The 56,071-nt window shown below is 45.6% G+C and carries 60 protein-coding genes (2 of these 60 only partly in view); 20 read left to right on the top strand and 40 right to left on the bottom strand.

What is annotated here, in order from left to right:
* The 12 genes from ICN47_RS09825 to ICN47_RS09770 all read right to left on the bottom strand — a co-directional run.
* Positions 1–418: the 5' end (the start) of an amidohydrolase gene (locus tag ICN47_RS09825; protein WP_216219757.1), read on the bottom strand. Its footprint begins 479 nt before the window's first position; only the first 418 of its 897 coding nucleotides appear in the window; it begins with the start codon at positions 416–418; its stop codon lies off the left edge, out of view.
* A gap of 5 nt (positions 419–423) precedes the next feature.
* Positions 424–1,398 carry a tripartite tricarboxylate transporter substrate binding protein gene (locus ICN47_RS09820; protein WP_255538991.1) on the bottom strand — a complete coding sequence of 325 codons (975 nt, stop codon included), beginning with the start codon at positions 1,396–1,398 and terminating at the stop codon, positions 424–426.
* A 125-nt stretch (positions 1,399–1,523) separates the two neighbouring features.
* Positions 1,524–2,309, bottom strand: coding sequence for a class II aldolase/adducin family protein (locus ICN47_RS09815; RefSeq protein ID WP_216862650.1), 786 nt, complete (start codon positions 2,307–2,309; stop codon positions 1,524–1,526).
* 47 nt (positions 2,310–2,356) lie between these two features.
* Positions 2,357–3,715 (bottom strand): MmgE/PrpD family protein, encoded by a 1,359-nt coding sequence (locus ICN47_RS09810; RefSeq protein ID WP_216219756.1) that lies wholly within the window; start codon positions 3,713–3,715, stop codon positions 2,357–2,359.
* Between the two features lie 3 nt (positions 3,716–3,718).
* Positions 3,719–4,693 (bottom strand): tripartite tricarboxylate transporter substrate binding protein, encoded by a 975-nt coding sequence (locus tag ICN47_RS09805; RefSeq protein ID WP_216219755.1) that lies wholly within the window; start codon positions 4,691–4,693, stop codon positions 3,719–3,721.
* A gap of 47 nt (positions 4,694–4,740) precedes the next feature.
* Positions 4,741–5,886: an acyl-CoA dehydrogenase family protein gene (locus ICN47_RS09800; protein WP_216219754.1), complete on the bottom strand. Its 1,146-nt coding sequence runs from the start codon at positions 5,884–5,886 to the stop codon at positions 4,741–4,743.
* A 44-nt stretch (positions 5,887–5,930) separates the two neighbouring features.
* Positions 5,931–6,881 (bottom strand): D-2-hydroxyacid dehydrogenase family protein, encoded by a 951-nt coding sequence (locus tag ICN47_RS09795; RefSeq protein ID WP_216219753.1) that lies wholly within the window; start codon positions 6,879–6,881, stop codon positions 5,931–5,933.
* 12 nt (positions 6,882–6,893) lie between these two features.
* The gene (locus ICN47_RS09790) at positions 6,894–8,939 is read right to left on the bottom strand and encodes a 3-hydroxyacyl-CoA dehydrogenase NAD-binding domain-containing protein (protein WP_216219752.1); all 2,046 of its coding nucleotides are present in this window, start codon (positions 8,937–8,939) and stop codon (positions 6,894–6,896) included.
* A gap of 5 nt (positions 8,940–8,944) precedes the next feature.
* Positions 8,945–9,769, bottom strand: a complete 825-nt coding sequence (locus ICN47_RS09785; protein ID WP_216219751.1) for an alpha/beta fold hydrolase — start codon at positions 9,767–9,769, stop codon at positions 8,945–8,947.
* Between the two features lie 16 nt (positions 9,770–9,785).
* A complete protein-coding gene (locus ICN47_RS09780) occupies positions 9,786–11,882 on the bottom strand; it encodes an acetate--CoA ligase family protein (RefSeq protein ID WP_216219750.1) in 2,097 nt (698 codons plus the stop codon).
* Positions 11,883–11,891: 9 nt separating this feature from the next.
* Positions 11,892–12,689: an enoyl-CoA hydratase/isomerase family protein gene (locus ICN47_RS09775; RefSeq protein ID WP_216219749.1), complete on the bottom strand. Its 798-nt coding sequence runs from the start codon at positions 12,687–12,689 to the stop codon at positions 11,892–11,894.
* Positions 12,690–12,712: 23 nt separating this feature from the next.
* Entirely contained in the window at positions 12,713–13,696 is a 984-nt protein-coding gene (locus ICN47_RS09770; protein ID WP_216219748.1) for a tripartite tricarboxylate transporter substrate binding protein, read from the bottom strand.
* Between the two features lie 79 nt (positions 13,697–13,775).
* On the opposite strand from ICN47_RS09770, the gene ICN47_RS09765 reads away from it, so the two are divergent.
* The 4 genes from ICN47_RS09765 to ICN47_RS09750 are packed head-to-tail and all read left to right on the top strand — an operon-like array spanning position 13,776 to position 18,606.
* Positions 13,776–14,552, top strand: a complete 777-nt coding sequence (locus tag ICN47_RS09765) for an IclR family transcriptional regulator (protein WP_216219747.1) — start codon at positions 13,776–13,778, stop codon at positions 14,550–14,552.
* Positions 14,553–14,557: 5 nt separating this feature from the next.
* Entirely contained in the window at positions 14,558–15,760 is a 1,203-nt protein-coding gene (gene pcaF, locus ICN47_RS09760) for a 3-oxoadipyl-CoA thiolase (protein WP_216219746.1), read from the top strand.
* 12 nt (positions 15,761–15,772) lie between these two features.
* Positions 15,773–17,380, top strand: a complete 1,608-nt coding sequence (locus ICN47_RS09755) for an MFS transporter (RefSeq protein ID WP_216219745.1) — start codon at positions 15,773–15,775, stop codon at positions 17,378–17,380.
* 41 nt (positions 17,381–17,421) lie between these two features.
* Positions 17,422–18,606: a homoserine O-acetyltransferase gene (locus tag ICN47_RS09750; protein ID WP_216219744.1), complete on the top strand. Its 1,185-nt coding sequence runs from the start codon at positions 17,422–17,424 to the stop codon at positions 18,604–18,606.
* A gap of 60 nt (positions 18,607–18,666) precedes the next feature.
* On the opposite strand, the gene ICN47_RS09745 is transcribed toward ICN47_RS09750, so the two are convergent.
* Genes ICN47_RS09745 through ICN47_RS09735 form a run of 3 tightly spaced genes read right to left on the bottom strand, consistent with a single transcriptional unit; the run spans position 18,667 to position 21,769 of the window.
* Complete coding sequence (locus ICN47_RS09745) at positions 18,667–19,635, bottom strand: tripartite tricarboxylate transporter substrate binding protein (RefSeq protein WP_216219743.1); 969 nt, start codon at positions 19,633–19,635, stop codon at positions 18,667–18,669.
* On the bottom strand, positions 19,632–20,828 hold the full coding sequence (locus ICN47_RS09740) for a CaiB/BaiF CoA-transferase family protein (protein WP_216219742.1): 1,197 nt from the start codon (positions 20,826–20,828) through the stop codon (positions 19,632–19,634). The genes ICN47_RS09745 and ICN47_RS09740 overlap by 4 nt, the downstream gene beginning before the upstream one ends.
* Positions 20,825–21,769, bottom strand: coding sequence for a hydroxymethylglutaryl-CoA lyase (locus ICN47_RS09735; protein ID WP_216219741.1), 945 nt, complete (start codon positions 21,767–21,769; stop codon positions 20,825–20,827). The genes ICN47_RS09740 and ICN47_RS09735 overlap by 4 nt, the downstream gene beginning before the upstream one ends.
* A 59-nt stretch (positions 21,770–21,828) precedes the next feature.
* Between ICN47_RS09735 and ICN47_RS09730 the strand changes: the two genes are divergently transcribed.
* The 3 genes from ICN47_RS09730 to ICN47_RS09720 are packed head-to-tail and all read left to right on the top strand — an operon-like array spanning position 21,829 to position 24,734.
* On the top strand, positions 21,829–22,545 hold the full coding sequence (locus tag ICN47_RS09730; protein WP_216219740.1) for an IclR family transcriptional regulator: 717 nt from the start codon (positions 21,829–21,831) through the stop codon (positions 22,543–22,545).
* A 41-nt stretch (positions 22,546–22,586) separates the two neighbouring features.
* Complete coding sequence (locus ICN47_RS09725) at positions 22,587–23,459, top strand: CoA ester lyase (RefSeq protein ID WP_216219739.1); 873 nt, start codon at positions 22,587–22,589, stop codon at positions 23,457–23,459.
* An 18-nt stretch (positions 23,460–23,477) separates the two neighbouring features.
* Positions 23,478–24,734: a U32 family peptidase gene (locus ICN47_RS09720; protein WP_370626313.1), complete on the top strand. Its 1,257-nt coding sequence runs from the start codon at positions 23,478–23,480 to the stop codon at positions 24,732–24,734.
* On the opposite strand, the gene ICN47_RS09715 is transcribed toward ICN47_RS09720, so the two are convergent.
* Both ICN47_RS09715 and ICN47_RS09710 read right to left on the bottom strand, forming a co-directional pair.
* Entirely contained in the window at positions 24,731–25,156 is a 426-nt protein-coding gene (locus tag ICN47_RS09715) for a gamma-glutamylcyclotransferase (protein ID WP_216219738.1), read from the bottom strand. The genes ICN47_RS09720 and ICN47_RS09715 overlap by 4 nt on opposite strands.
* A 9-nt stretch (positions 25,157–25,165) precedes the next feature.
* Positions 25,166–25,504, bottom strand: a complete 339-nt coding sequence (locus ICN47_RS09710; protein ID WP_216219737.1) for a P-II family nitrogen regulator — start codon at positions 25,502–25,504, stop codon at positions 25,166–25,168.
* A 253-nt stretch (positions 25,505–25,757) separates the two neighbouring features.
* On the opposite strand from ICN47_RS09710, the gene ICN47_RS09705 reads away from it, so the two are divergent.
* From ICN47_RS09705 to ICN47_RS09695, 3 genes are all read left to right on the top strand, one after another.
* Complete coding sequence (locus ICN47_RS09705; protein ID WP_216219736.1) at positions 25,758–25,976, top strand: hypothetical protein; 219 nt, start codon at positions 25,758–25,760, stop codon at positions 25,974–25,976.
* 69 nt (positions 25,977–26,045) lie between these two features.
* Entirely contained in the window at positions 26,046–26,711 is a 666-nt protein-coding gene (locus ICN47_RS09700) for an alpha/beta hydrolase (RefSeq protein WP_216219735.1), read from the top strand.
* On the top strand, positions 26,626–27,360 hold the full coding sequence (locus ICN47_RS09695; protein WP_255538990.1) for an SOS response-associated peptidase: 735 nt from the start codon (positions 26,626–26,628) through the stop codon (positions 27,358–27,360). Before ICN47_RS09700 ends, ICN47_RS09695 begins: the two co-directional genes overlap by 86 nt.
* Positions 27,361–27,390: 30 nt before the next feature.
* Here ICN47_RS09695 and ICN47_RS09690 read toward each other — a convergent pair whose 3' ends face one another.
* The 3 genes from ICN47_RS09690 to ICN47_RS09680 all read right to left on the bottom strand — a co-directional run bounded on the left by ICN47_RS09690 (position 27,391) and on the right by ICN47_RS09680 (position 30,801).
* A complete protein-coding gene (locus tag ICN47_RS09690) occupies positions 27,391–27,981 on the bottom strand; it encodes a sulfite oxidase heme-binding subunit YedZ (protein WP_216219734.1) in 591 nt (196 codons plus the stop codon).
* Between the two features lie 86 nt (positions 27,982–28,067).
* Positions 28,068–30,296, bottom strand: coding sequence for a xanthine dehydrogenase family protein molybdopterin-binding subunit (locus ICN47_RS09685; protein ID WP_216219733.1), 2,229 nt, complete (start codon positions 30,294–30,296; stop codon positions 28,068–28,070).
* A gap of 7 nt (positions 30,297–30,303) precedes the next feature.
* Complete coding sequence (locus tag ICN47_RS09680; RefSeq protein WP_216219732.1) at positions 30,304–30,801, bottom strand: (2Fe-2S)-binding protein; 498 nt, start codon at positions 30,799–30,801, stop codon at positions 30,304–30,306.
* Positions 30,802–31,001: 200 nt separating this feature from the next.
* Here ICN47_RS09680 and ICN47_RS09675 point away from each other — a divergent pair, with 200 nt between their 5' ends.
* Positions 31,002–31,217: a hypothetical protein gene (locus tag ICN47_RS09675; RefSeq protein WP_216219731.1), complete on the top strand. Its 216-nt coding sequence runs from the start codon at positions 31,002–31,004 to the stop codon at positions 31,215–31,217.
* On the opposite strand, the gene ICN47_RS09670 is transcribed toward ICN47_RS09675, so the two are convergent.
* Together ICN47_RS09670 and ICN47_RS09665 are read right to left on the bottom strand one after the other, a co-directional pair.
* On the bottom strand, positions 31,183–31,506 hold the full coding sequence (locus ICN47_RS09670; RefSeq protein WP_216219730.1) for a 4a-hydroxytetrahydrobiopterin dehydratase: 324 nt from the start codon (positions 31,504–31,506) through the stop codon (positions 31,183–31,185). The genes ICN47_RS09675 and ICN47_RS09670 overlap by 35 nt on opposite strands.
* Positions 31,507–32,232, bottom strand: a complete 726-nt coding sequence (locus ICN47_RS09665) for a pseudouridine synthase (protein ID WP_216219729.1) — start codon at positions 32,230–32,232, stop codon at positions 31,507–31,509.
* A 110-nt stretch (positions 32,233–32,342) separates the two neighbouring features.
* On the opposite strand from ICN47_RS09665, the gene ICN47_RS09660 reads away from it, so the two are divergent.
* Positions 32,343–32,891, top strand: a complete 549-nt coding sequence (locus tag ICN47_RS09660; RefSeq protein ID WP_216219728.1) for a DUF2889 domain-containing protein — start codon at positions 32,343–32,345, stop codon at positions 32,889–32,891.
* Here the strand turns inward: ICN47_RS09660 and ICN47_RS09655 are convergent.
* The 6 genes from ICN47_RS09655 to ICN47_RS09630 all read right to left on the bottom strand — a co-directional run bounded on the left by ICN47_RS09655 (position 32,888) and on the right by ICN47_RS09630 (position 38,917).
* A complete protein-coding gene (locus ICN47_RS09655; protein WP_216219727.1) occupies positions 32,888–33,658 on the bottom strand; it encodes an SDR family NAD(P)-dependent oxidoreductase in 771 nt (256 codons plus the stop codon). The two genes, ICN47_RS09660 and ICN47_RS09655, sit on opposite strands and share 4 nt — an antisense overlap.
* Positions 33,659–33,682: 24 nt before the next feature.
* Positions 33,683–34,612: an MBL fold metallo-hydrolase gene (locus ICN47_RS09650; protein WP_216219726.1), complete on the bottom strand. Its 930-nt coding sequence runs from the start codon at positions 34,610–34,612 to the stop codon at positions 33,683–33,685.
* 19 nt (positions 34,613–34,631) lie between these two features.
* A complete protein-coding gene (locus ICN47_RS09645; RefSeq protein WP_216219725.1) occupies positions 34,632–35,186 on the bottom strand; it encodes a lipocalin family protein in 555 nt (184 codons plus the stop codon).
* A gap of 3 nt (positions 35,187–35,189) precedes the next feature.
* Positions 35,190–36,152 (bottom strand): protein-methionine-sulfoxide reductase catalytic subunit MsrP, encoded by a 963-nt coding sequence (msrP, locus tag ICN47_RS09640; protein ID WP_216219724.1) that lies wholly within the window; start codon positions 36,150–36,152, stop codon positions 35,190–35,192.
* A gap of 56 nt (positions 36,153–36,208) precedes the next feature.
* Positions 36,209–36,616 carry a BLUF domain-containing protein gene (locus ICN47_RS09635; RefSeq protein ID WP_216219723.1) on the bottom strand — a complete coding sequence of 136 codons (408 nt, stop codon included), beginning with the start codon at positions 36,614–36,616 and terminating at the stop codon, positions 36,209–36,211.
* A 66-nt stretch (positions 36,617–36,682) separates the two neighbouring features.
* Complete coding sequence (locus ICN47_RS09630) at positions 36,683–38,917, bottom strand: NADP-dependent isocitrate dehydrogenase (RefSeq protein WP_216219722.1); 2,235 nt, start codon at positions 38,915–38,917, stop codon at positions 36,683–36,685.
* A gap of 238 nt (positions 38,918–39,155) precedes the next feature.
* Between ICN47_RS09630 and ICN47_RS09625 the strand changes: the two genes are divergently transcribed.
* Positions 39,156–40,349 (top strand): MFS transporter, encoded by a 1,194-nt coding sequence (locus ICN47_RS09625; protein ID WP_216219721.1) that lies wholly within the window; start codon positions 39,156–39,158, stop codon positions 40,347–40,349.
* On the opposite strand, the gene ICN47_RS09620 is transcribed toward ICN47_RS09625, so the two are convergent.
* Positions 40,346–41,362 carry a DUF6352 family protein gene (locus ICN47_RS09620; protein ID WP_216219720.1) on the bottom strand — a complete coding sequence of 339 codons (1,017 nt, stop codon included), beginning with the start codon at positions 41,360–41,362 and terminating at the stop codon, positions 40,346–40,348. The genes ICN47_RS09625 and ICN47_RS09620 overlap by 4 nt on opposite strands.
* Before the next feature lie 81 nt (positions 41,363–41,443).
* Between ICN47_RS09620 and ICN47_RS09615 the strand changes: the two genes are divergently transcribed.
* On the top strand, positions 41,444–41,791 hold the full coding sequence (locus tag ICN47_RS09615; RefSeq protein WP_216219719.1) for an FKBP-type peptidyl-prolyl cis-trans isomerase: 348 nt from the start codon (positions 41,444–41,446) through the stop codon (positions 41,789–41,791).
* A 75-nt stretch (positions 41,792–41,866) separates the two neighbouring features.
* On the opposite strand, the gene ICN47_RS09610 is transcribed toward ICN47_RS09615, so the two are convergent.
* Positions 41,867–42,823, bottom strand: a complete 957-nt coding sequence (locus tag ICN47_RS09610; RefSeq protein ID WP_216219718.1) for a transglycosylase SLT domain-containing protein — start codon at positions 42,821–42,823, stop codon at positions 41,867–41,869.
* A 541-nt stretch (positions 42,824–43,364) separates the two neighbouring features.
* On the opposite strand from ICN47_RS09610, the gene ICN47_RS09605 reads away from it, so the two are divergent.
* On the top strand, positions 43,365–44,381 hold the full coding sequence (locus ICN47_RS09605; protein WP_216219717.1) for a DNA/RNA non-specific endonuclease: 1,017 nt from the start codon (positions 43,365–43,367) through the stop codon (positions 44,379–44,381).
* Here ICN47_RS09605 and ICN47_RS09600 read toward each other — a convergent pair.
* Positions 44,373–44,615 (bottom strand): DUF3820 family protein, encoded by a 243-nt coding sequence (locus ICN47_RS09600; protein ID WP_216219716.1) that lies wholly within the window; start codon positions 44,613–44,615, stop codon positions 44,373–44,375. The genes ICN47_RS09605 and ICN47_RS09600 overlap by 9 nt on opposite strands.
* A 153-nt stretch (positions 44,616–44,768) precedes the next feature.
* Between ICN47_RS09600 and ICN47_RS09595 the strand changes: the two genes are divergently transcribed.
* The 4 genes from ICN47_RS09595 to ICN47_RS09580 are packed head-to-tail and all read left to right on the top strand — an operon-like array spanning position 44,769 to position 47,511.
* A complete protein-coding gene (locus ICN47_RS09595) occupies positions 44,769–45,683 on the top strand; it encodes a DUF6662 family protein (protein WP_216219715.1) in 915 nt (304 codons plus the stop codon).
* Positions 45,684–45,701: 18 nt separating this feature from the next.
* The gene (locus tag ICN47_RS09590) at positions 45,702–46,259 is read left to right on the top strand and encodes an FMN-binding protein (protein WP_255538989.1); all 558 of its coding nucleotides are present in this window, start codon (positions 45,702–45,704) and stop codon (positions 46,257–46,259) included.
* Complete coding sequence (locus ICN47_RS09585; protein WP_216219714.1) at positions 46,256–47,077, top strand: FAD:protein FMN transferase; 822 nt, start codon at positions 46,256–46,258, stop codon at positions 47,075–47,077. Before ICN47_RS09590 ends, ICN47_RS09585 begins: the two co-directional genes overlap by 4 nt.
* The gene (locus ICN47_RS09580; protein ID WP_216219713.1) at positions 47,074–47,511 is read left to right on the top strand and encodes a hypothetical protein; all 438 of its coding nucleotides are present in this window, start codon (positions 47,074–47,076) and stop codon (positions 47,509–47,511) included. Before ICN47_RS09585 ends, ICN47_RS09580 begins: the two co-directional genes overlap by 4 nt.
* A gap of 66 nt (positions 47,512–47,577) precedes the next feature.
* Here ICN47_RS09580 and ICN47_RS09575 read toward each other — a convergent pair whose 3' ends face one another.
* From ICN47_RS09575 to ICN47_RS09565, 3 genes are read right to left on the bottom strand one after another with little or no spacing between them, the layout of a single operon-like run.
* The gene (locus ICN47_RS09575) at positions 47,578–47,790 is read right to left on the bottom strand and encodes a DUF2892 domain-containing protein (RefSeq protein ID WP_216219779.1); all 213 of its coding nucleotides are present in this window, start codon (positions 47,788–47,790) and stop codon (positions 47,578–47,580) included.
* 43 nt (positions 47,791–47,833) lie between these two features.
* Positions 47,834–48,151, bottom strand: a complete 318-nt coding sequence (locus ICN47_RS09570) for a metalloregulator ArsR/SmtB family transcription factor (RefSeq protein WP_370626310.1) — start codon at positions 48,149–48,151, stop codon at positions 47,834–47,836.
* A gap of 1 nt (position 48,152) precedes the next feature.
* Complete coding sequence (locus ICN47_RS09565; protein WP_216219711.1) at positions 48,153–49,025, bottom strand: MBL fold metallo-hydrolase; 873 nt, start codon at positions 49,023–49,025, stop codon at positions 48,153–48,155.
* A 76-nt stretch (positions 49,026–49,101) separates the two neighbouring features.
* On the opposite strand from ICN47_RS09565, the gene ICN47_RS09560 reads away from it, so the two are divergent.
* The gene (locus tag ICN47_RS09560) at positions 49,102–49,920 is read left to right on the top strand and encodes a sulfite exporter TauE/SafE family protein (RefSeq protein WP_216219710.1); all 819 of its coding nucleotides are present in this window, start codon (positions 49,102–49,104) and stop codon (positions 49,918–49,920) included.
* A gap of 73 nt (positions 49,921–49,993) precedes the next feature.
* Here the strand turns inward: ICN47_RS09560 and ICN47_RS09555 are convergent, their stop codons facing one another.
* From ICN47_RS09555 to ICN47_RS09530, 6 genes are all read right to left on the bottom strand, one after another.
* On the bottom strand, positions 49,994–50,722 hold the full coding sequence (locus ICN47_RS09555; protein WP_216219709.1) for an ABC transporter ATP-binding protein: 729 nt from the start codon (positions 50,720–50,722) through the stop codon (positions 49,994–49,996).
* Between the two features lie 31 nt (positions 50,723–50,753).
* On the bottom strand, positions 50,754–52,682 hold the full coding sequence (locus tag ICN47_RS09550) for an ATP-binding cassette domain-containing protein (RefSeq protein WP_216219778.1): 1,929 nt from the start codon (positions 52,680–52,682) through the stop codon (positions 50,754–50,756).
* Between the two features lie 2 nt (positions 52,683–52,684).
* Positions 52,685–53,563, bottom strand: a complete 879-nt coding sequence (locus ICN47_RS09545; RefSeq protein ID WP_216219708.1) for a branched-chain amino acid ABC transporter permease — start codon at positions 53,561–53,563, stop codon at positions 52,685–52,687.
* A 140-nt stretch (positions 53,564–53,703) separates the two neighbouring features.
* Entirely contained in the window at positions 53,704–54,888 is a 1,185-nt protein-coding gene (locus ICN47_RS09540; protein WP_216219707.1) for an ABC transporter substrate-binding protein, read from the bottom strand.
* A gap of 144 nt (positions 54,889–55,032) precedes the next feature.
* Complete coding sequence (locus tag ICN47_RS09535) at positions 55,033–55,920, bottom strand: EamA family transporter (RefSeq protein ID WP_216219777.1); 888 nt, start codon at positions 55,918–55,920, stop codon at positions 55,033–55,035.
* 19 nt (positions 55,921–55,939) lie between these two features.
* Positions 55,940–56,071, bottom strand: partial view of a GMC family oxidoreductase gene (locus ICN47_RS09530; RefSeq protein WP_216219706.1) — the end only. It continues 1,494 nt past the right edge of the window; only the last 132 of its 1,626 coding nucleotides appear in the window; its start codon lies beyond the right edge, outside the window; it ends in the stop codon at positions 55,940–55,942.

Below are 56,071 nucleotides of genomic sequence, written 5' to 3'. Positions count from 1 at the left end.
CCTCAAGACCCACTCCATTGCGATACATGGGCTTGCCATCAATTTGCAATAAATTAAAACGGGCAGCACGAACGCCTAAGTCATGCCAACGATCTAATTCTTTATCGGTCACATTAATATCGGGCACCACTACACCTCTGAACCGATCTGGATACTTCTCAAGCCCCTCTAATAAAGAACCATTATTGGTGCCACAGACACTAGCAGTAACCAATACACCCCGAGCAAAACCAATGCGATCGAGGTGCGCTGCAAACTGGGCTGGTGAAAATTCTTGTGGGGTGTAGCTACGGTCATCTGCCAATGGGTACTTGGAAAAAGGTCCAAAGATATGAACGTGGCTATCGCATGCCCCCGCAGGAACTGAAAAATTAATTGGGGTATATTCCGATTTTGGAGGTAAACAAGCGCGAGTCATTTAATTTATTCAGCCTTTATTTTTCCAGATTGCAATAAAGCCTGGGAGTTAATTGATTCTTGATTTAACATCGCTGCCCACTCTTGAGTAGTAGATGAACGTGCAGTGCTACCTAATACTCTTAAGCGTCCGCGTACACCACTATCATCAATTGCTTTTCTCAGGGATGCATTCAGAGACTTCACTACATTAGGCGAAGTGCCCAAGGGGGCCAAAATGCCCGCAGTAGTACTGGCATCTAAATCTAATCCCATTGCTTCACGCAAGGTTGGAGAATCCGGCAAACCAGGATCGCGATCCTTAGAGATCACCGCCAAAATTCTTAAGCTTCCAGAATCAACAAAAGGCTTTGAGCTGGTAATTTGATCAACCACGAAATCGATCTGTCCTCCCATGAGGTCTGTTAAGGCAGGGGCCGAACCTTTATAAGGGATGATATTAAAACTAGCCTTAGTAGCGTCTTCCATACGCAAAATTGCAATGTGATTAGAAGTGCCCTGTCCAGCGTGCCCAACAGAGACTGAACCAGGTGCATTTTTTGCAGCCTGAAGCACTGCTTTCGCATTCGGAAAGCGCTTGTCATCTTTGCGCACTACTAATACCAGTGGAGAAACTGCAGCAAGTCCTACTGGCTCAAAACTATCTGGCTTATAAGGAGGTGTCTTGAGCATGTAAGGTAAGACTGAAATCGTGTTGGTGGTTGCAACCAATAAAGTATGGCCATCAGCCTCAGCTCGAGCAACATAAGCAGATCCAATCGCGCCACCAGCTCCCGCCTTATTTTCAACAACGACCGACTGACCAGTAACCTTGGCAAGAGATGGTGCAATGGATCTAGCAATCACATCAACATTGCCGCCAGGAGCAAAAGGCACTACTAAAGTAATCGTCTTGCTAGGATAAGTTTGTGCTGCCACCCAAAAGGAACAGCAAAGCATCAAGATGCCAAAGGCCCCTCTTTGGAAAAAAATTTGCCACATGTTTGTCTCCAGCGTTTTTCGCTTTTGTGTTTTTTATTTTGTACTACTGATTTACTACTGGTCCGTTGAAGGGAGATAGCCCTCCCCCCAACAGCCCATGCTACCTTAAAACCACTCTTTCTGAGTTAATCCTTAAAGCTGGGATCCATACGATCCACAAACCTCAATAAGCCTGGCCATTCCATCAAACCATAAGGCCTACGTGTTTGTGGCTGATAGTTCATATAGGTCTCCTCTAAGACTGCTGGTGGCACCTCCTGAAACGCAGTATTGCAAGCCATAGCCGCCAATTGAGCACGGCATGAGGTCTCTAGTCGATGCATCCAGTTAAAGGCTTCGCCAACTGATCTACCCACAGTTAATAAGCCGTGATTACGCAAAATCATTGCCTCCGCGTTTCCAAGATCCCGTACCAATACTTCTTGTTCCGCCATATCGAGCACGACGCCCATATAGTCGTGATAACCAATCTTGAGAAAGCGCATTGCAGTTTGATTAATTGGCAATAAACCACATTTGAGAGAGGAAATTGCCATGCCTGCTGGTGTGTGCGTATGAATTACACAATCGACTTCAGGTCGTGCCTTATGTACTGCACTGTGCAAAATATATCCTGGCTTATTAAAACCGTAATTCAATTCACCAAAGTCAGGCTTGAATAAGACTTCGCCTTCATGATTAATCTTCAGAAAGCAGGAAGCAGTCATCTCTTCATACATCATTCCATAGGGATTGGTTAGAAAAGCTCCTTCCTCTCCTGGAACGCGGATGGTAATGTGATTGGCCATCATGTCAGACATTCCATAGTGCGCAATCAAGCGATAGCAAGCAGCGAGATCTACACGTGCCTTCCATTCCTCTGGGGAAACTTTATCTTTGAGAGAGGGTAATTCCAAGCGTCCTACTGTCATGATTTTCACCTAATGATTTACTACTGATATTTTAAGTAATTCGGTGATCAATAGCTCATTTTTGACCATAATTTAGCTAAATCCCTGACAGATAAAGACTTACCCCCTAGTACTTCCCCTGAGATTGTCTGAGCCAGTTGCATACCAATCCGAGGCTCTGCAAGTTCAAGAAATTTATCCGTCAATTCTTGATCCGTGAGCGGCTCATCAGGATCGCCATGTCGTGTGTGTTGATGGTGGGTATAAATCGAGCCATCATTCAATTCGATTTCGACCTTCGCTGAACGATGCAGAGGAAATTTAGCAGCACATTCTGGATCTACTGATAACTCAATCTTATCTTCCATTGCATAAATCTGAGGATTTTTTAATGCAGCCTCTAAAAATGCTCTCTCACGCACGCGACCTAAAATAATTCTGGCAGAAACGGTATAGGTCAAGCTGAACTTTGCTTCAAATGGCGTTGTTGGATGTATGTAGCGACAAACTTCGTTGGTTGCCTTGTAAGCCCCTACCCGAATTTTCTGAATTTGCTCGGCCTCAATCGCATGCGCATTGAGTAAATGCGATACCGCATCAATCGCTGGAAAGTTGTGTCCACAGCAGCCATGATTCTTAAAGGTCATATGTTCAATATTCCAACCGGACCCCAATCCCTCAAAGAGTTCGTTCCAACGTGGATTCTCACACAGCGCCGCACCAAATCCCGCCTCCCCCTCCAGTAAATCTGGGGTGCCGGTCATTCCAGCCTGCGCAGTCAATGCAGCATTAAGACCAACCTCTGCGGCATGACCTGGATGCATAGGCTTAGTCATGGAGTCAGAGCGAAATGCCTGCTGTAATCCACTGGCGAAGGTGCCTGCAGTCGCCAATGCATCACAAGCCTGAGATGCATTGAGCTTTAGTAAATAAGCGCATGCTGCTGCAGAACCAAATACTCCCGCAGTACCAGTGGTATGAAAGTATTGGTAATGACTTGGTTGAATGACCTTACTGATTCGGGTTGAAACTTCGTATCCAACAATGATGGCCGCCAATAAATTTTCAATCGACTCATTGCGAGACTCTGCCAATGCAAATGCTGCTGAAATCGTAGGGCATGCTGGATGGTAAGCCCCATCTCTAAAAATATCGTCAAACTCAGCGATATGGGAGATAGTGCCATTTACGAAAGCTGCTGCTCTTGAGAATGCCTTCTGGTGGCTTCCTGCGATGGAGCATTGCCCAACTCCAAGCTCTTCTAGATAAGCCTCTCTTAACTTAGAGGCAGCATCTGTATCAGCTCCAGCAATCAATGCCCCATGCCAATCCAAAAGTACACGGCGTGCGCTATGGATGGTTGATGGGGCGAAGCTAGTTTGATAGCTAGCTTCAATGAACTTCCCAAATTCTTGTAACAAGGTCATGATTTATTCGGGCTTAGCGCCAGATGCTTTAACGATTGGCGCCCACAAGGCGAAATCTCCCCGAACAAACTTAGTGAATTCTTGAACGTTCATGAGAACAGGATCAGCACCCAGACCAAGCAATTTCTGACGAATGACAGGTTCTTCCAAAATGCTCACGACCGTTTCATTCAATTTTTTTACAATCGCTGGATTGGTTCCTGCTGGTGCAAATAGGCCAAACCAAGCACCAGTCGCAATCTCCACACCAAGCTCATTGAGTGTTGGCAAATCTGGCATTGCACTAATTCGCTTCTTGGATGAAACCGCTATGGCATTTAACTGACCAGCTTTAATTAGCGGAATCACTGAAGGCGCTGTAGCAAACATAAATTGCAAACGTCCCGCAACTAAGTCTCGGGTTGCTTCAGCCCCTTTATATGGAATATGAGTAGCATTAATTCCGGTCTTTTGTGAAAACAAGAAACTAATTAAGTGTGCTGTAGTGCCAATACCTGTAGAGCCGTAATTGAGATTGCTAGCATTTGCTTTGGCATAAGCTTGAAACTCTTTCCAAGTCTTCACACCAGAACTTGCTGGAACTACCAAGATATTCGGCACATCGCCCAATAGAGCTACAGGCTGCAATGCTTTTTGTGGGTTTACTGCCAAATTGCCGAACAGTGTTGGGTTAATGGAAATTGGCCCAATCGAATTGGCCAGCAATAAATAGCCATCCGGTGGCGCTCTACCTACTACCTCGGTACCTAAATTCCCGGCAGCCCCTGGCTTATTCTCAACAATGACTGGCACCTTCCAGCGAATACTCATCTGGTTGGCAACTTCACGAGCCAAAATATCTGTCGTACCACCAGCGGTAAACGAAACAATAATTTTAATAGGCTTATCTGGGTAATTTCCTGCGCCTTGCGAGAAGGCATTGGATACCAACATCAATGCGCAAGCTAACAGCAGTGCTAACTGTTTCAAGGATTTCATTTTTTGTCTCTCTACTTTTTTAATAGTGAATAATTTATGAATGAATACTATGCTCTTTGATTAAAACGACGGTCAAATACCTCTTCCGCAATTCTATTCTTCAAAATCTCGATAGAACCACCTGCAATCATCCAGCCGCGCGTACGTCGCACACAATACTCAACCAAAGTCTCTTGGCTGTAACCAGTCGCACCCATGATTTGTAGCGCCTCATTAGCCACCTCAAATCCAGTGTTGTTACAAATTAACTTTGCAGCAGTAGTTTCATAAGCAGAAGGCAATCCCTCTTGGGCATTGACTGCAGCACGATATAGCATTAATTGTGCAGCATCCAATTTGACAGCCATCTCTGCAAACTTCCACTGAATTCCTTGAAATTCGCAAATTTGCTTCCCAAATTGCTCGCGTACAGAGGCGTATTCCTTTGCCTTGTTAAACGCATAACGTCCGAGCGCCAAAGCACGTGAAGAGTTACCAATACGCTCTACGTTAAATCCACTGATTTGCTTTTTAAATCCGCCCGGCCCCAATAGAAGTCCATCATCAGAAATGAAGCAATCTTCAAAGTAAAGCTGCGACCACTCTTCGCCACTCATGAAGCTATTTGGCTGACCAACTGTGAGTCCTGGCGCATCTCGCTCAACCAATACAGAACCAATACCGTCTAATCCTGGACCAAAACGGACATACACCAGAAAGAGACCTGCCTCAGGGCTATGCGTTGAAAACACCTTAGAACCATTGATTAAATAACCACCATCTACTTTTTTGGCAGAAGTTGCCAACTCTGTCACCGCAGAGCCTGCTCCCGGCTCACTCATACCCAAACCAAGAATTTTCTTTCCGGCCAACAAGTCAGGTAAATATTTTTCCTTTTGTGCGTCACTAGCATATTCAACAAATGTTCTAATCGCACCAAAGTTTCCTGCCTGCACCACATCGGCTGATTTAGGGCAATGCATTGCCACCTCTTGAATGGCAATCACGGCATCCATTAATGTCCCGCCCATGCCGCCATCTTTTTCTGGAAAAGCTATACCTAAAAGGCCTTGCTCGCTGATTTTTTGCGCAATCACCCATGGATATTCAGGGCTGTGTGCACGCTCTAAGGCGCCTGGTGCCAATTCTTTTTCGGCAAATTTACCGACTGCATCTGCAAAAGCTCTTTGTTCGCTATTTAAATGAAAATCCATGATTCACTTTCTTTGCTATATGTTTTGTTTCGTGTTTTATTTTGTTAGTTCACACAGTTTTGTGGTGAGCCCGCCAAATAAGCGTTGATGTTGTCAAAAGCAATACCAAAATAGGCTTCGTAGTTATCTCTCTCTACAAAACCAATATGTGGGGTGCATAAACAGTTAGGTAAATGCAGTAATGGATGATTAGCCCCTAAGATTGGCTCTGATTCATAGGTATCTATAGCGGCATATGCAGGGCGTCCTTGCTTTAGCCCTGCTTCTAGAGCGCCTGGCTCAATCAATTCAGCACGACTAGCATTTACTAATAATGAAGTTGGCTTCATCATGGCTAAATCTTGAGTGCGCACGATATTACGCGTCTCATCGTTAAGTCTGAGTTGCAAGCACACGATATCGCTAGTACGGAAGAAATCCTCTTTCGAGGAGGCCACGGCAAATCCTTCTTCAGCAGCTTTTTGAAGACTGCTTTGGCGACCCCAAACCAATGGTTTAGCACCAAATGCTTTTCCCAAATGACAGACCTGTTTACCAATCCGTCCAAATCCATAGACACCCAGGACTTTGCCTGCTAACTGGTCGCCGAGATAGCCTTGCCACTGACCATTCTTTAATCTAGCAACCTCTTCAACTAGCTTTCTCAAGGATGCCAAGATAAGCAACATATTTAACTCTGCTGTGGCAGCCCCAGAACCCCTGCCGTCCATCACCACAATGCCTTTTTCTTTACAGGCCTGCAGGTCCACATGGGATGCCATTTTTCCGGTTTGAGAAATCACCTTTAATTTGGGGAGGCGATCTAGCAACTCTCTCGTAATGACTGTTCTTTCACGAATCAACACAATTGCGTCGGCATTTTTATAACGCTCTGCAAGAGCATCGGTACCGCTCACGCTATTGTTAAAAATCTCTACGGTATGGCCTTGTAATTTCTCAAAACAGGAAAGATGCCGAATGCAGTCTTGGTGGTCGTCAGATATCACAATATGCATAGCGAGCTTTCTTTATTCGAATAAGCCATCAAGATTGGCTTTCATAAATCCAGGCCCACTGATTTTTGCTAAGTTAGCAATTTCAGACTCAAGCTTGTCCTTGCCCATTTCACGGGCAATAAATACAGGACCTCCGCACCAACGAGGGAAGCCATACCCATTAACCAGTGCGACGTCACAATCAGTGACATCACCCACCACCTTCTCAGATGCTAAATGGGCGATTTCATTCATCATGGCAAGCAATACGCGATTCACAATTTCTGTATTGGTAAATTCACGGCGAGTAATACCTTTTGCATCACTTGCCTCAACAATTATCTTTTTAACAAAAGAATCGACTGCATTCGATTTTTTGCCATCAAGGTATTGGTAAAACCCTGATCCCGTTTTGCGTCCAAACCTACCCGCTAAGCAAAGTTGATCTGCAATATTGACATAGCGATGCTCAGGGTTTCTTGTTGCAGCCTGACTCTTGCGCATGGCCCAAGCAATATCTAATCCTGACATATCCGACACGGCAAATGGACCCATAGCAAATCCATATTCTTCTAAGGCTTTATCAATCTGTTCGGGGTAAGCCCCCTCTTCCAACATAAATTCACATTGACGACGGTAGGCCGCATAAATACGGTTGCCAATAAATCCAAAAGCATTAGCGCTAATCACGGGTGTTTTACCTAAACGCTTTGCAAATTGCAGAGCAGTTGTAATAACACTTGGCTCGGTCTGCTTACAACGCACAATTTCAATCAACTTCATCACTTGTGCAGGGCTAAAGAAATGCAAACCAAATACACGAGATGGGTTTTTGGTTTTAATGGCAATAGCATCAATATCTAAATAGGATGTATTGGAGGCGAGTAATGCATTAGGACTAGCATTTTCTTCAATCTTCTGGAAGACCACATGCTTTACTTCCATCTCTTCAAATACCGCTTCGATGATTAAGTCTGCTGACGCGATATCAGCCCATTGTGTAGAGTGAGTAAAGCCCTTCAGAATTGCACTCGCTTTATCTTCTGCTATCTTGCCGCTTTTAACGCGAGATTCATAAAAATCTACTACCTTTTTAGCGCCATTTGCTAAGGCCACTTCATTTTGATCCAGTATCAGGACTTTATATCCAGCAGATAGGCAAGCCATTGCGATTCCAGAACCCATCGTTCCAGAGCCAATGACTGCAACTTGCTCAATCGTCTTTAGATTTTGTTCATCACTACCCAATGCTTTAAATAACTTACGTTCAGCAAAGAATTGGTGGCGTAATGCCTTAGCCTCAGTGGCAATCCGTAGCTCCTGAAATACCTCGCGCTCAATTGCCAATCCTTGATCAATGGGCAAAGTCAGCGCATTGCTAATCATCTCAATCGCTTTATTTACGTTTGGACGATTCTTGCCCGCCTTCAATGCCTTTTGGGTAGCAGCTAACACACTAGACGCTTCAGCTTTTGGCGTAGCAATGTCGCGGATACGATTTTTTTGACCAATCAGGGATCTTGCAAACTGAATGGCGTTCCCCAAAAGATCCTCTTTAACCAGTTTGTTAATAATGCCCAGTTTGAGAGCTTCATCGGCCTTGATGCGTGTGCCAGCACAAATAAATTCAATCGACTTTTCAACACCAATGAGTCTTGGTAAACGTTGAGTGCCTCCGGCGCCAGGAATAATGCCTAAGGTCACCTCTGGCAAACCGACCAATGCACCTTCCAGTGCAATACGTGCATCACACCCCAAAGCCAACTCAAACCCACCTCCTAGAGCGGCACCATGTAAAGCACAGACCACTGGTTTAGGGCAATTCTCAATAGCGCTAATCACATTCGGCAAGTGAGGCTCAGCCAAGGGCTGAGAAAACTCTTTGATATCCGATCCTGCAATAAAGGTACTCCCTCCACCAATGATGACAGCCGCAGAGGATTTTGGATCGCCCTGAAATAGTTCGATAGCCTCCAGGAGTCCCTTACGAACCTCTGTAGATCCCGCATTAATTGGCGGATTGTTCACGGTAATAACCATGACATCTGCTTCGTGGTGAATATTAATTTTGCTTGTCATATTTTTTATGCTGACTCAAACCATTGAATCAAGCTAGCGTTAATTTGATCAGGTTTTTCATACTGAACCCAATGACCAGCATCAATTACGAGCTCTTTTGCCCGATTACTGCGTCCGCTCACCAATTTTTCAATGAGATATTCAGGGTCGCAAGTAATGTCATGCTCACCCCATATTAATAGTGCAGGTCCAGAGTATTGCTCAAGCTGCTCTGCCAGGCCGCCCGGCCTGGCAATCGGCTTACTCTTGAAGCGAGTGGCTATACAGGCATCTCGATGAATACGAATCGCCTCTGCATCGACCCGCTCATAGGTACTGATCATTTGCTGATACAGATTCTCACGCATGACTTCATTCAATTTCTGGATATCGCCACTGGACTCTATTTCCTTCCAAGCAAGCAACTCACCCCTTGGTCGACGTGGACCACCATGGCCTGCGCTACCCAAAAGCACTAATTTGGCAATATGTTTTCGCTGATTCGCTAAATGGGCTGCCACAAATCCACCAAATGAAAAGCCTGCAATATTGACTAATTTATTCTCGCCAAATAGGGCATTCATGGTGGCAATCATCGGCTCCATCATTCCAGACTGGAATTGACCATCAAAGAAAGTAGATTGACCAAAACCAGGCATATCTGGCACAAATATATGAAAGTGCCCTGCCAAGCCATCGAGGTTGCGCGCCCAATGCTCCCAACTTCCATGCCCACCATGCAACAGAATTAATGGCAATTGATTGGGTACAGGGCTACCGAATTCATGCCAAGCCACAAACCCATCCCGATAAGGGATGAGTTGGGTTTTATGAGCTAGGGCCTGAGTCATCTTAATGAATTTTTATTTAATTCAAAACGGCAATACCGTCTGCAGCCTTTACGCCTTGTCCTTGAGCAAAAACAAAGATCGGGTTAATTTCACACTCAATCAGACGCTCACCTAGAGCAGCAACCATTTCTGAAAATTGCACAATTGCTTTGACGAGGGCATCGACATCACACTGGGGTCGGCCACGATATCCATTTAATAACGGCCAGGTTTTAAGCTCCTGCAACATTTCCAATACCTCTTGCTTACTCAATGCTTTGCCTGGAGAAATCAAGCGCATGCTGGTGTCCTTAAAGAGCTCTGCCGTCACTCCGCCCATACCAACCAAAATAGCCGTACCCAAAGGATCTTGGTGCACACCCACCATGAACTCCATTCCACCAGAGGCCATTTCTTGGACGAGGAACTCTTGAATAATCGAGCCAGATTTTTGTTTGACTTCTGCAGCCATCGCAATGAGCTTACTTGGAATATCCGCAATCGCTACATTAAGAGCAACTCCCCCGACTTCAGTCTTATGAGTAATCTCATTAGACAAAATCTTGAGAACACACTTGTCGCCAAGCGCTTTCAAGGCATCTAAATTTGGATTGGTAGCCTCCACTACTGCCTCGCGCACCCCTGGAATACCAAAAGCGGAGAAGAGATTCTTGGCTTGAAACTCATTTAAAGAGCCATGTAATGAAGCAAGATCAAGTCCAGCTGGAATAGTTGCTACAGAGCCTGTCTCAGTAATGCCGCCACGTAAACCATTAGCATGCAACATGCTGGATAAAGCCACGCTGCAACTTTCAGGTTGTGAGAAAGCAGGCACTCCAAGCTTCGTCATTAAGGCGCCTGCAATCGGTGCATGAGGACTGACATATGCAATGACTGGCTTATCACTTGTCTGCATACAATCTCGAACAGCGCCAGCCATTAAGTCAGGCATCGACAGACTGGATGATCCTAGGATCAAAATTAATGCGTCGTAGCTCGGACTATCCAACAATGCACTAATCGCCCCGCGTAATAAATCAGGCTGCAATCCTGCCAAGGTGACATCAATTGGATTGCGATCTAAAACCGCTTGGTCTCCAGGCTGGAGTGCGCGTAGTCGCTCAGCCGTTTTATCATCTGGGACAGGCGTTTCAAATCCCCACTCGCCCAAACTATCCGCCACTAAGGTTCCAGCGCCGCCTGTTGAAGTCAAAATAGCTACGCGCTTGCCCTTTAAAACCCTGCCAGATGACAGTGCCGCAGGAATATCTAAAAAGTCTGAGAACTTATTTGCGCGAATAATGCCAGTTTGTTTAAATAAGGCGTCATACATTTTGTCGCTACCAGCCAAAGCGCCGGTATGAGAAACAGCAGCCTTAATACCTGCCTCTGATTTTCCTACCTTGTAAACCACAATTGGCTTGCCCGCTTGCTTTGCTCTTAATGCCGCTGCGCGAAATTTTTCAGGATGACGAATACTCTCCAGATACAGAACGATCACTTTAGTACTGGGATCATCTGTTAAATAATTCACAAAATCAGCCATTCCCAAATCCGCTTCATTACTGGTGGAGACTAATTTAGACAAGCCCAACCCAGATGCTGCTGCACGAGAGAGTAATGATCCTAGTATGCCGCCGCTTTGAGACACTACGCTGACACCACCCTTTGGAAACTCATCCATTTCCAAGGCGCTACTGGGTGATAAAGGAATATCGTCAGTAACATTCACCATACCAATGGTGTTAGGACCCAAAATACGCATTGCGCCCGCAGCTACAATTAACTCTTCTTGCTTTCTTAATCCCTCAGGACCATGCTCTGCAAAGCCGCTAGTCAAGACGATGGCTGCTGGCGTACCCATGCGAGACAGCTCTTGAACTGCGCTCAGTGCCTTATCAGTTCCCACCATAATGATGGCAACGTCTGGAGTCTCGGGCAGCGATTCAATATCGGGGTAGCACTTTATACCGGCAATCTCTTCTACCCGTGGGTTGACGGGATAAATTTTTCCCTTGAAATGATGTTTTTGTAAGTAGGCGATCGGTCTACCGGCTGTTTTTTTAGGATCTGTCGAGGCACCAATCACAGCAATACTGCGCGGCTCCATTAATTTTAAAATTGCATTACTCATCTTTAGGTCTTATTTATTTTTTGCTGCAGCAGCTTTTTCCAGAAAGGCCATAACCGATTCGCGATGCTCGGTGCTGGTATAGCAAATGCCTTGTGCTTGACTACCCTGCGCAAATATCTGAGCTGCGGTTGTTTCAAAAGTCTGATTCAAAATGGTTTTACCTAATGCCAGCGCAGTAGCAGAGCCTTTACTCATTTCTTTAGCCCAAGCTTGCGCATCCGACACCAATGAATCTGCCTTACTAACCCGATCGACAATACCAATCTGAGTGGCCTCCTCTAAATCTACTTTTCTACCACTGAAGATCAGCTCTTTTGCCTTGACCAAACCAACGCGTCTTGGCAAGAAATACATACCGCCACCATCTGGAATGATGCCGCGATTGATATATGACCAAGTAAAGTTTGCGCCCTCAGAAGCCATAATGAAATCACAAGCCAAAGCAGTATCCGCACCCAATCCGGATGCAGGTCCATTGACTGCAGCAATCGTAGGCTTAGGCATGGTGTGCAATAGCGCTACAGCATGATGTACGCGTTGCTGACGATGCCAGCCATTAAAAGCTACCTCGCCCGCCGGTGCTTTCATACGCTTTTCCATGCCAGTGATGTCGCCACCAGCACAAAAACCCTTACCGTTACCTGTTAACACCAATGCACGAATGGCTTTATCGGCAGCAACCATCTCTAGCGCTTCGATAAATTCAGAGCGCATTGCATCGCTCATGGCATTTCTTTTTTCTGGACGATTTAAACGTAGGGTTGCAATTTCATTTTCTACGCTGAGTTCTATTAATTGAAAAGTCATCTTATTTCCTTGCTAAATATTTTTTAATCTGGGCTGATATTGGCATCTTTAATGACGGTTCGCCAACGCAGCTCTTCTGCTTTTACAAACTTGGCAAACTCTTCTGGTGAGCCCGCTTTAATGATGAGACCTTCACTCTCAACGCGCGCCTTAAATGCCGAAGTTTGGGTTCCCTTCTTGATAGATGCATTCAGCCTATTAATCACGGCCGGCGGAGTACCAGCAGGTGCAAAGTATCCATACCAGCTGCCTGCTGAATAACCTGGGACGCCGCTTTCCGCAACGGTTGGCAGCTTAGCTAACAAGGGCGTTGTAGAACGAGTGGGCGTCGTTACAGCCAACGCACGCAATTTACCGGACTCCACCAAACTACCAACTGCAGAAGCCGTAGCAAACATCACATCTACCTGACCACCAATCACATCCGTTAACGCAGGGCCTGCACCTTTGTATGGAACATGCGTCAGTTTTGTACCTGCGATGGAGTTAAATAATTCACCGGCGAGATGGGCAGAAGTTCCACCACCTTGTGAAGCAAATGACAGTTTTCCAGGATTCGCTTTTGCGGCAGTAAGAAATTCTGAAAATGTTTTGTATGGGCTATCGGCCGAGACCACCACCACATTTGGAGAAATGCCTACCAATATCACCGGAGCAAAATCTTTATCTTGGGAGTACGGTAATTTCGCTTTCAAACTGGGATTAACAGCGTGGGCTAATGTAGCCACTACCAAGGTATAGCCATCCGCAGGACTTTTGGCTAATGCATCAGTACCAATAATGGTGCTTCCGCCTGGCTTGTTATCAATCACAATCGATTGCTTTAAGTCCTCAGACATGGGGACGCTTAATGTTCTTGCGACCAAATCAGTACCGCCTCCAGGCGCAAACGGGACGATCACTTTGATCGGACGATCGGGATATGCTGCAAGCGCAAAAGTAGAGCCCGCAAAGGAAACAGCCAGAGCAAAGACTCGAAGTAAAACGCCTAAAGAACTCAATCCCATCTCCTGCTTATCTATTTTTTATGTGGTGCCAGGAAGTATGAAGCAAGTAGGCGTAAAAATTATGGTCTAATTCCACCAGATGGAATTAGAAAAGTCCGGCTCCAAAACCAATCGCTCCCTCATCCGGGGGATCGAGATCCTGCGTTGCTTTAAGCCGGGCATGGGGCTACTGGGAAACAGTGAGATAGCGGAGCGGACCGGTTTACCCCCCTCCACCATTAGTCGCCTTACCCAGACACTAGTACTTTCTGGGTTCTTACAGCACGACGCCGGACGCCAAGCTTATCGATTAGCCCCTACCGTCCTTTGCCTCGGACACGCTTTCAAAACGGGCTCTGCTGAGATCAAACTTGCCGAGCCTTTAATGCGCAAAGCATCGGAGAAACTCAAACTCAACGTTGGACTTGCGGTAGCAGATCGCCTGGAGATGGTCTACCTTGAATCCATCCGCTATACGAAGAATATCGCCCTAAGAACAGTTGCTGCCGGACAACGAGTGCCACTTGAGCGGACATCTTTGGGTAGGGCCTGGATTGCCAAACTGGATCCTGATAGTAGAACGCAGCTTCTTCTAGAATTAAAAAAACAAAAAATCAAAAATTGGGCTCAAATAGAGAAAGAGATCCATGAAGCAATAGAATCAATGTCAGAAAAGGGATATTGTGTTGCTAACTGGTTACCTGAAATTTCAGCGATCTCTACTTCTGTTCAATTACTGAATGGTAGTTATGCATCACTCAACTTAAGTACGCCAGCAGAGAGTAAATTAAATGCGGTTTTGGAAAACTACACGCCTGCGCTTTTTGAATTAAAAGATCAGATTGAATTTGAACTCAACAAAATTAAATTAAGTTAAATACTATGAATCCTATATATATCTGCGATGCTATTAGAACTCCTATTGGCCGTTACGGCGGATCATTGTCTAGCGTGCGCGCCGATGATTTAGGCGCAGTCCCAATCAAAGCATTGATGCAAAGAAATCCTCAGGTGAAATGGGATGAAGTAGATGAAGTGATCTATGGCTGCGCCAATCAAGCTGGGGAAGATAATCGCAACGTCGCTCGCATGAGCGCACTGTTAGCAGGCATTTCTCCGAGCGTGCCTGGAGCTACGATTAATCGTTTATGTGGTTCCGGTATGGATGCTATCGGCACTGCTGCCCGAGCAATTGCTGCCGGTGAAATTGACTTGGCCATTGCTGGCGGTGTTGAAAGCATGAGTCGCGCACCCTATGTCATGGGCAAAGCGGATTCAGCATTTTCCAGAAGCCACTCTATGCAGGACACCACTATTGGTTGGCGTTTTATCAACCCCCTCATGAAGAGTGCCCATGGCGTTGATTCCATGCCTGAAACTGCTGAGAACGTTGCTGACGATTACAAAATTAATCGAGCCGATCAAGATCAAATGGCTTTAAGAAGTCAAAATAAAGCTGCTGCTGCACAAGCAAATGGCCGCCTCGCAAAAGAAATTACGCCAGTCATCATTCCTCAGAAAAAGGGTGAGCCAATTGTGGTTTCCCAAGATGAACATCCGCGTGCAACAACGATTGATGTGCTGAGTAAGTTAAAGCCGATTGTTCGCCCTGATGGCACAGTGACTGCAGGCAATGCATCCGGCGTTAACGATGGCGCATGCGCTCTATTACTTGCGAGCGAAGAGGCTGTTAAAAAGCATGGACTTAAACCAAGAGCCAAAATTATTGGGATGGCAACCGCTGGCGTGCCACCACGCATTATGGGTATTGGCCCTGCACCTGCCTCCCAAAAATTACTCAAGCGCTTGGGAATGAGTGTTGATCAAATTGATGTGATTGAACTCAATGAGGCTTTCGCAGCCCAAGGTCTAGCAACTCTACGCGAATTGGGTGTAGCCGATGACGATGCTCGCGTCAATCCTAACGGTGGCGCGATTGCCCTAGGACACCCCCTAGGCATGAGTGGTGCACGTCTGATTACGACCGCATTAGTCGAGTTAGAAGAAAAACAAAAGCGTTTCGCCCTTTGTACTATGTGCATTGGTGTAGGCCAAGGAATTGCAATGGTGATTGAGCGTGTTTAAGTAGAGTTCATCATGAAGCCATTGCCAGCTCAAGCCCTGATATCCGAGGGATGGCTCGCGCCCTTAAGGCATACCGTTTTTCGTTCTCTTTGGTCAGTTTGGTTGACAGCCAATATTTGCTTGTGGATGAATGATGTCGCTGCAGCATGGACCATGACCTCACTCACCACTTCGGCAACCTTAATTGCCTTAGTGCAAACCGCATCAAGCTTGCCCGTATTGTTACTTGGCGTTCCCAGTGGCGCTCTAGCTGACATCATCAATCGCAAACATTACTTTGTATTTGCGCAAATTTGGCTAGCTACCAATGCAACAGCACTGATGCTGTCTTTAGTATTTGGAGTATTAAGCCCGTACCTATTGCTCTTTCTGACCTTCACCAATGGCATTGGTTTAGCAATGCGTTGGCCGATCTTTGCAGCAATCGTTCCTGAGATTGTTCCACGAGAGTCACTCTCCTCTGCGCTTGCACTCAATGCCATTGCTATGAATACCTCTCGCATTGTCGGACCTTTAACTGCTGGAGCAATCATTGCTGCAGCAGGCAGTACCTATGTATTTGCATTGAATATGGTTTTATCACTAATCACCACGGTGATTGTGATGCGCTGGAAATACCAAAGCTATGTCAGCACATTACCTGGTGAGCGCTTTGTAGGGGCTATGCGAGTCGGCATGCAGTACGCGTGGCAATCTAATCGGATGCGTACGATTATTGGCCGTGCATTTTTATTTTTCTTTCAGTCGACTGGCCTGATTGCCCTATTGCCAGTAATTGCCAAAACACACTTTCAAGGGGATGCTCACATCTTCACCCTTTTGCTTGCCTGTCTTGGTTTTGGTGCGATTCTTGCTGGCTCGCAATTATCCCGGCTACGCAAATACCTCAAACCGAGCGATCTTATTACCTACGGCTTAATCGCTCTATCGCTGGCCTCTACCGGAGTAGTGTTAGCTCCAGACTTATGGCTTGCCTCCTTATTAATGATGGTGTGCGGTGCCGCCTGGATTAGCGTCGCTAACTCCCTCACAACCTCGGCACAACTGACGCTCCCGGGCTGGGTAAGAGCTAGAGGTATGTCTATTTATCAAATGGGCCTCATGGGGGGAAGCGCATTAGGCGCAGCCGTTTGGGGAAAGCTGGCCGATGAATATGGCGTCGTCACCAGCATTGTGATCAGCTCTATTTTTGGCCTTGTAGTGCTATTTCTGATTCGCAAGCATCGTATTGACAATCACCCGCTTGAGGATTTCACGCCGGTTTGTCCTATTGAGCGCCCCCATCCCGCAGCCGATATTGATTTGCATGCAGGCCCCGTGATGATCTCCATTGCATATCAAATCCTCCCTGAGAAGGCTGAGGAATTTAAAAAACTGATGGCGAAAGCTAGAAAATCTCGCTTAAGACAAGGCGCGCTTTCATGGAGTCTATTTGAGGATACTGAACAGCCTGGAAAGTTTGTAGAAGACTTTGTATTTGAAACCTGGGCTGACTACCTAAGAAGGTTTGACCGCTTTACGGCTGAAGATTTGAAGATGCAAGAAGAGCGACACCAGTACCATATTGATGCACACCCACCAAAAATTACGAGACGTGTTGCATCTGCAATCAAAGATTAAAAAAGACTAAATTAAATATAGTTTGATAAAAAAGGAGACCTATGAAATACCTAAAATATTGCCTTCTACTAGCTTGCGCTCAATTTTCGTTGAATGCCATTGCCTTTGATGAGCTGGTTAAGAAGCAAACTTATGAATTACCTTCATTAAAAACCAGTAGCGGAGCAACCATTAAAAACGTCAAGATTGGCTATGAAACCTATGGCCAGTTAAATGAAAAAGGTGACAACGCCATTCTGATTTGCCATTTCTTTTCTGGCACATCACATGCAGCCGGAAAATATAACGCCACTGATGCTGCCCCTGGTTATTGGGACAGCATTATCGGCCCTGGAAAGCCCTTAGATACCAATAAATACTTTATTGTCAGCTCCGATAGTCTGGTTAATCTGAATGTTAAAGATCCAAACGTGATTACTACAGGACCAGCATCCATTGATCCCGATACCGGCAAGCCTTATGGAATGACATTTCCGATTCTGGATACTCAAGATTTAGTAAGAGCACAAAAGTCTTTGTCTACATCTCTTGGTATTAAGAAATTTCAAGCAGTGGCTGGTTTATCGATGGGCTCATACCAAGCCTTAGACTGGGCGGCAACTTATCCTGAGATGGTCGAAAGAGTCATCGCCGTCATTCCAGGCGGTCTTGAATCCAATGCATTTACGATTGAGATTGCCCAAACTTGGGCTAATCCAATTTTATTGGATGCTAACTGGAATAAAGGCGACTACTACGGCTCTAGTAATAATCCTATTAAAGGTTTAGAGCAAGCATTACAGCTCACCACCATTAACTCCCGCAATCCAGCTTGGGCCGAAAGACTATTTGGAAGAAAGCTGACTGTGGCCGATAAAGAGCCTGCTCAAAGCTGGGATAACACTTATGCGGTGCAAGATGCGATTAGTAAAGCTGGTGCTGGTAGAGCAAAAATTTCGGATGCGAATCACTTCTTGTATCTCACCAAAATCATTCAGCTGTATCGCATTGGGAATGCCAAGACGGTAGATGAAGGCATTAAGCCAATCAAAGCAAAAATCATGTTTGTTCCAGCAGCCAGTGATATCCTTTTCTTCCCCTCATATGCCAAAAATGCTTCTGAAACTCTGAAGAAAAACGGCATTAAATCAGAAGTAGTTGAAATTCCTGGCGATGGTGGTCACATTGATGGAATTACTGATATTGCAAAAGTTGGTGAGCCACTACGTAGCTTTTTGGGACGATAGAACTTACTTCATCTCTAGGGTTAAAAATACCGACCATAAGGTCGGTATTTTTTTTATCCTTTAATCTAATTTAATCCCAGCCGCCTTTACTGCAGCATCCCACTCTCGCTGCTCAGCACGTATATATTTCAGCACTGTCGCTGGATCGCCATACATCGGTGAACTCGCCTCATCTTGAAGCTTCGTAATGAGTGCTGGATTTTTCAGTGATTTTTGTACGGCTTCGTTCATTTTCTTAATGACATCATTTGGAGTGCCTGCTGGAGCTACTACGATCTTCCAATCGGTCGCCTCAAATCCTTTGTAGCCCTCTTCACTTACAGTGGGTACTTTTGACAGGATTGCGATTCGATTGGCGGATGTCACAGCTAAGGCGCGTAACTTCCCTCCAGCAATCATGCCTAATACTGATTGAGGAGTAGCGAACATAAAATCCGTTTGGCCACCAATCAGATCTGTAATCGCAGGAGACGCGCCCTTATACGGAATGTAGGACACGGCATAGCCTGCTTTACTGGCCAGCATCTCACCGCCAATATGTCCCACTGTGCCTGCACCTGCAGTAGCTTGCTTATAAAAATCTGGTTTTGCTTTTGCTGCCTTGATTAAATCTCCCAAATTTTTCCATGGCGAGCTTGCAGTGACCACAAGCACCATAGGTACCTCGGCAACAAATGCTACGGGGATAAGATCATTGACTGCATCAAATGGCATCTTAGACATTAATGCCGGATTAATTGCTAGATTGGAGGTCTGACCCATACCCAGCGTATAGCCATCAGGCTTAGCCTTTGCTACCAAGTCCATACCGATATTGCCCCCAGCACCCGGCTTGTTATCTACCAAGATCGTCCACTTTAAATCTGTAGCAATTTTCTCTGCAAGCATACGCCCTACCGTGTCTGTGCCTCCGCCAGGCGTATACGGAATAATTAACTTAATTGGCCTATCAGGATAGTTCTGCGCAAAACAGGAGGCTGCTAACGCGCTCAATAAACACGCAACTAAATGAGCGCATTTATTTTTCATGCAATTGCTCCATTAGAGGAGAGCTTTGCGATGTCCTCATTGCTATAACCAAGCTCTTGCAGAATTTCTTGGGTCTGCTCACCAGATTTGGGTGGGTTGAGGCGCACACCCAATCTTTTACCGTTCATCATGAGCGGCATTAAAGGTGTAGAAGTTTGCGAACCTGCCTTAGGGCCATCAGTTAAGGTAATGGGAGCCAATCCACCCGTTGCAATAAGGTGAGGATCTTCAAATAATTGCTCTGGTCTGGTGATTGGCGCGAATGGCAAGCCATTCTCTTCAAAAATTGCGGTGATTTCTTTTGCAGTAAATTGCGCTAGACGTTGTTTAATGTCCGGAATCAAAGTTGGTCTTGCTTGAACGCGCTGGTTGTTTAGCTTCAAAGCAGGATCACCATACAAATCTGCAAATCCAAATACTTCGCAGAAAATTTTCCATTGCGTATCCGTTACTACCGCCAAAAAGATCTTTTCTCCATTGGCAACCTCAAAGACATCATAAATCGCCCATGCAGAAATACGACTGGGCATCGGTTTTGCGGCATTACCTGTAACGGCATACTGCATCATGTGCTGCCCAACTAAAAAGACATTGTTCTCAAATAAAGAGCTCTGAATTTCTTGACCCTCTCCAGTCAAGTCTCGCTGACGTATTGCAGCCATCACCCCAATTGCTCCAAACACGCCACCCATAATGTCATTCACTGAGGAGCCAGCGCGTAGCGGTCGATCTTCAGGTCCTGTCATATAGGCAAGGCCTCCCATCATTTGCACCACCTCATCCAAGGCAGTACGGTGATCGTACGGCCCAGGCAAGAATCCTTTATGTGACACATAGATTAACTTGGGATTGGTCTTCTTGAGAGTCTCATAATCCAAACCTAACTTAGCCATCGTGCCAGGCTTAAAGTTTTCACTCAGTACGTCGGCAGTCGCGACTAATTTCCTTACCAACTCCATACCTTCGGGAGTCTTCATATCTACCGCAATACTTTTTTTATTACGATTAAACATGGGAAAGAATCCCGCACCCGATCCTAGCAAGTTTCGGGTTTTATCGCCATCAATAGGCTCCACCTTAATCACTTCAGCGCCTAGGTCAGCCAATATCATTCCGCAGGTAGGACCCATCACCATATGGGTAAATTCCACCACCCGAATGCCTTCATAAGGGAGCGCCGTCATTATGCTCATAGGTAGGCCCCTTGGCTTGCTGGAACAAATCCTTTGGGCGTACCTGCCTCGGGCACCATGCCATAGATAGCTTCATTTGGAACGCCCGCCTGCAAAGGTTGGCGCGCTTCAAACAACAAGTCTAAATTGACGCCTGTCTTAATACCCATTGCCTCAAACATAAATACCAAATCTTCAGTTACAACATTGCCGGAAGCTCCTGGTGCATAAGGGCAACCACCAAGACCACCCATAGAGGAGTCAAAGGAAGTAACGCCCTCTTCATATGCAGCTAAACAATTGGCCAAACCAAGCCCGCGTGTATTGTGAAGATGCGCAGCACCCGCCTTACTACCAATCGCCGCCTTTAAGCGCTTAAATAATCTTTTGATTTGTGCAGGATTTGCGTAGCCGGTCGTATCCGAAAGACCGGATTCATCCGCACCTGCTGCAATGACTTGCTCGGCTAACCAGATCACATCATCTTCAGAGACCAAACCTTGCAAGGTGCATCCAAATGCGGTTGCAATGCCAGCTTCTAATTTAACGTGAGGCGCATGTTCATTTCGGTATGCTGCAATTTTTTGAACCTCTTCAATCATCTCTTCGCGGGTTTTACGAACATTGGCAAGAGAGTGAGCGGCACTAGCAGAAACAGGCAACGTGATCTTATGAACGCCTGCTGCAATTGCAGCCTGAGCGCCCTTGAGATTAGGCACCAATGCCATCACCGTCAAACCTGGGAGGGTCTTGGCATGCTCCACCACTTGAGCAGCATCTGCCATCTGAGGCAATAGTTTGGCAGGAACAAATGATGCGACTTCAATTTCTCGAATACCTGCTCTATATAGAGCGTCTATCCAGGCATTTTTTTGTGCCGTTGGCATGATGGACTTAATGGATTGCAAGCCATCCCTAGGCCCTACCTCACTGATCAAAACATCGGTTGACGCGGAATTCATTTAGTTCTATCCTATGGAATATCGTTCTATTATTAAAGCATAATTGCCAAAGACTGTCGATGCCAAAAAAATCTAGTAAGCAAAGCGAAGAAAAAATTGCCTTAGCCGACTCTGGAGTGGCTGCTGTAGATAAAGCACTCACCATCTTGCGCCTTTTTTCCTCTAACAATATGGCGCTTTCCTTAAATGACATCTCAGAATCTACCGGCTTATATAAAAGTACTATTTTGAGAATGCTGGCTTCCCTTAGCAATGCCATGCTGGTGTTAAAAAGGGTTGATGGCATGTATGTACTGGGACCCACCATTGCTTCACTCAATGCAGCCTACCAAAATGAACAGTCGCTAGAAACTGTGGTTACTCCGATTTTGGAATCCCTCATGAAATCCACCCATGAGAGTGCAGCATTTCATGTACGTCAAGGGGATAAGCGACTGTGTCTATTTCGCGTAGACTCTAAGCAAGCCCTACGGGATCACATCAAGGTAGGCGATCTTTTACCAATTGATAAAGGCGCTGGAGGTAAAGTGCTTAGAGCTTTTGAGGGTGCGCCTGGCAAAGCATTTACTCAAATACGGGAAGATATGGTGCTTGCTGTCTCCGGTGATAGAGTCAAAGAAATCTCCGGGATCTCTGCTCCGGTATTTAATGCCGAAGGATTGATTGGCGTCATCACCCTCACCATGCCAACCTATCGCTTTGATCCAAAACAAACTGCCATAGTTAAGGCGAGTGCTAAAAAATTATCTGAACTCCTCGGCGGCAGCTTCCAATAAACACCTTTTACGATCTTTTATTTCACCCACACTCAACCTCCATGATGAATACCAATCGACCTAGACGTTCCGTGCTGTATATGCCTGGAGCCAATACCAGAGCACTTGAAAAAGCCAAATCTCTTGCGGCAGATTCACTGATTTTGGATCTAGAAGATGCTGTTGCACCAGATGCAAAAGCGGCAGCACGTGACAATATTCATGCAGCACTCGAGTCAGGATTTGGACATCGCGAAGCGGTTGTCAGAATCAATGGACTCAATACCCAATGGGGTATCGATGACTTAAAATTTTTTGCAAAGAGCAAAGCGGATGCTATTTTGCTACCAAAGGTGGAATCTGCTGCGCAAATTCAAGAAGCCGTACAACTACTAGAGCAAATGAATCCAGCTCATAAACTCACGATCTGGGCAATGATTGAAACTCCAATGGCAATCTTTAAGCTCCCAGAAATTTGCAGCTCACATCCCCTACTAGAAACTTTAGTTCTGGGAACTTCTGATCTTGTGAAGGATTTACATGCCCGGCATACACCAAGCAGAATTGAGTCTTTAACAGCTTTATCACTTTCTGTTTTAGCTGCGAGAGCACACCAGCTTTGCGTTCTTGATGGTGTTCACCTCTCTTTAGATGATGAGGAAGGTCTCATTACGTCTTGTACTCAAGGGCGCGATATGGGCTTTGATGGCAAGACCCTGATTCACCCGAATCAAATTTCGGCAGCCAACGAAATATTTGGCCCCTCCGTAGCCGATATAGATGAGGCTAAGCAAAGAATTGCCGCTTATGAAGCTGCCATCAGCTCAGGGGCAGGTATAGCGGTATTGAACGGAAAATTGATTGAAGAGCTGCATATACAGGATGCCAAGCGGATTCTAGCCCTAGCCGAGGCGATCAATTCATTTAATCGCTAAAACTCATAAAATAGACGGATGATGAAAATACCAGAACTTCTAGCTCCTGCCGGCAGCCTCAATATGCTCCAGACCGCCTTTCATTTCGGCGCTGATGCGATCTATGCAGGGCAACCCCGTTATTCCCTACGCGTTCGTAACAACGATTTTGGCAAGATGGAAGTTCTCAAAGAGGGTATTGATACTGCGCATGCGCTTGGTAAAAAGTTTTACCTCGTTTCTAACGTGCTCCCTCACGGCGGCAAGACGCGCACCTACATTAGAGATATGTCATCAGTAGTCGATTTAAAGCCAGATGCTTTAATCATGTCAGATCCTGGCCTCATCATGATGGCAAGAGAAGCCTGGCCAGATATGCCGATTCATTTATCCGTTCAAGCCAATACTGTGAATGGTGCTGCTGCTAAGTTTTGGAGATCTGTTGGTATTTCTAGAGTAATTCTGTCTCGCGAACTTTCATTTGATGAGATCGAGGAAGTAAGACAAGATTGTCCAGAGATGGAATTAGAGGTCTTTGTTCACGGCGCTTTATGTATGGCCTACTCTGGACGCTGTCTTCTTTCCGGCTACATGTCGCATCGCGATCCTAATCAAGGTGCTTGCACCAATGCCTGCCGCTGGGACTACAAGGTACTCCCAGCAGAAGAAGCTGCAAGCGGAGATGTCTTCCTACTAGAAGAAAGTGGTAAACCTGGTGAACTCATGCCCATCGAAGAAGATGAGCATGGCACCTACATCATGAACTCCAAAGATTTACGCGCCATTGAGCATATCGAGCGACTGACCAAGATGGGTGTAGATTCTTTCAAGATTGAAGGTCGTACCAAGTCTCCTTACTATGTTGCCCGCACAAGTCAAGCATACCGCACTGCAATTGATGATGCTGTAGCAGGTCGTCCATTGAACCCAGCTCTCCTCGGAAACCTGGAGGGCCTTGCTAATCGCGGCTATACCGATGGCTTCTATGAGCGCCATCACGATAAAGAGTACCAACTGTATATGAGAGGTCACTCTTTGTCTGGTCGTAGCATGTACGTAGGCGAAGTAATCGAAGTCGATCGTGCTTTGGGGCGGGTAAAAATTGATGTTAAGAATCGTTTTGCTGTTGGTGACAAATTAGAAATTCTGGAACCCACTGGCAATCAGGACATGACGCTTGAAGCAATGTGGAATACCAAAGGCGAACCCATTGAGGTTGCCCCAGGGTCAGGACATTTTGTTTGGATTGAGCTCAAACCTGAAGGCGACAAAGTATTTATCGCGCGTTATATCTAAGCTTGATTGCGGCGCACTAGCGCTTGGTTTTGATTGACGAATATTCCGGAATCAATTCGCGCTAGCTTGGCCGTACTTAACTGGTAGAGGTAAATCCAGGCCATCTTCATTTCGCCATTGATCTCGATGGGTTCAATTGAGCGTTCATATTCATGGGGCAGCGGGCTGTTGTCGGCGCATTCCTCATATATATCTAATAAGCCCAAAGTCTTCTGAGGATCATTTAGCTGCCATAACTCTCCAGCAACCCATTGCTGAATATCTCCACTTACTACAGCGGCGGGATAATGACTGACTAAATATAAAGAGCCTTGCCATCTTGCTTTACCCAGCAGTTTTGCCTGGGAATGAAGTAATTTTGCGTTTTCATTAATGGCATCCGATTGAAGCGTGCCATACACAAATAGATATTGCGAGTTCATCGTAAAAACTTAAAGTGCAAGTTGGCCACTCTCACCAGTACGAATACGCACAGCATCATTCAGACTTGTCACAAATATTTTTCCGTCGCCAATCTTGCCAGTAAATGCAGACTTCGAAATTGCGTGTACGGCATCATCAAGCCTGTCATCATCTACTGCCACTTGAATTTTGATCTTCAAAAGAAAATCAATCACGTACTCTGCACCACGATACAACTCTGTATGTCCCTTTTGTCTACCAAACCCTCGAACATCATAAGCAGTCATGCTATTGATGCCAATGTGCGCCAAAGCCTCGTGAACTTCATCGAGCTTAAAGGGCTTAATAATGGCAGTAATGAGTTTCATATTCGTTGATCACATTCAATGTTGCATCGCACAATATTTCCATTGGTTTGATTAAACGATAAATTGCCAAGCCTCCCAAAGAGAATTGCACTAATAAAGTGCCAAAAGACGGCCTTCAAATGAATATCCCAGGGCAAAGCCTTTAGATAAAAGGCTGAGCGTCAATTAAAGGCAAGCACCCAGGATGGTGCGCGCCATTTCCGAATTGTGCAATTCGGAAAGTCATATCAATTTTTAGAACTTAAGATGTGCCATGCGCATCAAAATTACTAAAGGGCAAGTGCTCGACGCTCAAGAGAACGACTCACAAGAGAGTCCGGCAACGCTTTTTCCAGCGGGCGAGTATCTAGCCAACCTCACTCCAGAAGGAAAAATCGAGGTCTTGGTCACAAGGCAGATTAAAGCTTTATTTTCTTTCTCTCAGTTTAGGGAAAAAGTTTCTCAGGGAGACTTCGTCGTTCTTGAGAATTAAACCACTTCAGAGAGAGATCTATACCTAATACAATGATCATTCCATATTCATTAGCGGATGATCACCAACATGCTGCCTTGCATTGAACTTGAAACTGCACCAAACCCAACTTGCTCAGTCATTTGGCTGCATGGCCTAGGGGCCGATGGTAACGATTTCGTACCCATCATTCCCGAGCTTCATCTTGCCAATAATCCAGCCATTCGCTTTATTTTTCCTAGCGCACCCAGCATGCCGGTTACCGTCAATGGCGGCTACGTCATGCCTGCTTGGTATGACATCGTTGGCAGAGATCTGATGGACCAAGAAGATGCCGAAGGTATTAAACACTCAGCAGCATCGATCGTAGAACTAATCGAGAGAGAAGTGCAGCGCGGTATTGCATACAAAAATATCGTCCTTGCTGGATTCTCTCAAGGTTGTGCAATGGCTCTTTATGTTGGCCTACGTTTACCCCATCAACTTGCAGGCATTCTTGCTCTCTCGGGTTATTTACCTCTTGCAATGACCCTCAATCTTGAAAAGCATTCAGCCAATCAAGTAACCCCTGTTTTCATGGCACATGGTGCTTACGACCCAGTAGTAGTTTTAGATCGGGCCCAAGCCTCTCATGCCCTTTTGGAGACCTTGGGTTACCAGGTGGATTGGAATGAATATCCTATGGAGCATTCAGTCAATCCCGAAGAGCTCCAAGATATCTCACGCTTCTTACAAACCGTTTTACCTAAAGCGTAATTTATTCGACCCTTTATCTCCGGCGATGTGCGTTCAATACCTCACTACGGTTAATGGCGAATGGGTTAAGACTCACTTTGATCTAGAACTGCCTGCTACGCAAGCGCGTGATATTTTTCCGACCTATCCCGGCCCCATTACTCTAAAGAGTCACAATACGCAGCGCACTGCGATTGGTCTTGCACGTTTTGGCTTAATCCCATCCTGGGCAAAAGAGGATGATTTTGGCAGAAAGACCTATAACGCTAGAGCGGAAACTGTTTCAGAGAAACCCTCTTATAAAGCTGCTTGGGGGAAACGGCATTACGCATTAGTCTTAGCAGATGCATTTTATGAACCCAATTATGAAACGGGCAAGGCAATACGTACCAGTATTAGACAGGCAAATACTGAGCCAATGGCTATTGCTTCGATCTGGGATACCTGGACTGAACCGGATACAGGAGAATTAATAGTCTCGTTCTCAATGCTGACTATTAATGCAGATGAGCATCCTGTGATGAAGCGTTTTCATAAGCCGGAAGATGAAAAGCGCACTGTAGTCCCATTGAAGCCGGAGCTATTTAAAGACTGGCTAAACGCTACACCTGAAACTGCACAAGAATTATTGAACCTGAACTCCATTCCAGAGCTCACGATCGACGCATAAAAGCCATTACATTCTTACGCCATATCTCTTTCAAGCTATTTTTTTAAGATATCGCTTGATCGCGGGTAAGCGGAAAGTGAGCAGCAACAAAAGGGTGAGGCCATAAATTGCCACGGTTCCGACATCATTCTTTCCGGCCTTGTGCCACCAATAGTGAGCAATGACAGTACAAGCAATAACATAAACTAATTTATGCAATATGCTCCAATATTTACCGAGACTACGAACAGCCCAGTGGTTAGAAGTGATTGCCAAAGGAATTAGCAAAACAAAGCTTATAAACCCCATAGTAATAAATGGTCTATCCATGATATCTTTGATCATTGCCTGTATATCAAAGTCCTGATCAAGCCAGAGCCAGATTAAAAAATGGATCGTGGCATAGAAAAAGCAAAATAAGCCAAACATTCGCCGCTGCTTGATCCATATTGTCCAATTCGTGAGAAGTCGTAATGGGGTCATGGCCAGCGTAATACATAAAAATACCAAAGCCCAGGTTCCTGTCGAGCGTGTAATCCACTCTACGGGATTTGCACCCAAGCCATCATGCATTCCCAAGCAAACCAGTCGAAGGAATGGCAATAAAGAGAGGATGAAAAAAATAGGCTTTAAGTAAGGCATAAGACATATTAGACGACTTCGTTTTGAGAATTGTCTGAATAAGAAAAAACCACCTGAAGGTGGCTTTTTCTGAAGTCAATCTACGATTAAGCCAAGCTTAAACCTTCTTTATACAGCGGGAAGTTTCTGACTGGTCTGCCAATGGCTGCAGAAATAGCGTTTGCTACTGCTGGACCCACCACACAAATCGTAGGCTCCCCTACTCCTCCCCAGAAATCATAAGTCGGCACGAGTACAGTTTCAATCCGAGGCGTAGAAGCCAACTTGAGCAAGGGATAAGAATCCAGGTTTTGCTCCTTGATACGGCCATTTTCAACCAAGATTTCCGGATTAAAGATCGCTCCAAGCGCCATTGCAACTGAACCCTCAATTTGCTCACGAGTGAGATACGGATTCACTACGTGACCAGAATTTAAAGCAAATACCAATCGATTAATCTTGACGATATTATTTTGTACCGACACCTCAGCAACACAAGCAGAATAACTTGCGTAACCCATAAATTGCGCTACACCCCTAAAGTTACCAGGAGGCAATGGCTTATCCCAGTTTGCTTTTTTAGCTGCCGCATTTAAAACACCTAAATGCTTTGGATGACTTTGCATTAAGGCCTGTCTAAATTGTACCGGATCTTTGCCCGCCGCCTTTGCACACTCATCCATAAAGCATTCCATAAAGATGCCGTTTTGGTTAGTGTTTACGCCACGCCATGGCCCAACTGGGACAAGGGTATTCTTCATGACATATTCAGTTAACAAAGCAGGGAAGGTATATCCCAACTGAGCATCTGGACCCTTTTCATAAAAGCCCTGAAGTTGACGCTCGTCTTTGCCATCTTTAATAGATTGAGGTGATGCCAGCGCATTAATTGACTGACCCGCTACCTTGATATGCATACCGGTCACATTGCCCGATCCATCAATACCAGCAGTCATTTTTGCCATCGCAATCGGATGATAGAAATCGTGCGTCATATCTTCTTCACGACTCCAAATCACCTTCACCGGCACCCCTGGATATTTCTGCGCTACCTTGGCGGCGTAAGTAACAAAGTCCTGAGTAGATCCACGGCGGCCTAAGCCACAACCTGAATCTAATTTATAGACCTCACAATTTGCAAGCGGCAATCCAGTTGCCTCAGACAAGGCTGCTAGAGATCCTTCGCCATTTTGAGTTGGAACCCAGGCTTCTGCACGATCACCCACAATCTTTACAGTGGCATTCATTGGCTCCATCGTCACGTGTGCGCGGAATGGTGTGAAATAGATAGCCTCCACCTTTTTTGCCGAACCAGAAATCACAGCGGGTGCATCACCTACTTTACGTTGCCAGAAATCACCCTGCTCATCCAAGCCATCGCGCAACATTTTATTAATGTCGGTTTGAGAAACATTTGCACCTTTGCCTTCATCCCAGACGATGGGCAAAACATCTAAAGCTGTTTTGGCACGCCACCAAGTATCAGCAACCAAGGCAACAGTATTGTCATTAACTCTAACAACTCCTTTGACGCCACGAAGATTCTTGACTTTAGCCTCGTCATAACTCACTAGCTTGCCACCAAACACAGGGCAAGATTTCACGGCAGCGCAAAGCATGCCAGGCAACTGCAAATCTAGGCCATATACTTTTGTGCCATTGACTTTATTGGCTGTATCGATACGTGCATATGGCTGTCCAGCCACCTTCCAATCTCTAGGATCTTTTAAGGTGATGGACTTTGGATCAGGCGGAGTCAACGTAGAAGCAAGCTCAGCCACTTTTCCATAAGTCGTTTTACGTCCTGTTGGCACATGAGTAATAACACCCTTATCCACTTTTAATTCTGTTACAGGAACATTCCATTGGTTCGCTGCAGCTTGAACCAGCATGATGCGAGCAGCAGCAGCGCCACGACGGACGTAATCTTCAGAAATACGGATGCCACGGCTACCACCGGTGCCATGCTCACCCCAAACACGCTTACGTATTAAGCTTTGACCAGGAGTGGCGGATTGTGTTTTGACTTTTTTCCAGTTGCACTCTAACTCTTCGGTCACCAACTGCGCCAAACCAGTGCGGGTTCCTTGACCCATTTCAGAACGTGCGATTCTGATATATACCGTGTCGTCAGGTTTGATGCTGACCCAAGCATTGACCTCTGCATCACCAAGCTGTGTTGGGGTATTTGGATCATATTTAGCATCCGCCTGCGCAAATGCAAATTCAGGTAAGGCCCCGATTCCCAGCATCAAGCCGCCACCAACTACCGTACCCTTGATAATGAAATCGCGACGAGAGCTATTTTCTAAAGTCTGATTGTGTTTGCTCATCATCTTCTCCTTAACCACGTGTCGCTAGAGAAGCGTCGTATTGAGCCAAAACATCAGCTAATTTTTTCTGTCCGGATGCCACATGAATACCATCCCGAATTTTTTGATAGGTACCGCATCGACAAATGTTGGACATTGCATTATCAATATCGGCATCTGTTGGTTTTGGATTTCTCTTGAGTAAAGCAGCCGCAGCCATCACTTGACCCGACTGACAATAACCACACTGCGGAACATCCAAAGCAATCCAGGCTTTTTGCACTGGATGCGTATTGTCTTTAGATAAGGCTTCTATCGTGGTAATTTTGGCTCCGCCAACAGCGGATACCGGAATCGAACAGGAGCGTACCGGCTCACCATTCATATAGACCGTACAAGCGCCGCACTGAGCGACGCCGCAACCATACTTTGTTCCCGTTAAGCCAACCATCTCGCGAATTGCCCAAAGCAAGGGCATATTTGGCTCAACATTGATATCGTACATTTGCCCATTAACGCTTAACTGCATGCTGCCTCCGATTGTGGTTTTATTTTTAGATGACTATAAATCAATCTGGATATTTTGCAGTGCATATAAACCCGATATCCGGACAGGTCCGCACTTTGGCAATACTCCGGCCGTCAAAACTACCTGGAATAGAAATATCGAGGTTCTGCTATGGAAATTCACGGTAATTTGCTATCCTCAAGGCTCAACTAAGGATAAATATGACAAACGAAGATCAAACCCAAAACGACGAAGATTTTGACTATGGGTGTGAGTGCGCCATGACCTTACTGAACGAGCCTACTGAGGATTGCCTAAATGACCTCATTGATGAGTTAGATGAGGATGGCATGATTTCCACAGAGGTAGTTTATGGCTTGCTGGCCACTATCCTTATGAGCATCAACGAAGAGGACGGCGAAGAGGAAGCGCATTAATCCTCTGGGCCAAGATGTCCATTTCCTGTGCAAGCTCAATATCCAAGCCAGTCAACCCTTTGGCGGAATGTGTCGTTAGGTGCACTAGAACCTTATTCCAGGAATTTGACCAATCTGGATGATGGTCTAGCTCCTCTGCATATTGAGCAGATTGCTTCATAAATTCAAATGCCAAACTGAAGTCGGCAAAAATAAATTCCCTTGAAATCTTTTGATTCTGCAAATCCACTTTCCAAAGTGGGATGGCTACCTGGAAATCAAAGTCTTGAGGTAATAGTAAAGAGTTCATCTAGGCTTCCATACTCTGGGAGAGCAATTTGAGATCGCTGGGATAAAGCCAACGCCACTCACCGGGCGCTAAATCTTTTGGCATCACATACGCACCAATCTGAGAACGATGCAACTGCTCAACATGATTACCCACCGCAGCCATCATTCTTTTTACCTGGTGATAACGCCCTTCTACGATCGTCATTGCTAAGGTTTTTTCGGAGAGCAATTCGCAGGCTTGAGCAAAGCAAGGCTTGGGATCATCATCCAACACAACCCCCTTGAGCAAATGATCCATTTGCTTCTCAGTCACAGGATCAGACGTAGTAATTTCATAGACCTTGCCAATATTTTTCTTAGGCGTAGTCATCTTGTGGATGAATTGACCATCGTCTGAAATCAATAGCAAGCCGGTAGTGTCATAGTCCAAGCGCCCCACACATTGCAAGCCCCGCTCGACAAAGGGGCTCGGCAATAAACTGTAGATACTGGGGTGATGGGTAGTCTTATGAGAGCACTCATAATTTGGTGGCTTATGAAAGGCAATGTAAGCCTTCTCGTGATACTCCCAATCCTGACCCTCAACATTTAGCAATAAGCCTTCAGGTGAGATACGCTCATCAGGGTCTTCTGCCAAGACACCATTCACTTTCACCAAATCAGCGTATACGAGATCTGCGCAATACCGACGCGTACCAAAGCCTTGGCTAAAGAGAATTTTTTCGAGAGAAATAGGTTTTGCCATATATGCCGTAAAGGATACTATAGAGCGCCCTCAAAATAGCATTCTGCTCTGCGCTGTGACAAGCAATTCATTATCATTAAAGGCATTGCTTCCAACCTATACCTCCGCTCATGCTCTCATCACCTAAGCCACGTTCACCACTACACACTCGAGAAATCAGTTTTGATGGATTTGCCCGAGAAGATGGTCTCTGGGATATCGAAGCGCATCTAAAAGATACCAAATCACACTCCTTTACCACTGGCGCCAAAACCTGGGTTCCTGGTGACCCTATTCATGATATGTGGATACGAGTTACGGTAGATAAAGAGTTGGTAATACGCGATATTGAAGTAGCGATGGATGCTCACCCACACGCAGAATGTCCTGAAGTCATTCCCCCAATGGATGCTCTCATTGGGGCACGTATGGGTAAGGGCTGGCGCAAAACGATTGAAACCCATTTGGGTGGCATTAAAGGATGCACGCACTTACGCGAGCTTCTCAATAACGTGGCGACCGCAGCGTATCAATCGATTCCAGGCGCTCTATTTGACACGGATGAGAATAAACCGCCGCTCTATCTCGGTAAATGTAAATCTTGGGATTTTGATGGACCGGTTGTCATGCGTATCTATCCCAAGTTTTATCAGTGGAAGAATGAAGAAGCCAAGCCTTAAAGTTCGCCGCGGTGAACGTTAAATGGATTAAAAGATTGCTGGACAGGCATTACTTCTAAAACATTGATATTCATATGCGCCGGTAATGTAGCCGACCAATACACCGTCTCAGCAATATCATCCGCACTGAGAAATTGCACACCGCTATAGACCTGCTGAACTTTCTCCTCATCGCCTTTAAAGCGCACGTTTGAGAATTCCGTTCCACCACACATTCCAGGCTCAATACAACTCACGCGCACTGGGGTACCAATGAGATCAGCGCGCATATTTAAACTAAATTGCTTAACAAATGCCTTGGTACCGCCGTAGACATTGCCACCGGGATAGGGGTAGTTGGCGGCTACCGATCCAATATTAATAATATGGCCCCGCTTACGCTCAACCATTCCCGGTAAAAATGCTCGACTCATATGAACCAAGCCTTTGATATTGGTATCTATCATTCGATCCCAATCATCTGTAAATGCTTTGTGCGCAGGCTCCAGCCCTAGGGCTAGTCCTGCGTTGTTCACCAAGAGGGTGACATTAGCAAAATCAGTAGGTAATGCTTCTGGTAAAGAGTCGACCTTCGCACTATCGCAAACATCGAGCGCAATTGTTAATAGTTTTTTCTGCTGCTCAATAGGCAGTGATGCCTTTAAAGCATCCAGGCGCTCCACTCTTCTGCCCGCTGCGATTACCTTATGACCATTCGCCAAAAATCGACGCGCAATAGCTTCGCCAAATCCAGAAGTTGCACCAGTCACTAAAACAGTCTGTTCCATAGGATGAATTCCCTTTTAAAAATTTTATCCGTAATCTACTAAATATGCGCCGTCTATTTTGGCCGCACCCGATTTAACTAATGCCTGAGCTAGCCATTGAGAAAATTCAGGTATCTCCATATGCAGCTGCTTTGCAGCAGCTCGAAGAGCTGGCGTATTGCCTATCCACTCATTTACTAAGTTGATTTCTTTATTCTGCCACTCCAGTAGTTTGTATTTCAAAAGCACTTTAGCACCATGCCGTGCATTGCGATCAGGACTAGAGGCTAAATAATCTAAACGGGATCGTGCTGTCTCAATCGATTTCGCAAGGTCAGTGAAGGGCTTACCATGCCCTGGAATAACCAGGGCTACAGAGAGTGATTCAATCAGGTCCAAGGTCTGCGCCACCTCTTCAAATCCAGATTCACCCCAGAGCTCAGGAAAAATAACGCCAAAACCTTCTTCCCACAAAGCATCAGCAGAAATCAAAATACGATGCTCTGCTTGATAGAGCATTACTGAATGAGGATCATGTCCTGGTGCAGCCAAGATTTGCCAAAGATAGCGCCCTAGCAATATCTCTTGACCTGGCACCAATACCCCATGATGCGAGAATTCTGGGCACTCTTGCCCCAAGTTCTCATAACTCAATAGATTGACATTCCAGTCTTTGACAGCAAGCGCTTCAGCAACAGGAATATAGATCTCACAAGCAAATTGTTTCTGTAAGGCCGCATTTCCGCCGCAGTGATCCGAGTGAAGATGAGTGTTGACCACTTTATTTAAGCCTGGCAGTCCATGCTTCTGAATAGCATGCGATACCAAATCTACCGTCATTTTGGAATGCGCATAATAGCCACTGTCTACAAGTGAAACATCAGTATCACCGAAATGAAAAATATTATTCGCTGAGAGCCAGCCTCGTTCATAGATCTCGATGCCTGGTGGCAACAACAGTCCATTTTTCTGCATGTTTACTGAATTCTGTTTCTTAATTTTTTTGCGGAGTGAGCTCTAACTTGCGCACATCAAATTGCTGTGCCTGTAGGCGCCGTAATAAATCATCATAGACCTTCGGATCTAATTGAGGAGTTCTAGAGAGCACCCAAAGGTATTCACGCTTGGGATCGCTGACTGCCGCTATCTGATACTGAGAATCCAAATCAATTACCCAGTAATCGCCCCACACCATCGGAATAAAGGATAGCCATGCTGGTGCAAAACGCACCTCTAGCTTAGGAGAATCCTTAGCGCCAATCTGACGTGCAGTACCTTCAGCCTCAGAAGTTTCTCCATCGGCTTGCTTGCAACTATTCAATACACGTAAGTTTCCATCTGACCTTGATGAGTAAACCGCTTTTGTATCGCCAACGCATTTTTTCTGAAACCAATTTGGAAATTTTGCAATCTCATACCAAGTACCCAAGTAACGCGGGACATCCAGAGATGCAATCGTTTTCACTGGTGCGTCATTCGCTTGTGCCTGCGCATGGATGTGGAGCAGCGCGAAGGCCATTCCTAAAAAAACTAGGTGAATTTTTTTCATCGCTTAGTAAAACTTTTTCAAGTCCATGCCAGAGTACATGCTAGCTACTTGATCACCGTATCCATTGAACATCTGAGTCTTAATCTTCGGAGCAAACGCGCCTTTTGCATCGCCGATTCTTCTCTCGCTTGCTTGACTCCAGCGAGGGTGATCCACTTGTGGATTGACGTTGGAATAAAAGCCGTATTCGCGCGCATCAAACTGACTCCAACTCGTTTTAGGCATCTCTTCGGTAAAACGGATTTTCACAATCGATTTAGCGCTTTTGAATCCGTACTTCCAAGGAACCACAATACGTACTGGGGCACCATTTTGTTTCGGCAATACCTCTCCATACAAACCAAAGGTAAGGAGGGTTAATGGGTTCATCGCCTCATCCATGCGTAAACCTTCGCGATACGGCCATTCAATAATATTGCTCTTCACGCCAGGCATTTGCTTGCGATCAGCTAGAGAAATAAACTCCACGAACTTGGCAGAACCCAATGGCTCCACCTTGCTAATGAGTTTAGATAAAGAGTAGCCATCCCATGGAATAACCATAGACCACCCTTCAACACAACGCATCCGATAGATACGCTCTTCCATTGGTGCCAACTTTAATAAATCATCTATATCCAGTGTTACTGGCTTTTTAACCAAACCCTCTATCGACACAGTCCATGGTCGAGTTTGCAAAGTATTGGCATAGGCTGCTGGATCGGACTTATCTGTACCGAACTCATAAAAATTGTTGTAACTCGTTACGTACTTTGCGGGAGTCAGTTCATCTTTAGCGGCATAAGCAGGATTGAGCGTGGCAGCGAGTTTATCAGAATTTGCTGCTAACGCCTCTCTTGAAAACCATGGCGCAAGAGCTAATCCAAAAGCACCGGCAGCAGCCACTTTAATCAAATCACGACGATTCTCAAAAACCGCTTGAGGGGTAATTTCACTAGCAAGAATTTTGGGGTCGAAATAGCGCATACAAATCCTTCAGCAGAAGTAATAAGGCTATTTTGCTACTGTTAGCAATTAATTGCTCAACGTTCTGTCTCGCGCATCTTATTTAATAAGGCCAGACTGAACTTATCCATCCCTCCAACCATTTGAGCTAAGGCGGGATAGTCCTTGGTCAAGCTTTCGCCACCGTAAAAGCGCAATAGCCAATCAGGATAGGTATGCTCGGTAATGTCACGAATTTCTAATAGCTCAATGCGGTGATGCCGCTTATCATCCTGAATGCGCTTCCAAACCTTCATCACACTCGTGCGCTCGCCTTCAATGACCTGTCCAAACTCTTGGTTGTCATAGAACAATATGCCAGTAATCCCATGCTTTTGATTAAAAGCTCTAGCAGCCTCCAATAGGCGCATCAGCCCCAAGAAGGACATATCTGAAACTGCCACGCTCAGATAACTGAGCTCAATAAGATCTTTTTGCTTTGGCATATGAATCCATCCAAGAAAAAGGCAAACCCGAGAGTTTGCCTTTTTGCTAGTTACCTAAATACAGGATTAGGCTCTTGCTGCTTTTAACGCAGCATTAAAGGTGGCACTTGGACGCATTACCGCTTTGCACTTCTCTGGATCTGCCACAAAGTAGCCGCCAATGTCAGCTGGTTTACCTTGAACGGATTTGAGTTCGTCAGTAATCTTCTTCTCGTTCTCAGCCAATACTTTGGCCAAAGGTGCAAAGTAAGCCTGCAACTCTTTGTCCTCTGATTGAGCGGCCAATGCCTCGGCCCAATACATGGCGAGATAGAACTGACTACCACGGTTATCCAACTCGCCAGTTCGTGGTGAAGGTGACTTATTGTTATCCAATAACTTACCAGTAGCTTCATCCAAAGTACGCGCTAAGATTTTGACTTTGGCATTACCTGTCTTATCACCAATATCTTCGAGAGATACGGCTAATGCCAAGAACTCACCAAGAGAATCCCAACGCAAATGGTTTTCTTCGACTAACTGTTGAACGTGTTTAGGAGCTGAACCACCAGCGCCTGTTTCAAAGAGACCACCACCAGCCATCAAAGGCACGATAGATAACATCTTCGCACTGGTTCCGAGTTCCATAATTGGGAACAAGTCTGTGAGGTAGTCACGCAAGATGTTACCGGTTACAGAAATCGTATCTTTGCCACGAATCACGCGCTCTAAGGTGTAACGCATCGCACGGGTTTGAGACATGATTTGCACGTCTACACCATTGAGGTCGTAATCCTTTAGATAGGTATTTACCTTCTTAATCAACTCAGCTTCATGCGGACGGTATTCATCCAACCAGAACACTGCTGGAGTCTTGGAGAGGCGTGCACGATTAACAGCCAATTTGACCCAGTCACGAATTGGGGCATCTTTTACTTGGCACATACGCCAGATGTCACCTTCTTCTACATTTTGCTCCAGCAAAACAGTGCCGTCATCAGCAACGATGCGAGCTACTCCTGCTTCAGGAATCTCAAAAGTCTTGTCATGTGAGCCGTACTCTTCAGCCTGTTGAGCCATCAAGCCAACGTTTGGTACTGTCCCCATCGTAGTTGGATCAAAGTTGCCATGCGTCTTGCAGAAATTGATCATTTCTTGATAAATACGAGCAAAGGTACTTTCTGGGATCACTGCTTTAGTGTCATGTAGACGACCATCGGCGCCCCACATTTTTCCGCCTACACGAATCATGGCAGGCATGGATGCGTCTACGATCACGTCGCTTGGAGAGTGCAGGTTGGTAATACCCTTTGCTGAATCCACCATTGCCAAGGCTGGACGGTGTTCATGGCAAGCATGCAAGTCCTGAATAATTTCTTCGCGCTTAGACTCTGGCAAAGTCTTAATCTTTTCATACAAGCTGCTCATACCATTGTTGGCATTTACGCCCAGCTCTTCGAATAACTTAGCGTGCTTTTCAAAAGCATCTTTGTAAAAAATCTTTACAGCGTGACCAAACACGATTGGATGAGACACCTTCATCATGGTGGCCTTCACATGCAAGGACAGCATCATTCCAGATTTATAGGCATCGTCGATTTCTTTTTCATAGAATTCGCATAATGCTTTTTTGCTCATATACATGCTGTCAATAATTTCGCCAGCCAATAATGAGACCTTTGGCTTCAAAACGATGGTCTTGCCGCTCTTAGTCACTAAATCCATCTTCACGTCACATGCTTTAGTCATCGTCATTGACTTTTCGCCAGCGTAGAAGTCGCCACCATGCATATGAGATACGTGGGTGCGGGAAGCTTGGCTCCACACCCCCATGGAATGTGGATGCTTGCGAGCAAAACCCTTAACGGCATTTGGAGCGCGACGATCTGAGTTTCCTTCACGCAATACTGGGTTTACAGCACTACCGAGGCACTTAGAGTAACGCGTACGAATCGATTTCTCTTCGTCGTTTTTAGGATCATCCGGGAAATTCGGGATCTTGTAACCCTTGCTTTGCAATTCTTTGATCGCTGCCAATAGTTGTGGCACAGAGGCGCTAATATTTGGCAACTTAATAATGTTGGTATCAGGCATTAAAGTCATCTTGCCTAGTTCAGCTAAATTGTCTGGAACTTTTTGCTCATCAGTTAAAAACTCGGGGAACTCAGCAAGGATACGTGCAGCAACAGAGATGTCGCTCTTCACAATTTCTACTCCAGCAGGCGCTGTAAAAGTACGAATGATTGGCAGAAATGCGCAAGTTGCCAAAAGAGGCGCCTCATCTGTCAGCGTGTAAATAATCTTTGATTTCTCTGAAGCCATTAATCTTTCCTCGATATTGATAAATTTACAGAGTCAGGTATTTACCCTGCCAGTCTCACCTTCTGCATTTTGCAAGCCGCTTTTAGCAGCCCCTTTTGCCAATGAGGCGAGTCTATTATTTTAAATCATAGGGATTGGCAAAATTGCCCTATTTGCACCTTAAAGCTGCCCAAACGAGCCAATGTAAGGGAATCCACCAAGCCGACGAGATTGCTTATTTCACCGTAAACTCAGACCCATGGCTAGCAAACACCCTTTACTAAATAAAAACCTTGTTTTACTCATCGTCTGCCAAGGCCTATTTCTCACCAATAACGTCACCTTCATCGCCATTAATGGCCTAGTTGGCTTTAGTTTGGCGCCGGTTAGCTGGATGGCTACCCTACCTGTCATGGGTTATGTCGTTGGCGGAGCATTTTCTACTTCGATTGTTGCCAAATCGCAAAATTATTTTGGGCGCAAGATCTCTTTTCAGCTCGGCTTACTGGTTGCGATGTTCTCAGCCCTACTTTGCGCATATGCTGCTGTCACTAAAAACTTTTGGCTTTTAACGGCAGGTACCTTTATAGCTGGTTATTACAGCGCTAATGGTCAGCTCTATCGCTTTGCAGCAGCCGAACTCACTGAAGCGAGCCAACGAGACAAAGCCGTTTCCTGGGTTTTGGCTGGTGGAATTCTGGGAGCAGTCATTGGGCCTAATTTGGCGTCGTGGACAAGAGACTTATTTGATACCGCGTTTCTGGGGGCGTATCTCACACTATCCATTGCTGCGTTTATCGGCATAGGGGTCATGCAATTTATTCACTTTCCTGAGGAATTTAAAACTCAGCACCATCTTTCAGATGGCAGAAGTCTCAAGACAATCCTCTCGCAGCCTGTCTTTATGGTGGCCGTCATTGGCGCAGCTTTAGGCTATGGCGTCATGAATTTACTCATGGCAGCAACCCCTTTGGCCATGCAAATCTGCGGACTTCCGTTTTCCGATACCGCTCTTGTTCTGGAGTGGCATGTGATCGGAATGTTTGCGCCTGGGTTCTTCACAGGTTCCTTAATTCAACGTTTTGGCGCCCTCAAAATTATGAGTGTCGGCGTAGTGCTCAATTTCATCTGCATCTCTATTGCACTGACAGGCACCGACCTGCATCAATTTTTTATTGCGCTCTTTTTACTCGGTATAGGTTGGAATTTTTTATTCACCGGTTCCACCTCTTTAGCGATGACCGCCTACAAACCGAATGAGCGAGACAAAGCACAAGCGGCTATTAATTTCTTTGTTTTTGGGACAATGGCCTTTACCTCTTTTGGCTCAGGCGCGTTGATTACCTCTCAAGGCTGGAGCATTCTGAATCTGGGCTCATTGATCCCCGTCATCATCACCGCCGCAGCCTTAATCTGGCTCAGCAATTACCATCGAAAACAAGCGGCTCTCTAAGACGTTTTTGCTAGCGGTAAATTAAATAATAGGTTTTGAGGTTTTAACTTGAGCTGTTGTTGCTCGTTCATGGCAATCGCCATATAGACTGGCTTTCCTGCCTGCACTTTGGTGACCGCAGCCTCATCAATAAAGTCTAAGCGAAACAAGCAAATAATTTTTTCTAGCTCATCCGCATCCACGACATCTTTGTTGTAGAGCTTATTTAAAATCTCGGTGGCCGCTGCATCTAAACCGACATGCCAAGACCATTTAGGATCTTGAATTTGTTGCATTGGCGTAATGCGAACTTGTACACCCAAAAAGTGGAGGATCCACTTTTCTAGTAGACGAGAAAAATAGTTAATTGGCTCGTGCCCAAAGTTCAGTTGCACTGCTAAATCAAAATCCTCATCTCTCGTCCAATATTCTTGGGCATTGCCCTCATGCAATACATCCAAATCTGCGGACCTCATTGCCATGGACTTCCCTTTGAGCAAGTCCAAAATATTCCCGGTCTCGCCTCCCTGGGCATTGCGCGCTACCACCTCATCATCTGCGCCCATCACAATGCTCTCATCTAGAACGCTAATCTTTTGAGTTCTAAAAAATAATTCCCCCATTCTTGCCTCTAAGGGATGGGGCTCTTCACCCAATATATGGCGCACAAAAATCTGGGCAAGCTGAGATACAAAAAGCGGTGGCACATCAACGCCAGCGCCCTTAAATAAACTCATGTAAAAACTCTCGAGGGAACTAGCAGCCAAAAGGCGCGCACGATAACGCAGCCATACGCGATAGTTCTCCTGAATATCCACATCCGCCATAGTGGCTATTTCTTGCTCAGTGAGCTCAGCGCGAGGATCTAGGGTCAAACGTTGATGTAGCGCTTGCTCTGCCTCACAAGACTCAGGTACCAAGCTTAATTCTGGTCTCTGAAGGTAGGTTCGCAAAAAGTCGTCTGTAACTAACAATTGCCCATCCGAGCTAATTGCTAAGGTTTTATAGGCAGAATGAGGCCAAAAATTCGACATACGTAAATGAGGCTTGCGCCTGGATAATCAATAAGGCTCAGAATATACTAGTCAGTCATTTTTATTTGAAATAGGAAAATCATGAGCGAACTCCAAAAAATTGATACTGTCGTTGGCGATGGCAAAGAAGCTACGGCTGGTAATCACGTTGATGTGCATTACACAGGCTGGCTTTTCGACGAAAAAGCAGCAGACCACAAGGGTCAAAAATTTGATAGCTCCTTGGATCGCGGTCAACTCTTTAGCTTCCCCTTGGGCGCAGGTCATGTCATCAAAGGCTGGGACGAAGGTGTGGCCGGCATGAAGATTGGCGGCAAACGTACACTCATCATCCCATCCGAGATGGGCTATGGTGCTCGTGGTGCTGGTGGCGTGATTCCACCAAACGCGACCTTAGTCTTTGATGTTGAGCTGCATGGCGTGAACTAAGCAAAACGATTTGAGCTCAGATGCTCAAAATAGAAAGGCCACCGCAGGGTGGCCTTTGTTTTAGCGCTCGCAATCTTATGAGCGCAAATCTTTACCATTCAAAGTGAGACGATTATTAGAGCGGTCTTGGCAAATACCAATCAGACGATTGCGTTCTGCCATCACTTTGTCTGCATAGCCGCCATCATCTTCTGCATTGGCTGCGCCAACATAAAACTTCAAGCCGTTACGTAATGAACCTGCTGTAGCAATGAGGTACTTCAAGATATAAGCGCCAACCCGAATATTCACCTCTGGTTTCGCTGCATCTGAAGTGCCACCGAAGATCGCATACTTGTCCCGATGAACATAAGTCATCACTTGCATCAAACCTTCTGCACCAGCATGACTCTTCGTGTTGGGATTGAAATTGGATTCAATGGAAATCACTGCCAATAAAAGCACAGGATCAATGTTGACTTCTTTCGCAATCAAGACCGTGTTAGAAACGTATTCTTCAATCTTGGCACGATCTAAGCTGTATTTCTTTTCGTAGAAATCAGCAATGGCACGTTGATTGTGAATAGAGCCCATCAAGTTGTTGTCGAGGGCCAGAGGATCCATCTTAGAGTTGGGAATGCGGTCTGCCAAATGGGAGATCGACTTCACTTGCAACTGCGCCACTGAAGGCATTAGGAGGGCAACGGTTTGCTGCTTAACGCTATTAATGCCCACAACATTAGCGGAGTTGGTCGATTGCAAATCAGCGGTCTGTTGTGATTCCTTATATTGGTCCAACATGCCAAAGCCGTTGCTCCAAACCATATGGCGCGCCTCATCGGGCACTAGGAGACGGGCCAAATCAAATGCCCCGGCATTAGTACCGTTTCCAGAGAGCCAAAGGCCAACTACTACGAATACGGAAACAACGAGGATGCCATTAATGACTCGATAGACCGGAGCCATAGCGTGGGCAAGCAGTTCTTTAGCGGCCAATGCTGCTGGCTGCACTTCCTGCATCTCACTCAAATTGTTAGATAAACATTTACTCATTCAATTTTTGCGACACTCCATAAAAACCATACTCTGTATTTATGTTGCAGCGCAATATTCAAAAAACATGGGACATCCTAAGAAGGTTCTTATATCTAGTCAAGAATAAAGAATCTACTTTCAATAACTTTTTGATCTTGATTTATAGTAGTTCCCCTGAATAGTCCGAAGACTTTATATTTTATTCAATAAATTCAGTAACTTATAGATGTAAGGGCTCGCTAATTTCACACTATAAAAAAGTGACTGAATTCGGACTTTTTTACTATTTGGAATGAAAATTGCTCCTGAAAAACCATACATCTAGTGTTTTTGGATAGTCCACTTTCTACCGGTAGTGGCTCATGCTTAATGCTCACAAGCCATTATTGGGACTAGATTTCTGATTGAATAGTGGAGCGCTAGAACTTAGATCGGTACGTTAGATCTCGATTGATTGCTAGCCCTAGAGCGAATTTAAGTCTGATGCCCTGTTAGAAAATAATCTAGACCAAGGAAAATGAAAGCTCCAAAACCGCTCAAGCCCCTACACTGGTAGATCATGAAATCGTTTCGAAAACTTTTACTGCTAGTCCTGCTTCTGACGCCCCTGAGCGCCTTTGCCCTTTTTGATGAGTGCAAGGACTTATTTCCAGGACAGCAAACTCCCAGCAGCCTACAACTTGGACGAGATCTTTGTTTTGATGGCTTTGCCATTTACTACTCCCCTCAAGACAAAAAACCAATTTATGCAGTGGAAAAACTGACTCGGGAAAGTCTTACGGGGCAGCGCCCTCGAAGAAGCAACCAGTTTTATGAAGAAGCGAGGCTGCCTTTTGCTGAACGCGCCCAGCTCTCTGACTATCGCGGGAGCGGCTTTGACCGGGGTCACAATGCTCCAGCGGGGGATATGAATAACGACAGATCGATGGCTCAGTCCTTCTCGCTAGCAAACATGATGCCGCAAGCTAGGCAAAATAATCAGGGGATCTGGGCAAAGAATGTAGAAGAGCCGACCCGTCAGTATGCAAAGCGAGTATCTGGAGATATTTTTGTGTACACAGGATCGGTTGGAAATGCTGGCAGCATCGGTAGAGGTCGAGTCACTATTCCAAGCCATATATATAAGTTAGTTTATGACCCTGCCAAAAATTCTGCGTGGGCTTATTGGCTTGAAAATACCAATGAAGCCAAGATGACACCCCCGATCTCTTATCAAGAGTTAATGCAAAAAACGGGGATTGATTTTCACCTACCTTTAGAAAAGAATCCCTCCGTATCCAAACCAGTTAAGATGCAAGTAGATCCTCAGAAAAGCAGCGTAGGTGCTTGGTACCCTATCTTCTTTGATGAATACTCACCCGCAAAAATCAATGGACTTATCACGCAGATCAAAGAAGGCAGGGTTGCCAGTGTGCAAATCCAATACGATCGCAACCTGGGATTGGCTCAGAAGGTAGTTTCACAGATTCAGTCACAAACTTCCCTCTTGGCAATGCTTATTCAAAGTAGCCCGCCCGATTCGACAGACGTTCAATACGAACGTGACCGCGTTATTGCGATCGTTCGCCTAAAGTAATTTTGACTTTTGCTCTAAGCCGTGGGCTCTTTGTATAGGAGCCAATAGGCCACGTAAACCATTGTGGTCTGAGGTATGCATTAGCTCCAAGAGCTGTCCAAGCTCGCCCTGAGGAAATCCTTCGCGAGCAAACCAGGCCAAGTAATTACCTGGCAAATCTGCGAGGGCACGACCAGCGTGTTTGCCAAAGGGCATCTTCATGAGAACGAGCTTCTCGAGGGCTTGTGAATCCATAGAGAGAAATCTTACAAGCAAAACCGTAAAGCCCTATGGCGTTCGCCATTTATCAGTTGAGGGTCATTTTATCAAATGAGAATCATTCTTATTTGAGATGTTATATTGAGAACCATTCTCAATAAGACTTTTCAACCACCACTCTCTAAAACCATGAAATTAACTATCAAAAGACTCATCGCCTTTAGCCTTTTCATTGCCACAACCCTTCATTTTTCGTTTGCTTTTGCAGGCGAAGGTGTATTCGGCTGGATCTACACCTTAGATCTGCAGCCTAAAGGCAGTCTCGAATTTGAGCAGCGCCTACAACTGAATCAACAACAAGCGGCTGGCACTTATGAGGCATGGACGGCAAGAACAGAGCTCGAATATGGCTTAACGAATGACTTACAAATTGCTGGGTATATCAACTCCTACTATACAAATGCCAGCCAGAATTACACCAACCCTGAAGCGTGTGGCGATTTAGCAAGTTGTACCGCTGGGTATGGCGTTCCTGAAAGTCATGATCCAACAACTGCTTATAGAAAAAGTGGTATCGAAGGGGGCTCTCTAGAAGCTATCTATCGTATTACCAATCCAGTGACCTCACCAGTTGGCGTAGGGCTCTACTTAGAGCCTACGCTTGGTAAAAATAAAAATGAGATTGAGGCGCGCCTTTTGTTGCAATCCAACTTTATTGACGACCGATTAATCCTTGCAGGAAATGTTGTCGTGGCAAACGAGCAGCTGAAATTTATTGGTAATGGCAATGTTCCAGAATCCATGCTCGATTTTTTAGTAGGTGCGAGCTATCGATTTGCCCCTAAATGGTCTGCTGGGGTAGAAGCACGCTTTCATAATGATTACTCAAGCTACAACTTGCAAAACCAAGTTCAAAAGGCAACTTTTATCGGCCCCAATATGCACTATGCCACCAAAGATTGGTGGGTCACAGGTGCCTGGCGCTATCAACTTAAGGGCAATACCTGTATGGGCGATGGTACTGCCGAATGTTCCAATGCTCGCGTCTGGGACAGTCACTCGGTTAACGAATTCATCGTCAAAGTTGGATTTCCTCTGAGCTAAATAGATAAAGAAAGATTGATGATGAACTGGAAACCAAACCCCTATGCATTTGCTGGACTGGCATTAATGAGTGCCCCTATCATTGCCCAAGCAAAAATATATGTTTCTGCGGAACAGGCTCAAAAAATCTTATTCCCCAATAAGCAGTTTAGTAAAACGCCCATTCTGATTACTGAAGATCTACAGAATAAGATGCGCAGCGCCTCCAGCATTCGCCACCCCTTTCAAGGGGATCGCATCTGGAAAGCGGCAGATGGGAGCTGGTTCATCGTCGATGAAGTCGTAGGTAAGCATGAAATGATTAGTTATGCCGTGGGAATCAGCCCCCAAGGCAATGTCACCGGCATTGAAATATTGGAATACGTTGAGTCCTACGGTTACGAAGTTGGCGAGGCGCAATGGCGTAAACAATTCGTTGGAAAAAATGCCAATGACCCTATCAAGCTCAATCAAGATATTCAAAACATAGGCGGTGCCACGCTTTCCTGTAAGCATATAACTGATGGTGTCAAACGTGTGGCAGTTTTATATGAGCTCGCCCTCAAGAATCCAGCGCTGGCATCCAAATCAAAATGAAGCGCTGCAAACCCTTAATGGGAACCTTCGTTGAGATATCCACTAAACAGGACAATGCCGGGGAGGCCATCGAGCTCGCTTTTTCAGCAATTGAAAAAGTACAAAGTCTCATGAGTTTTCATGACCAGCATAGCGAGCTTTCGATAATCAATCGTGAGGCTCACATCCGCACTATTCCCATCGATCCCTGGACCAGTCAAATTATTCACATAGCCCAAGATATCCACCAGCATTCTGATGGATTATTTAATTGTGGCATTGGGCATCGTCTGGTTACTGCGGGATTATTGCCATCGCATATCGATATTTCCAATCATAGTTTTGGCGGCATTGAGGATATATGCTTCATCGAAGAGAGCTGTGTTCGTTCGACGCTTCCCTTGTGCTTAGATCTCGGTGGTATCGCAAAAGGCTTTGCTGTGGATATGGCTGTTCATGTCCTCACCATGAATGGCATCGATTCTGGCAGCGTGAATGCTGGCGGAGATATGCGGATCTTTGGACATGAAGTTCAGACAATCCATATCCGCAACCCACAAGCACCCAGCGATGTTATTGAAATTGGATCTCTTGCTAATGGCGCGATCGCCACAAGTGGGCTCTACTTTTCCAATCGAGATCATGCGCAAAGTCACATCATCAACCCACTTGCTAGCAATGATTCAGAGATTCATTCGGTATTTTCTGAATCCTTCTCGATTGTGGCAAATGAATGCGTTTATGCAGACGCACTTACCAAAGTGCTCATTCTCTCCAAACAACTGCATCACCCCTGCTTTAAGCGTTATCAAGCACAAGCGATACGGATTGCCGCATGAGACGCCTTGGAAAAATGCCCGGATGGCAAGCTTGGCTAGTCATCGTAGGAATGCTTAGCTGCTCTATTACCGGCAGCCTTTATTTATTGGGTCATCAATGGCAGATTGAGCGCGCCCTATTTGCTAACCATACCGTTTTGGCAAGTCATGGGCTGTCTGCAATGCTTGCTACCTTAGCACTGGGCTCAGTGCTTCCATTTCACATTAAGGCAGGCTTTCAATCAGGACGCAAAAGAATCAGCGGCTTTAGCCAACTGGCTTTTTTAATGGTCTTATTAATTAGTGGAGGCCTCTTATATTACGGGCCAGAAGCAACGCGTGATGCAGTGATTAATTTGCATTGGATGGTGGGATTGGCTTTTTTTGCGATCTTTCTCTTTCATGGCATCGGCAAATTGGGCATCCCAAAATTACGTAAGTCGAGTATTCAATAAAAAGGGGCGCATTTTGCAATGCACCCCTTTCCCATAGCGAGGATTTCCAGTTGATGAATTTTTAAATTACTTACAGTAAGAACCTTTGTCACCAGATGATCCGCAAGAATTAATCCTCAACACCGAATAAGCTGGGCAAAAGCGGAAAAGCCCTGTCGCCATCGGAATCAGGCCCAACCATCCCCACCAGCCGACTATATTACTTGCCGCCAAGACTATCAATAAGGCACCAATAGCAATTCTTAACACTCGATCAATACCGCCAACGTTGTATGTCATCATGAATTCCTTTTCAAACGTTCAATACCTTCATTTCAAATCCCTACTTCTTGCAATAGTGCTTATATAGCAAGCCCATCACTGCAACAGCGACTTGGCTTGAGAGCGAGTAGTAAATTTGCTTCCCATCTCTGCGAGTCTTCACTAATTTCTCTTTACGCAACACTGTCAATTGCTGAGAAAGTGTAGGTTGATGCAGATCTAGAGCGGCCTCTAGCTCGCTCACACACTTTTCTCCTTGGGCAATTTCACATAAAAGCATCATGCGATCACGATTGGAGAGCACCTTCATGAGCTTGCACGCATCATCAGCCGATGCCTGCATCTTTTTCAACTCAGTTTTTGAAATCGTCATATTCATATCAAAGAACATTCAAAGGAATTTTGAGATAAGCCTTACCATTAGCCTCTGGCTCCGGAAAGTGCCCAGCCCGAATATTGACCTGTATCGACGGCAAGATTAAATGAGGCATTGCTAAAGTCTTATCGCGAGCAGTACGCATTTGCACAAATTGATCCTCTGTAATGCCGTCATGAACATGGATATTTTTCGCTTTTTCAGTGCCAACAGTTGTACAAGACTCGACTGGACGATCGCTTGGTGGGTAGTCATGGCACATATAGAGCTTAGTCTCGGGAGGATAGGACAATAACTTCTGGATTGATTGGTAAAGTGTCCTTGCATCACCGCCCGGGAAGTCACAGCGCGCTGTGCCAACATCCGGCATAAATAAGGTATCACCGATAAAGAGGGCATTGCCAATTTCATAAGCCATACAGGCTGGTGTATGGCCGGGTACAAATATTGCTTTGAGCGACAGATCACCAAAAGATATAGACTCACCCTCATGCAAGAGGCGATCAAATTGAGAGCCATCTGTTGCAAAACGATCATCTAAATTAAATACACCCTTAAATACATTCTGGACGTTAGTGATACGATTTCCAATCACCAATTGTCCGCCCAACTTCTCTTGGAGATAGGGTGCAGCGGTTAAGTGATCGGCATGGGCATGGGTCTCTAGAACCCAAGTGAGCTTCAACTGTTCGGCTTGAATATAGTCAATGACTTGATCAGCAGAGTGGTTAGTTGTTCTACCTGACTTAGGGTCATAGTTCAAGACAGAATCAATCACAACGCAAGGGCTTCCTTTACCTCCAGAAACTACATAGGTAAATGTCCAAGTTTCTGGATCAAAAAACGTTTTAATGTCAGCAGCTTCTTTTGGGTTCACAATAGCCTTTCAGGCATTACAGGGTAAATATTTAATATATATATTTATATATTATCTTAATATAAAATAAATTGCAATGGACTACTCAATCTTGATCAGCCCCGCTTTGGGCATCTTTGTAGGCATCCTAATGGGGCTTACTGGTGCTGGCGGAGGCATCCTATCTGTGCCGCTGCTGGTTTTTGCCCTGCATTTGAGCGTGGCAGAAGCTGCTCCCATCGCCCTTTCAGCTATAGCGCTTGCAGCTGGCGTTGGCGCACTCCTAGGGCTCAAGAATAAAATCTTGCGCTATAAAGCGGCAGGCTTCATGGCCCTATTTGGCTTATTACTTTCTCCTATAGGTCTATGGTTAGCTCAGCGCCTACCCAATAACCCGCTCTTGATACTGTTTAGCGCTACTTTGTTCTATGTATCTACTCGTCTTTATATTCAAGCCAGAAATGAGATTCTGGGAATCAAAACCCCACCGAGAAAACCGCCTCCTTGCCTGCGTAATCCAATCCATGGAAAACTGGATTGGAATGTACCCTGCGCTAGAGCATTACTATTTTCTGGAGGCTTAGCTGGATTTCTGTCTGGTTTACTGGGAGTTGGCGGGGGATTTGTTATTGTCCCTGCCTTAAAGCGCTATACAGACCTTCCCATTCAATCGATTGTCGCAACCTCTTTAGGAGTACTGGCCATCATCTCTGGGGGTGGCACAATTTTCTCCATCATGACAGGAAACTTTGATTACCTCATAGCCGCACCATTTGCCTTGGGGGCACTCAGTGGTTTATTGCTTGGCAGAGCTTTCGGCAAAAAAATCAGTGGCCCCAGGCTACAACAAATCTTCGCCATCCTGACCTTTAGTGTTGCCGTAAGCCTCATGTTCAAAGCTCTGTTTCATGGGTAATCGCTATTTTGAATAACTCATAAAAAAAGCCCTGGATTCCAGGGCTTTTTTTAAATACGCTGAGCAAGATTACTCAATGACCACCTGCTCCACCCAAGTAAGCAGCTTTTACTGCTGGGTCGTCTTTCAACTTCGCAGCGGGACCATGAGTAGCAATCTTGCCATTCTCCAGAACATAGCCATAGTCGGCTACGTTTAAGGCTGCGGCAGCAAACTGCTCCACCAATAACATCGTTACACCTTGAGACTTTAAGTTAGAAATAATCTTAAAGACCTCTTCCACCAAAATCGGCGCGAGGCCCATTGAAGGCTCATCCAAAAGAATGATTTCAGGGTTGAGCATGACGGCACGAGCCATTGCCAACATTTGTTGCTCGCCACCCGACAAGGTTCCAGCCAATTGGTTGCGACGCTCTTTTAAACGCGGGAACATCTCTAGAGACTTCTCTAAGTCATGCTTGATATCACCCTTGGGACGGCTACCAGTGAATCGCGGGAATGCGCCGAGGAGCAAATTATCAGTAACTGACATGGTTGTGAACACACGACGGCCTTCAGGGCTATGAGCCAATCCTAGGCGTGCGATTTTATGAGAATCGTAACCATCAATTTTTTCGCCGCCTAAAGTCACCTCGCCTGCTGTTGGCTTAATCATGCCAGTAATTGCGCGCATGGTCGTGGTCTTGCCTGCGCCATTCGAGCCAATCAAGGTAATCACTTGGCCTTTAGGAACATCAATATTGATGCCGTGTAGGACTTTGACTTTGCCGTAGCCCGCTTCAAGATTCTTAATAGATAACATGGTTTTTACCGATTCAATATTGTTCTAGTGATTAAGTACCCAAGTAGGCATGAATCACCTTCTCGTCTGCCTGAACTTCAGCTGGCTTACCTTCTGCAATCTTCTGACCAAAGTCTAAAACTGAGACGGTATCGCAAACTGACATCACCACATCCATGTGATGTTCAATCAAGATAAAGGTAATGCCGCTATCACGGATCTTACGAATAATGCGCAAGAGTTCTTTAATGTCTGGAGCGGTTAAGCCAGCTGCTGGCTCATCTAACAAGAGTAATTCAGGATCGAGCGCTAGCGCACGTGCAATCTCGAGTAAGCGTTGCTTGCCGTAAGGTAAGTTACGAGCCTCTTCGTTCGCCAAGTCATCTAAACCAACAAACTTGAGAAGCGCCATCGCACGAGCATGTGCCTCAGCCTCTTCTTTCTTGTAACGGGGTAGATGAAGAGCGATCTCCACCATATTGGATTTGAAGGTGTGATGTAGGCCAACCAAAATATTTTGGATTGCTGTCATTTCACCAAAAAGCTGAACGTTCTGGAAGGTACGCGCAATACCAGAGAGAGCGATATCGGAAGAAGTTTTTCCAACAACACTCTCGCCTGCATACAACACATTGCCTGCAGTAGGAACATAAATACCGGTCAATACGTTCATCATGGTGCTCTTACCGGAACCGTTTGGTCCGATCAAACCATGAATCGTGCCACGCTTAATACTGAGGTCTACATTATTGAGTGCCTTCAATCCACCGAACTGCATCAATACTGAGTCAACCTTGAGAAGCTCTGCACCGGTATTTTGGTTGGCAACTGTGCTGATAAAACTAACGGAATCGTCCACCTCTTCTGCAGCTTCACCACGAGTGGTTTTTGCTTTACCAACAATCGACTGGTAGAAGCTCTTTGCAAATCCAACGATACCGTTTTGCAAGTAGTAAACCACCAACAAAATCATGAAGCCGAAAATACTCAAACGCCAATCGGAGATGTTATCTAGCCAGAATGAGAAAACAGCCAAACCAACGACACCAGCCAAAGGTATGGCAACACGACGCGGTGTAGTCACCTTCTTAGACAAGGCCATTGCTGCACCTACTGCCACCACAATAGCGATGATTGAGGCAACGATACGGAACAAGTTAATGTCATCCAAGAGTTTTGGCAGGAGCACAATAATTGCCGCCCCAATCACGGCACCTAAGCGTGACTTACGACCACCCATGATGATGCCCAGCAAGAATAGGACTGCCAATTCATTGTTATAGGTGTTTGGAGAAATATATTGCTCAGAATAGGCGTACAAGCAGCCAGCCAAACCAGCGAAACCTGCGCTGATGACAAACGCAATCACCTTAAAGCGATAAACCGAGACGCCCATACAATCGCAGGCTACCGGACTATCACGCAAAGCTTCAAATGCACGACCCATCTGAGACTTCACAAAACGGTCAACCACGATTAAGGCAAGGATCGTAACAATAGATACCAGCCAGAAGTATTCGGCTTTAGTCATAGGCACACCCATGATCTCTGGTCGTGTGAGCTTGATGCCTAATGGTCCTTCGGTAAGCCAAGTCATTTCGTTAATCAAGATTTGCGCAATGGTTCCAAAAGCTAAGGTCACCATCGCCAGATATGGGCCAACGACCTTCAGGGCTGGCAAAGCTAAGATACCTCCAAAGAATGCAGTCACCAGAATAGAGGCTGGAATGGTGGCCCAAATTGGCAAGCCCAATTGGAAGAACAAAATACCTGCGGTATAGGAACCGATACCAAACAAGGCGGCATGACCTAGGGAAACTTGACCCACATAACCAACCACGATATCCAAACCAAATAATAAGATGGTGTAAATCAGAATTGTTTCAGCTAAGTGAATGTAATAAGGATTATGAACAAATAGCGGCAAACAAAAAAGGCCAACGATCGCAATTAATAGAGGGATATGAGACTTCAATTTCATCATTAAACTTTCTTAATTGCAGATTTGCCGAAGAGACCGGATGGCTTATAAGCCAGCACCAGCAGTAACAAGATCAATCCTGGCACATCTTTGTAACCAGTAGAAATATAGAAGCCAGTCGCAGTTTCTACGATTCCTAAAATCAAACCACCAACAATAATTCCGAGGCCGCTAGAGAGACCGCCAATAATGGCAACAGCAAATGCCTTCAGACCCAATGCGCCACCCATGGTTGCACCAGTTAAGGTTAATGGCGCAATCAATACACCAGCAAAAGCAGCGGTAAGTGATGACAAAGCGTAAGAGAAAGTAATCACCATACTGGTATTAATACCCATCAGGCCAGCAGCATCGCGGTCATTTGCAGTCGCTACTACTGCTTTACCGTAGATCGTTTTACGGTTAAAGAATTCCACTAAGAACATCATAACCAAAGCACCGACGACAACTAAAATTTCCATTGGAAGAATGTTGGCGCCCAAGAAGCTCATTGGCTCCATTGGCAATGGTGATGGAAATGGTAAGGCATCACGACCCCAAATATTTTCAGCAACGTTTTTGAAAATGATGCCGAGTGCGATGGTAGACATAATCCAACCGAACTCAGATTTAATTTTGATCGCTGGACGCACACCAATGAGCTCAACAAAGCTACCTTGAATCATGCCGAATAAACACACTACGGGAATCATTAACCAATAGTTCATGCCAAAGGTATCTACGCATGTCAGGCCAACCAAGGCGCCCAACATCAAGGCTTCGCCTTGACCGAAATTCAATGTGCCAGATGTGGCAAAAGTGAGCTGAAAGCCGAAAGCGATGACCGCGTAGATCATCCCCACCGCTATGCCGCTCGAGAGGATTTGTGCAAACATGTCCATGTTATTGGCCTAAATATACTTAAAACTGTTTTATTAACGAATCCGTCATTGTAAGCAAAGCGCCGCTTTATGGGCGGCGCTTTGCACGTACTTATGTTGCAGTGCAGAAAAAACTTCTTCCACACCCTTCCTGAGGCAAATTACTTCTTCTTAGCAGTTGCGTCTTCAGCGTTCAAGAACTCAACACGACCGTTCTCTACAACGCCCATGACAACGTCTTTAGCTTTGATTGCCTCGTGATCAGCTTTGGTAAACGGCTTGTTGTAAGTCATCACAACACCATCAACTGGAGTATTCAAGTTTTCTAGAGCAGCCACAATCTTTGGCCCCTCAGTGCTATTCGCTTGCTTGATCGCTGCAGCCAATAGGTATACAGAATCGTAACCTTGAGCTGCTGATACTGGGGAAGCGATGATGCCGTTCTTAGGTTTGAACTCTTTCAGGTAAGTTTCAACAAACACTTTACGTTTTGGAGTTGTTGGGGGATTTTGAATAAAGGTCTCAGGCATTGTTGCGCCGTTACCATTTTTGCCTGCAGTATCAATAAAGCTAGCCATAGACAATGTCCAGCTTCCGATGATTGGCTTTTTCCAACCCAACTTTGCCATGCCATTCGCAATTTGCGCTAACTCAGGTCCAATTGCATAGGTCAAAATGACATCAGCTCCAGCATTTTTCGCCTTGAGCAGCTGTGAAGTCATGTCAACGTCACCGATGTTGAATTTTTCTTCAGCAACCGGTGTAACACCATAGGTCTTAAGCGCCTTTTCTAAGTCTTCACGACCCAATTGACCGTAGTTTGTAGAGTCGGCCAAGATGGCCACCTTCTTGAGGCCTCGCTTCTCAACCGCCTCTTTAGCAATCATTGGAGCTTGAATCACATCAGGCGCGCCATTACGGAAAACATAATTTTCTGGTGCATTTGGAAATTGATGAGTAATCAAAGTTCCTGTAGCTACGTTATTCATTACTGGGATTTTGGCTTCTTGGTAAAAACGCTGTGAAGCCAAAGCAACGCCAGTGTTAATAAAGCCCAAAGTAGCAACCACTTTTTCGTTGTTGATCAACTCTTGAGCGATTTGTACACCACGTTCATTTTTAGCTTCATCATCGCGCTCAACCAAAACAATTTTATTGCCATTAACACCGCCAGCGGCATTAATTTCTTTAGCAGCAAGACGAACACCGTCACGCATACTTACACCCATTGAGGCAGAGCCGCCAGTGAATGGTCCTGAAACACCAAGCTTGATATCGGCAGCGTAAGCGCCAGTTGTAAACATTGCAGCAGCAGCAACTGCAAAAATGTGATGACGAATATTCATAAAGTCTCCATGACTAAAAATTGCTAATTAAATAAATACTTTTTTATTGGTAAAACTTATACCGAATTTCTATCTTACTGTTAATGCAAGGGCAAAAAAAGGGCTTTGTATTAGGGTTTTACATTAGCCCCAGAAGCCAAATCCTTAGCCTAGGTGATGCTTTATTTTTGATTCAAGGCTTGGCCAAAATAAGTTAACGACCAAGCCTGCAATCACTAGGCCAGCAGCCAATATCTTCCAGGTTGGTAGAGGCTCACTTAAAAAATAGGCAGATGCCCCCATTCCAAAGATGGGCACTAAAAGCGGGGTTGGTGCTACCAAAGCTGCTGGGTGTTTGGATAACAACCACCCCCAAGCGGCATAGCCAAAAAGCGTATTTCCCCAAGACTGCCATAGGACTCCGAGCCATGCCCCCAAAGGCGCAGAAGCCATTGTCGAACTCATATGCTCCCAGCCCCCTTCAAAGAAAAGGGATATCAGAAACAGTGGAGGAATTGAAAATGCACTGGCCCAAACAACGTAAGAGAACATATTGATCGATCCAGCACTGCGGCTGACTGTATTAGCAGCCCCCCATGAAAGACCAGCAAAAACCACTAAAGCCAAGCCCATAAAAGTAGTTGACGCATCTGTGTGCAGCGCAATAATTCCCAAACCCGTCATTGCAACGCCAACTGCTACGACTTGATAGCGTTTTAGACCCTCTTTTGCAAAGAACATTGCAAAGCCGATCGTAAAAAATACTTGAGTCTGAATGACCAGTGATGCCAAGCCGGGAGAAATACGGCCATCAATCGCAAAATACATGACCCCAAACTGCCCTACCCCTGTGGCCAGTCCATAGGCACAAAGATTACGCCAAGATACTTTTGGCCTAGGCACAAAAAAGACGATGGGAAGTAGCGCAAAAAAGTAACGCAGCGCCGCAAACAAAAATGGTGGAAAAGCCTCGAGCGAAATCTTAATGACGACAAAGTTAGTGCCCCATACCGCCACAATAGCCAAAGCCAAGAGCAGGTGGCTCAAAGGCAGTCGGTCACTCCGCTGCGGACTATTCACGCGTGAGCAGCTCTGCCACGCGCTGGGCAATCATCATTGTTGGTGCTGCTGTATTACCAGAGGTGATGGTTGGCATCGCTGATGCATCAACAACGCGCAAGTGATGAATACCTCTCACCCGCAA

It is taken from the genome of Polynucleobacter sp. AP-Latsch-80-C2 (assembly GCF_018882185.1).
GTDB lineage: Bacteria > Pseudomonadota > Gammaproteobacteria > Burkholderiales > Burkholderiaceae > Polynucleobacter.
Note: the sequence above shows the minus strand (reverse complement) of the source record. Positions and strands in the feature narration are given on the sequence as shown.

What these genes read in the sequence shown, in the direction of transcription:
- ICN47_RS09820 (WP_255538991.1), bottom strand. Translation starts at nt 1,398, where the DNA reads ATGTGGCAAATTTTTTTCCAAAGAGGGGCCTTTGGCATCTTGATGCTT.
- ICN47_RS09815 (WP_216862650.1), bottom strand. Translation starts at nt 2,309, where the DNA reads ATGACAGTAGGACGCTTGGAATTACCCTCTCTCAAAGATAAAGTTTCC.
- ICN47_RS09810 (WP_216219756.1), bottom strand. Translation starts at nt 3,715, where the DNA reads ATGACCTTGTTACAAGAATTTGGGAAGTTCATTGAAGCTAGCTATCAA.
- ICN47_RS09805 (WP_216219755.1), bottom strand. Translation starts at nt 4,693, where the DNA reads ATGAAATCCTTGAAACAGTTAGCACTGCTGTTAGCTTGCGCATTGATG.
- ICN47_RS09800 (WP_216219754.1), bottom strand. Translation starts at nt 5,886, where the DNA reads ATGGATTTTCATTTAAATAGCGAACAAAGAGCTTTTGCAGATGCAGTC.
- ICN47_RS09795 (WP_216219753.1), bottom strand. Translation starts at nt 6,881, where the DNA reads ATGCATATTGTGATATCTGACGACCACCAAGACTGCATTCGGCATCTT.
- ICN47_RS09790 (WP_216219752.1), bottom strand. Translation starts at nt 8,939, where the DNA reads ATGACAAGCAAAATTAATATTCACCACGAAGCAGATGTCATGGTTATT.
- ICN47_RS09785 (WP_216219751.1), bottom strand. Translation starts at nt 9,769, where the DNA reads ATGACTCAGGCCCTAGCTCATAAAACCCAACTCATCCCTTATCGGGAT.
- ICN47_RS09780 (WP_216219750.1), bottom strand. Translation starts at nt 11,882, where the DNA reads ATGAGTAATGCAATTTTAAAATTAATGGAGCCGCGCAGTATTGCTGTG.
- ICN47_RS09775 (WP_216219749.1), bottom strand. Translation starts at nt 12,689, where the DNA reads ATGACTTTTCAATTAATAGAACTCAGCGTAGAAAATGAAATTGCAACC.
- ICN47_RS09770 (WP_216219748.1), bottom strand. Translation starts at nt 13,696, where the DNA reads ATGGGATTGAGTTCTTTAGGCGTTTTACTTCGAGTCTTTGCTCTGGCT.
- ICN47_RS09765 (WP_216219747.1), top strand. Translation starts at nt 13,776, where the DNA reads ATGGAATTAGAAAAGTCCGGCTCCAAAACCAATCGCTCCCTCATCCGG.
- pcaF (WP_216219746.1), top strand. Translation starts at nt 14,558, where the DNA reads ATGAATCCTATATATATCTGCGATGCTATTAGAACTCCTATTGGCCGT.
- ICN47_RS09755 (WP_216219745.1), top strand. Translation starts at nt 15,773, where the DNA reads ATGAAGCCATTGCCAGCTCAAGCCCTGATATCCGAGGGATGGCTCGCG.
- ICN47_RS09750 (WP_216219744.1), top strand. Translation starts at nt 17,422, where the DNA reads ATGAAATACCTAAAATATTGCCTTCTACTAGCTTGCGCTCAATTTTCG.
- ICN47_RS09745 (WP_216219743.1), bottom strand. Translation starts at nt 19,635, where the DNA reads ATGAAAAATAAATGCGCTCATTTAGTTGCGTGTTTATTGAGCGCGTTA.
- ICN47_RS09740 (WP_216219742.1), bottom strand. Translation starts at nt 20,828, where the DNA reads ATGAGCATAATGACGGCGCTCCCTTATGAAGGCATTCGGGTGGTGGAA.
- ICN47_RS09735 (WP_216219741.1), bottom strand. Translation starts at nt 21,769, where the DNA reads ATGAATTCCGCGTCAACCGATGTTTTGATCAGTGAGGTAGGGCCTAGG.
- ICN47_RS09730 (WP_216219740.1), top strand. Translation starts at nt 21,829, where the DNA reads ATGCCAAAAAAATCTAGTAAGCAAAGCGAAGAAAAAATTGCCTTAGCC.
- ICN47_RS09725 (WP_216219739.1), top strand. Translation starts at nt 22,587, where the DNA reads ATGATGAATACCAATCGACCTAGACGTTCCGTGCTGTATATGCCTGGA.
- ICN47_RS09720 (WP_370626313.1), top strand. Translation starts at nt 23,478, where the DNA reads ATGATGAAAATACCAGAACTTCTAGCTCCTGCCGGCAGCCTCAATATG.
- ICN47_RS09715 (WP_216219738.1), bottom strand. Translation starts at nt 25,156, where the DNA reads ATGAACTCGCAATATCTATTTGTGTATGGCACGCTTCAATCGGATGCC.
- ICN47_RS09710 (WP_216219737.1), bottom strand. Translation starts at nt 25,504, where the DNA reads ATGAAACTCATTACTGCCATTATTAAGCCCTTTAAGCTCGATGAAGTT.
- ICN47_RS09705 (WP_216219736.1), top strand. Translation starts at nt 25,758, where the DNA reads ATGCGCATCAAAATTACTAAAGGGCAAGTGCTCGACGCTCAAGAGAAC.
- ICN47_RS09700 (WP_216219735.1), top strand. Translation starts at nt 26,046, where the DNA reads ATGCTGCCTTGCATTGAACTTGAAACTGCACCAAACCCAACTTGCTCA.
- ICN47_RS09695 (WP_255538990.1), top strand. Translation starts at nt 26,626, where the DNA reads ATGAATATCCTATGGAGCATTCAGTCAATCCCGAAGAGCTCCAAGATA.
- ICN47_RS09690 (WP_216219734.1), bottom strand. Translation starts at nt 27,981, where the DNA reads ATGCCTTACTTAAAGCCTATTTTTTTCATCCTCTCTTTATTGCCATTC.
- ICN47_RS09685 (WP_216219733.1), bottom strand. Translation starts at nt 30,296, where the DNA reads ATGATGAGCAAACACAATCAGACTTTAGAAAATAGCTCTCGTCGCGAT.
- ICN47_RS09680 (WP_216219732.1), bottom strand. Translation starts at nt 30,801, where the DNA reads ATGCAGTTAAGCGTTAATGGGCAAATGTACGATATCAATGTTGAGCCA.
- ICN47_RS09675 (WP_216219731.1), top strand. Translation starts at nt 31,002, where the DNA reads ATGACAAACGAAGATCAAACCCAAAACGACGAAGATTTTGACTATGGG.
- ICN47_RS09670 (WP_216219730.1), bottom strand. Translation starts at nt 31,506, where the DNA reads ATGAACTCTTTACTATTACCTCAAGACTTTGATTTCCAGGTAGCCATC.
- ICN47_RS09665 (WP_216219729.1), bottom strand. Translation starts at nt 32,232, where the DNA reads ATGGCAAAACCTATTTCTCTCGAAAAAATTCTCTTTAGCCAAGGCTTT.
- ICN47_RS09660 (WP_216219728.1), top strand. Translation starts at nt 32,343, where the DNA reads ATGCTCTCATCACCTAAGCCACGTTCACCACTACACACTCGAGAAATC.
- ICN47_RS09655 (WP_216219727.1), bottom strand. Translation starts at nt 33,658, where the DNA reads ATGGAACAGACTGTTTTAGTGACTGGTGCAACTTCTGGATTTGGCGAA.
- ICN47_RS09650 (WP_216219726.1), bottom strand. Translation starts at nt 34,612, where the DNA reads ATGCAGAAAAATGGACTGTTGTTGCCACCAGGCATCGAGATCTATGAA.
- ICN47_RS09645 (WP_216219725.1), bottom strand. Translation starts at nt 35,186, where the DNA reads ATGAAAAAAATTCACCTAGTTTTTTTAGGAATGGCCTTCGCGCTGCTC.
- msrP (WP_216219724.1), bottom strand. Translation starts at nt 36,152, where the DNA reads ATGCGCTATTTCGACCCCAAAATTCTTGCTAGTGAAATTACCCCTCAA.
- ICN47_RS09635 (WP_216219723.1), bottom strand. Translation starts at nt 36,616, where the DNA reads ATGCCAAAGCAAAAAGATCTTATTGAGCTCAGTTATCTGAGCGTGGCA.
- ICN47_RS09630 (WP_216219722.1), bottom strand. Translation starts at nt 38,917, where the DNA reads ATGGCTTCAGAGAAATCAAAGATTATTTACACGCTGACAGATGAGGCG.
- ICN47_RS09625 (WP_216219721.1), top strand. Translation starts at nt 39,156, where the DNA reads ATGGCTAGCAAACACCCTTTACTAAATAAAAACCTTGTTTTACTCATC.
- ICN47_RS09620 (WP_216219720.1), bottom strand. Translation starts at nt 41,362, where the DNA reads ATGTCGAATTTTTGGCCTCATTCTGCCTATAAAACCTTAGCAATTAGC.
- ICN47_RS09615 (WP_216219719.1), top strand. Translation starts at nt 41,444, where the DNA reads ATGAGCGAACTCCAAAAAATTGATACTGTCGTTGGCGATGGCAAAGAA.
- ICN47_RS09610 (WP_216219718.1), bottom strand. Translation starts at nt 42,823, where the DNA reads ATGAGTAAATGTTTATCTAACAATTTGAGTGAGATGCAGGAAGTGCAG.
- ICN47_RS09605 (WP_216219717.1), top strand. Translation starts at nt 43,365, where the DNA reads ATGAAATCGTTTCGAAAACTTTTACTGCTAGTCCTGCTTCTGACGCCC.
- ICN47_RS09600 (WP_216219716.1), bottom strand. Translation starts at nt 44,615, where the DNA reads ATGGATTCACAAGCCCTCGAGAAGCTCGTTCTCATGAAGATGCCCTTT.
- ICN47_RS09595 (WP_216219715.1), top strand. Translation starts at nt 44,769, where the DNA reads ATGAAATTAACTATCAAAAGACTCATCGCCTTTAGCCTTTTCATTGCC.
- ICN47_RS09590 (WP_255538989.1), top strand. Translation starts at nt 45,702, where the DNA reads ATGATGAACTGGAAACCAAACCCCTATGCATTTGCTGGACTGGCATTA.
- ICN47_RS09585 (WP_216219714.1), top strand. Translation starts at nt 46,256, where the DNA reads ATGAAGCGCTGCAAACCCTTAATGGGAACCTTCGTTGAGATATCCACT.
- ICN47_RS09580 (WP_216219713.1), top strand. Translation starts at nt 47,074, where the DNA reads ATGAGACGCCTTGGAAAAATGCCCGGATGGCAAGCTTGGCTAGTCATC.
- ICN47_RS09575 (WP_216219779.1), bottom strand. Translation starts at nt 47,790, where the DNA reads ATGACATACAACGTTGGCGGTATTGATCGAGTGTTAAGAATTGCTATT.
- ICN47_RS09570 (WP_370626310.1), bottom strand. Translation starts at nt 48,151, where the DNA reads ATGAATATGACGATTTCAAAAACTGAGTTGAAAAAGATGCAGGCATCG.
- ICN47_RS09560 (WP_216219710.1), top strand. Translation starts at nt 49,102, where the DNA reads ATGGACTACTCAATCTTGATCAGCCCCGCTTTGGGCATCTTTGTAGGC.
- ICN47_RS09555 (WP_216219709.1), bottom strand. Translation starts at nt 50,722, where the DNA reads ATGTTATCTATTAAGAATCTTGAAGCGGGCTACGGCAAAGTCAAAGTC.
- ICN47_RS09550 (WP_216219778.1), bottom strand. Translation starts at nt 52,682, where the DNA reads ATGAAATTGAAGTCTCATATCCCTCTATTAATTGCGATCGTTGGCCTT.
- ICN47_RS09545 (WP_216219708.1), bottom strand. Translation starts at nt 53,563, where the DNA reads ATGGACATGTTTGCACAAATCCTCTCGAGCGGCATAGCGGTGGGGATG.
- ICN47_RS09540 (WP_216219707.1), bottom strand. Translation starts at nt 54,888, where the DNA reads ATGAATATTCGTCATCACATTTTTGCAGTTGCTGCTGCTGCAATGTTT.